This is a genomic window from Mesorhizobium sp. f-mel (assembly GCF_053850215.1).
This window is the reverse complement of sequence record NZ_JBSPTO010000009.1, coordinates 55,652-110,772: the sequence shown is the minus strand read 5'-3', so window position 1 is coordinate 110,772 and position 55,121 is coordinate 55,652. Positions and strand designations below refer to the sequence as shown.

The 55,121-nt window shown below is 62.9% G+C and carries 57 protein-coding genes and 1 pseudogene (2 of these 58 running past the window's edge); 31 read left to right on the top strand and 27 right to left on the bottom strand.

Annotated features, from left to right (window positions below; all coding sequences use genetic code 11):
- The 3 genes in view from bufB to ACWUKX_RS14250 are tightly spaced (at most 2 nt apart) and all read left to right on the top strand, a layout consistent with a single transcriptional unit that may run on beyond the window.
- Positions 1-914 carry the 3' portion of an MNIO family bufferin maturase gene (gene bufB, locus ACWUKX_RS14260; RefSeq protein WP_456007472.1) on the top strand. It extends 10 nt beyond the left edge of the window, so only the last 914 of its 924 coding nucleotides appear in the window; the start codon falls outside the window, past its left edge; its stop codon occupies positions 912-914.
- Complete coding sequence (locus tag ACWUKX_RS14255; RefSeq protein ID WP_456007470.1) at positions 901-1,701, top strand: HvfC/BufC N-terminal domain-containing protein; 801 nt, start codon at positions 901-903, stop codon at positions 1,699-1,701. Before bufB ends, ACWUKX_RS14255 begins: the two co-directional genes overlap by 14 nt.
- Positions 1,702-1,703: 2 nt before the next feature.
- A complete protein-coding gene (locus ACWUKX_RS14250) occupies positions 1,704-2,201 on the top strand; it encodes a DoxX family protein (RefSeq protein WP_456007468.1) in 498 nt (165 codons plus the stop codon).
- 25 nt (positions 2,202-2,226) lie between these two features.
- Here ACWUKX_RS14250 and ACWUKX_RS14245 read toward each other — a convergent pair whose 3' ends face one another.
- The 5 genes from ACWUKX_RS14245 to ACWUKX_RS14225 form a co-directional block, all read right to left on the bottom strand.
- Positions 2,227-2,700: a molybdenum cofactor biosynthesis protein MoaE gene (locus ACWUKX_RS14245; protein WP_456007590.1), complete on the bottom strand. Its 474-nt coding sequence runs from the start codon at positions 2,698-2,700 to the stop codon at positions 2,227-2,229.
- A gap of 1 nt (position 2,701) precedes the next feature.
- Complete coding sequence (moaD, locus tag ACWUKX_RS14240) at positions 2,702-2,959, bottom strand: molybdopterin converting factor subunit 1 (RefSeq protein ID WP_065008951.1); 258 nt, start codon at positions 2,957-2,959, stop codon at positions 2,702-2,704.
- Position 2,960: 1 nt separating this feature from the next.
- Entirely contained in the window at positions 2,961-3,557 is a 597-nt protein-coding gene (pgsA, locus tag ACWUKX_RS14235; RefSeq protein ID WP_127210475.1) for a CDP-diacylglycerol--glycerol-3-phosphate 3-phosphatidyltransferase, read from the bottom strand.
- A gap of 99 nt (positions 3,558-3,656) precedes the next feature.
- The gene (uvrC, locus tag ACWUKX_RS14230; protein WP_456007466.1) at positions 3,657-5,744 is read right to left on the bottom strand and encodes an excinuclease ABC subunit UvrC; all 2,088 of its coding nucleotides are present in this window, start codon (positions 5,742-5,744) and stop codon (positions 3,657-3,659) included.
- A complete protein-coding gene (locus tag ACWUKX_RS14225; RefSeq protein ID WP_456007464.1) occupies positions 5,741-6,517 on the bottom strand; it encodes an SDR family oxidoreductase in 777 nt (258 codons plus the stop codon). The genes uvrC and ACWUKX_RS14225 overlap by 4 nt, the downstream gene beginning before the upstream one ends.
- Before the next feature lie 407 nt (positions 6,518-6,924).
- Here ACWUKX_RS14225 and ACWUKX_RS14220 point away from each other — a divergent pair, with 407 nt between their 5' ends.
- Positions 6,925-7,575: an outer membrane protein gene (locus ACWUKX_RS14220; protein WP_456007462.1), complete on the top strand. Its 651-nt coding sequence runs from the start codon at positions 6,925-6,927 to the stop codon at positions 7,573-7,575.
- Positions 7,576-7,733: 158 nt separating this feature from the next.
- Here the strand turns inward: ACWUKX_RS14220 and ACWUKX_RS14215 are convergent, their stop codons facing one another.
- A complete protein-coding gene (locus ACWUKX_RS14215; RefSeq protein ID WP_456007460.1) occupies positions 7,734-8,330 on the bottom strand; it encodes a glutathione S-transferase family protein in 597 nt (198 codons plus the stop codon).
- A 491-nt stretch (positions 8,331-8,821) separates the two neighbouring features.
- On the opposite strand from ACWUKX_RS14215, the gene ACWUKX_RS14210 reads away from it, so the two are divergent.
- The 3 genes from ACWUKX_RS14210 (at position 8,822) to ACWUKX_RS14200 (ending at position 10,096) form a co-directional block, all read left to right on the top strand.
- Entirely contained in the window at positions 8,822-9,313 is a 492-nt protein-coding gene (locus tag ACWUKX_RS14210) for a hypothetical protein (RefSeq protein ID WP_455850456.1), read from the top strand.
- A 56-nt stretch (positions 9,314-9,369) separates the two neighbouring features.
- The gene (locus ACWUKX_RS14205) at positions 9,370-9,630 is read left to right on the top strand and encodes a hypothetical protein (protein ID WP_456007458.1); all 261 of its coding nucleotides are present in this window, start codon (positions 9,370-9,372) and stop codon (positions 9,628-9,630) included.
- 124 nt (positions 9,631-9,754) lie between these two features.
- Positions 9,755-10,096 (top strand): transcriptional regulator, encoded by a 342-nt coding sequence (locus ACWUKX_RS14200; protein ID WP_029354350.1) that lies wholly within the window; start codon positions 9,755-9,757, stop codon positions 10,094-10,096.
- On the opposite strand, the gene ACWUKX_RS14195 is transcribed toward ACWUKX_RS14200, so the two are convergent.
- The 10 genes from ACWUKX_RS14195 to ACWUKX_RS14150 form a co-directional block, all read right to left on the bottom strand.
- Entirely contained in the window at positions 10,066-10,518 is a 453-nt protein-coding gene (locus ACWUKX_RS14195; protein WP_456007456.1) for a hypothetical protein, read from the bottom strand. The genes ACWUKX_RS14200 and ACWUKX_RS14195 overlap by 31 nt on opposite strands.
- 131 nt (positions 10,519-10,649) lie before the next feature.
- Positions 10,650-11,495 (bottom strand): 23S rRNA (adenine(2030)-N(6))-methyltransferase RlmJ, encoded by an 846-nt coding sequence (locus ACWUKX_RS14190; protein WP_456007454.1) that lies wholly within the window; start codon positions 11,493-11,495, stop codon positions 10,650-10,652.
- 7 nt (positions 11,496-11,502) lie between these two features.
- Positions 11,503-12,126: a hypothetical protein gene (locus ACWUKX_RS14185; RefSeq protein WP_456007452.1), complete on the bottom strand. Its 624-nt coding sequence runs from the start codon at positions 12,124-12,126 to the stop codon at positions 11,503-11,505.
- Positions 12,127-12,319: 193 nt separating this feature from the next.
- Positions 12,320-13,420 carry an ABC transporter ATP-binding protein gene (locus ACWUKX_RS14180; protein ID WP_029354358.1) on the bottom strand — a complete coding sequence of 367 codons (1,101 nt, stop codon included), beginning with the start codon at positions 13,418-13,420 and terminating at the stop codon, positions 12,320-12,322.
- 10 nt (positions 13,421-13,430) lie between these two features.
- Positions 13,431-14,264: a carbohydrate ABC transporter permease gene (locus ACWUKX_RS14175; protein WP_095483211.1), complete on the bottom strand. Its 834-nt coding sequence runs from the start codon at positions 14,262-14,264 to the stop codon at positions 13,431-13,433.
- Between the two features lie 19 nt (positions 14,265-14,283).
- Positions 14,284-15,219, bottom strand: coding sequence for a carbohydrate ABC transporter permease (locus tag ACWUKX_RS14170; RefSeq protein WP_455837271.1), 936 nt, complete (start codon positions 15,217-15,219; stop codon positions 14,284-14,286).
- A 103-nt stretch (positions 15,220-15,322) separates the two neighbouring features.
- On the bottom strand, positions 15,323-16,582 hold the full coding sequence (locus tag ACWUKX_RS14165; protein WP_029354364.1) for an ABC transporter substrate-binding protein: 1,260 nt from the start codon (positions 16,580-16,582) through the stop codon (positions 15,323-15,325).
- A gap of 27 nt (positions 16,583-16,609) precedes the next feature.
- Positions 16,610-17,785 carry a PLP-dependent transferase gene (locus tag ACWUKX_RS14160; RefSeq protein WP_455837273.1) on the bottom strand — a complete coding sequence of 392 codons (1,176 nt, stop codon included), beginning with the start codon at positions 17,783-17,785 and terminating at the stop codon, positions 16,610-16,612.
- Entirely contained in the window at positions 17,782-18,522 is a 741-nt protein-coding gene (locus ACWUKX_RS14155) for a FadR/GntR family transcriptional regulator (protein ID WP_095519601.1), read from the bottom strand. Before ACWUKX_RS14155 ends, ACWUKX_RS14160 begins: the two co-directional genes overlap by 4 nt.
- Positions 18,523-18,754: 232 nt before the next feature.
- On the bottom strand, positions 18,755-19,447 hold the full coding sequence (locus ACWUKX_RS14150; RefSeq protein WP_456007448.1) for a TetR/AcrR family transcriptional regulator: 693 nt from the start codon (positions 19,445-19,447) through the stop codon (positions 18,755-18,757).
- Positions 19,448-19,643: 196 nt separating this feature from the next.
- Here ACWUKX_RS14150 and ACWUKX_RS14145 point away from each other — a divergent pair, with 196 nt between their 5' ends.
- The gene (locus tag ACWUKX_RS14145; protein WP_456007446.1) at positions 19,644-20,132 is read left to right on the top strand and encodes a RidA family protein; all 489 of its coding nucleotides are present in this window, start codon (positions 19,644-19,646) and stop codon (positions 20,130-20,132) included.
- Between the two features lie 192 nt (positions 20,133-20,324).
- A complete protein-coding gene (locus tag ACWUKX_RS14140) occupies positions 20,325-21,047 on the top strand; it encodes a haloacid dehalogenase type II (RefSeq protein WP_456007444.1) in 723 nt (240 codons plus the stop codon).
- A 128-nt stretch (positions 21,048-21,175) separates the two neighbouring features.
- Here ACWUKX_RS14140 and ACWUKX_RS14135 read toward each other — a convergent pair whose 3' ends face one another.
- The 3 genes and pseudogenes from ACWUKX_RS14135 to ACWUKX_RS14125 all read right to left on the bottom strand — a co-directional run bounded on the left by ACWUKX_RS14135 (position 21,176) and on the right by ACWUKX_RS14125 (position 24,415).
- Positions 21,176-21,625, bottom strand: a complete 450-nt coding sequence (locus ACWUKX_RS14135) for a DNA polymerase III subunit chi (RefSeq protein ID WP_065008935.1) — start codon at positions 21,623-21,625, stop codon at positions 21,176-21,178.
- A 19-nt stretch (positions 21,626-21,644) separates the two neighbouring features.
- Positions 21,645-23,156, bottom strand: a complete 1,512-nt coding sequence (locus ACWUKX_RS14130; RefSeq protein ID WP_456007442.1) for a leucyl aminopeptidase — start codon at positions 23,154-23,156, stop codon at positions 21,645-21,647.
- Between the two features lie 91 nt (positions 23,157-23,247).
- Positions 23,248-24,415, bottom strand: a pseudogene (locus ACWUKX_RS14125) (flavin-containing monooxygenase).
- 34 nt (positions 24,416-24,449) lie between these two features.
- On the opposite strand from ACWUKX_RS14125, the gene ACWUKX_RS14120 reads away from it, so the two are divergent.
- The 7 genes from ACWUKX_RS14120 (at position 24,450) to rsmA (ending at position 32,533) form a co-directional block, all read left to right on the top strand.
- Positions 24,450-24,758, top strand: coding sequence for a hypothetical protein (locus ACWUKX_RS14120; protein WP_456007440.1), 309 nt, complete (start codon positions 24,450-24,452; stop codon positions 24,756-24,758).
- Entirely contained in the window at positions 24,755-25,957 is a 1,203-nt protein-coding gene (gene lptF / locus ACWUKX_RS14115; protein WP_456007438.1) for an LPS export ABC transporter permease LptF, read from the top strand. The genes ACWUKX_RS14120 and lptF overlap by 4 nt, the downstream gene beginning before the upstream one ends.
- Positions 25,958-25,973: 16 nt before the next feature.
- Positions 25,974-27,056: an LPS export ABC transporter permease LptG gene (gene lptG / locus ACWUKX_RS14110; protein WP_029354377.1), complete on the top strand. Its 1,083-nt coding sequence runs from the start codon at positions 25,974-25,976 to the stop codon at positions 27,054-27,056.
- Between the two features lie 128 nt (positions 27,057-27,184).
- Positions 27,185-29,473 (top strand): LPS-assembly protein LptD, encoded by a 2,289-nt coding sequence (locus tag ACWUKX_RS14105; protein WP_456007436.1) that lies wholly within the window; start codon positions 27,185-27,187, stop codon positions 29,471-29,473.
- Positions 29,474-29,707: 234 nt separating this feature from the next.
- Positions 29,708-30,640 (top strand): peptidylprolyl isomerase, encoded by a 933-nt coding sequence (locus ACWUKX_RS14100; RefSeq protein WP_456007434.1) that lies wholly within the window; start codon positions 29,708-29,710, stop codon positions 30,638-30,640.
- A complete protein-coding gene (gene pdxA / locus ACWUKX_RS14095) occupies positions 30,637-31,671 on the top strand; it encodes a 4-hydroxythreonine-4-phosphate dehydrogenase PdxA (RefSeq protein WP_456007588.1) in 1,035 nt (344 codons plus the stop codon). Before ACWUKX_RS14100 ends, pdxA begins: the two co-directional genes overlap by 4 nt.
- A 22-nt stretch (positions 31,672-31,693) precedes the next feature.
- On the top strand, positions 31,694-32,533 hold the full coding sequence (gene rsmA, locus ACWUKX_RS14090) for a 16S rRNA (adenine(1518)-N(6)/adenine(1519)-N(6))-dimethyltransferase RsmA (RefSeq protein ID WP_456007432.1): 840 nt from the start codon (positions 31,694-31,696) through the stop codon (positions 32,531-32,533).
- Between the two features lie 52 nt (positions 32,534-32,585).
- Here the strand turns inward: rsmA and gmk are convergent, their stop codons facing one another.
- The 7 genes from gmk to fabD all read right to left on the bottom strand — a co-directional run bounded on the left by gmk (position 32,586) and on the right by fabD (position 39,135).
- Positions 32,586-33,260, bottom strand: coding sequence for a guanylate kinase (gene gmk / locus ACWUKX_RS14085; RefSeq protein WP_027152668.1), 675 nt, complete (start codon positions 33,258-33,260; stop codon positions 32,586-32,588).
- 5 nt (positions 33,261-33,265) lie between these two features.
- On the bottom strand, positions 33,266-34,156 hold the full coding sequence (locus ACWUKX_RS14080; RefSeq protein WP_455850472.1) for a YicC/YloC family endoribonuclease: 891 nt from the start codon (positions 34,154-34,156) through the stop codon (positions 33,266-33,268).
- A gap of 176 nt (positions 34,157-34,332) precedes the next feature.
- The gene (gene mltG, locus ACWUKX_RS14075) at positions 34,333-35,571 is read right to left on the bottom strand and encodes an endolytic transglycosylase MltG (RefSeq protein WP_456007429.1); all 1,239 of its coding nucleotides are present in this window, start codon (positions 35,569-35,571) and stop codon (positions 34,333-34,335) included.
- Between the two features lie 102 nt (positions 35,572-35,673).
- Entirely contained in the window at positions 35,674-36,936 is a 1,263-nt protein-coding gene (fabF, locus tag ACWUKX_RS14070) for a beta-ketoacyl-ACP synthase II (protein ID WP_095519610.1), read from the bottom strand.
- A 34-nt stretch (positions 36,937-36,970) separates the two neighbouring features.
- On the bottom strand, positions 36,971-37,207 hold the full coding sequence (locus ACWUKX_RS14065) for an acyl carrier protein (protein ID WP_006203723.1): 237 nt from the start codon (positions 37,205-37,207) through the stop codon (positions 36,971-36,973).
- A 189-nt stretch (positions 37,208-37,396) separates the two neighbouring features.
- Positions 37,397-38,134 carry a 3-oxoacyl-[acyl-carrier-protein] reductase gene (gene fabG, locus ACWUKX_RS14060; protein ID WP_029354396.1) on the bottom strand — a complete coding sequence of 246 codons (738 nt, stop codon included), beginning with the start codon at positions 38,132-38,134 and terminating at the stop codon, positions 37,397-37,399.
- A gap of 59 nt (positions 38,135-38,193) precedes the next feature.
- Positions 38,194-39,135, bottom strand: a complete 942-nt coding sequence (gene fabD / locus ACWUKX_RS14055; protein WP_456007427.1) for an ACP S-malonyltransferase — start codon at positions 39,133-39,135, stop codon at positions 38,194-38,196.
- A 267-nt stretch (positions 39,136-39,402) separates the two neighbouring features.
- On the opposite strand from fabD, the gene ACWUKX_RS14050 reads away from it, so the two are divergent.
- From ACWUKX_RS14050 to ACWUKX_RS13985, 14 genes are all read left to right on the top strand, one after another.
- Entirely contained in the window at positions 39,403-41,328 is a 1,926-nt protein-coding gene (locus tag ACWUKX_RS14050; protein ID WP_456007425.1) for an LTA synthase family protein, read from the top strand.
- A gap of 302 nt (positions 41,329-41,630) precedes the next feature.
- The gene (rpsF, locus tag ACWUKX_RS14045; RefSeq protein ID WP_456007423.1) at positions 41,631-42,125 is read left to right on the top strand and encodes a 30S ribosomal protein S6; all 495 of its coding nucleotides are present in this window, start codon (positions 41,631-41,633) and stop codon (positions 42,123-42,125) included.
- Positions 42,125-42,373 carry a 30S ribosomal protein S18 gene (gene rpsR / locus ACWUKX_RS14040; protein ID WP_006203718.1) on the top strand — a complete coding sequence of 83 codons (249 nt, stop codon included), beginning with the start codon at positions 42,125-42,127 and terminating at the stop codon, positions 42,371-42,373. Before rpsF ends, rpsR begins: the two co-directional genes overlap by 1 nt.
- A 267-nt stretch (positions 42,374-42,640) precedes the next feature.
- Positions 42,641-43,225: a 50S ribosomal protein L9 gene (gene rplI, locus ACWUKX_RS14035; protein WP_127313498.1), complete on the top strand. Its 585-nt coding sequence runs from the start codon at positions 42,641-42,643 to the stop codon at positions 43,223-43,225.
- Between the two features lie 278 nt (positions 43,226-43,503).
- Positions 43,504-44,793, top strand: a complete 1,290-nt coding sequence (locus ACWUKX_RS14030; protein WP_095519615.1) for an SAM-dependent methyltransferase — start codon at positions 43,504-43,506, stop codon at positions 44,791-44,793.
- A gap of 85 nt (positions 44,794-44,878) precedes the next feature.
- Entirely contained in the window at positions 44,879-45,202 is a 324-nt protein-coding gene (locus ACWUKX_RS14025) for a YnfA family protein (protein WP_456007421.1), read from the top strand.
- Positions 45,203-45,205: 3 nt separating this feature from the next.
- A complete protein-coding gene (locus tag ACWUKX_RS14020; protein WP_455850479.1) occupies positions 45,206-46,168 on the top strand; it encodes a small ribosomal subunit Rsm22 family protein in 963 nt (320 codons plus the stop codon).
- A 248-nt stretch (positions 46,169-46,416) separates the two neighbouring features.
- Entirely contained in the window at positions 46,417-47,907 is a 1,491-nt protein-coding gene (locus tag ACWUKX_RS14015) for a replicative DNA helicase (RefSeq protein WP_065009846.1), read from the top strand.
- A 230-nt stretch (positions 47,908-48,137) separates the two neighbouring features.
- Positions 48,138-49,541: a DNA repair protein RadA gene (gene radA / locus ACWUKX_RS14010; RefSeq protein ID WP_456007586.1), complete on the top strand. Its 1,404-nt coding sequence runs from the start codon at positions 48,138-48,140 to the stop codon at positions 49,539-49,541.
- A gap of 27 nt (positions 49,542-49,568) precedes the next feature.
- Entirely contained in the window at positions 49,569-50,237 is a 669-nt protein-coding gene (locus ACWUKX_RS14005; RefSeq protein ID WP_029354407.1) for a CvpA family protein, read from the top strand.
- A 78-nt stretch (positions 50,238-50,315) separates the two neighbouring features.
- Positions 50,316-51,785 carry an amidophosphoribosyltransferase gene (purF, locus tag ACWUKX_RS14000; RefSeq protein ID WP_456007419.1) on the top strand — a complete coding sequence of 490 codons (1,470 nt, stop codon included), beginning with the start codon at positions 50,316-50,318 and terminating at the stop codon, positions 51,783-51,785.
- 111 nt (positions 51,786-51,896) lie between these two features.
- Positions 51,897-52,643, top strand: a complete 747-nt coding sequence (locus tag ACWUKX_RS13995) for an SDR family NAD(P)-dependent oxidoreductase (RefSeq protein WP_456007417.1) — start codon at positions 51,897-51,899, stop codon at positions 52,641-52,643.
- Between the two features lie 81 nt (positions 52,644-52,724).
- The gene (locus tag ACWUKX_RS13990; RefSeq protein ID WP_456007415.1) at positions 52,725-53,357 is read left to right on the top strand and encodes a hypothetical protein; all 633 of its coding nucleotides are present in this window, start codon (positions 52,725-52,727) and stop codon (positions 53,355-53,357) included.
- Between the two features lie 123 nt (positions 53,358-53,480).
- Positions 53,481-53,684, top strand: coding sequence for a hypothetical protein (locus ACWUKX_RS13985; RefSeq protein ID WP_029354411.1), 204 nt, complete (start codon positions 53,481-53,483; stop codon positions 53,682-53,684).
- Positions 53,685-53,698: 14 nt separating this feature from the next.
- On the opposite strand, the gene ACWUKX_RS13980 is transcribed toward ACWUKX_RS13985, so the two are convergent.
- Entirely contained in the window at positions 53,699-54,205 is a 507-nt protein-coding gene (locus ACWUKX_RS13980) for an OsmC family protein (protein ID WP_456007413.1), read from the bottom strand.
- 849 nt (positions 54,206-55,054) lie between these two features.
- Between ACWUKX_RS13980 and ACWUKX_RS13975 the strand changes: the two genes are divergently transcribed.
- A protein-coding gene (locus ACWUKX_RS13975; protein WP_456007411.1) for a DMT family transporter crosses the window boundary here: on the top strand, positions 55,055-55,121 show its start. It continues 848 nt past the right edge of the window; only the first 67 of its 915 coding nucleotides appear in the window; it begins with the start codon at positions 55,055-55,057; its stop codon lies beyond the right edge, outside the window.

Genomic DNA, 55,121 nt, shown 5'->3' with positions numbered 1-55,121 from the left:
TGGCCCCAGCATTCCGCATGTCGAAAACCTCGCGCTTTCCGGCGCACCCGGTCGCTGGCCTTGCCGGCACCAGTTTCAAGCATGAACATTCGCACGCGATCATTGCCGGCGGCAGCAAGGACGGTTTCTTCGAGGTCCACGCCGAAAACTATATGGGAGCCGGCGGCCCGCCTCACGATGCGTTGACCAAGATCCGCCGCGACTATCCCGTTTCGCTGCACGGGGTGTGCATGTCGATCGGCGGACCGCGGCCGCTCGACAAAGCGCATCTCGGCCGTTTCAAGGCGCTCGTCGACCGCTATGAGCCGGCGCTCGTTTCCGAGCATCTCGCCTGGTCGACCCACGACACCACCTATTACAACGACCTGCTTCCGCTGCCCTATACGCCGGCAACGGTTTCGCGGGTTGCGGATCACATCGACGAAATGCAGCGGGCGATCGGCCGCCCGATCCTGCTCGAGAACCCCTCGACCTACGTCCTTTTCCCGGAATCGACGATGAGCGAGACAGATTTCATTCGCGAGCTGGTGCGGCGTACCGGTTGCGGCCTGCTGCTCGACGTCAACAACGTGTTCGTTTCGGCCACCAATCACGGCTATTCAGCCCTTTCCTACCTCGCGGATTTCCCGCTCGAACATATCGGCGAAATCCATCTGGCCGGGCACGCCGAGCAGGAGGATGACGAGGGCGATGTGCTGCTCATCGACAGCCATGACGGCCCGGTCGCCGACGCGGTCTGGAAGCTCTTCGATGTCGTCATCGGCCGATGCGGGCCGCTTCCTACGCTGATCGAATGGGACAGCGACATTCCCGACTGGCCGGTGCTCAAGGCGGAGGCGGCCGCCGCCCAGGCGATCCTCGACCGTCACGCCGACAGCGATTACATATTCGGAAAAGCCCATGCCGCAGGATGAGCTCCAGTCAGGCGATCTCGGCCACCGGTTTGACTATGCCGCGGCTTTCACCGCCGGTTTGCTCGATCCTGACCGCGCCCAGCCTGACGCTGTCTCGGGGCCGAACGGGAAGGCTGCAGTCAAGCGATATGCCGTCTACCGCAACAACGTCACGGTCAGCCTGATCGATGCGCTAGCCGCCAGCTTTCCAGCGACGCTGCGCATCACCGGCCCGGACTTCTTTCGCGCTATGGCGCGCTTTCACGTTCGCGAAACACCGCCCACCTCGCCGCTTCTATTCGAATACGGGCGCGACTTTCCCGATTTCATCGAGCGCTACGAATACGCGCGGTCGATGCCGTGGCTGGCCGACGTGGCGCGCATGGAGGGGGCTTGGCTCGACGCCTATCATGCCGCCGACGCGGAACCGTTGGCTTCCGGAGCACTGGCGTCGATCCCGCCCGAACGACTGGCCGATACCGTGTTCGTGCCGCACCCGGCAACGCGCGCCATACGCTCGCGCTATCCGGTCGTGACGATCTTCGCGGCAAACCGGAGCGACGGTCCTGTCGGGCGGATCGACGCAAACGGCCGTGAAGATGCGCTGATCACGCGGCCCGGCCTCGAAGTCTATGTCCTCCATATGCCGCCTGGCAGCGCGGTTTTTCTGGATCGCCTCATGGCGGGTGAGCCGCTCGGCGCGGCGGCCGCGGCAGCGTTTGCGGAGCGTGCCGAATTCGACCTTTCCGCCAACATTGCCGACCTGCTGCAAGCAGGCGCCTTCACAGCGGCACACCAGGGAGGATGAGCATGACGAACCATGGGCAGAACGCCAGCATCGAGCCGCGAGGGATCGCTGCCCTCGTCGAGAGGGTGAATGCCGCCCTTCGCACGCGTGCAACACCGTCGCTGACGCAGCTCGTCCTGCGATGCGCACTCGCCGTCCCGTTCTGGCGGTCCGGCGTCAACAAATGGGACGGTTTTTTACAGTTGAACGATGTCGCATTGCTGCTTTTCAGCTCGGAGCTCAAGCTGCATCTGCCCGGCGGCCCTTACAACTTCCCCGCACCTGGGCTGGTTGCGTTCGCCTCAGGGTCGGCGGAAATCCTGCTGCCAATTCTCCTTGTTCTTGGGCTGGCGACACGACTGGCTGCATTCGGGCTGCTGCTGATGACGTTGATCATACAGCTCACCGTGCCGGAAGGCTGGCCGCTGCACATCACCTGGGCGGCGATGGCGCTCGGCATCATGGCGTGGGGACCCGGCCGGATTGCGCTCGATCACTGGATCGGCACCGACAAGGGCTGATCGAGGGCTGATGGGTTTCCACACGTCAATTTCGCTTCCAGCGGCTTGCGGCCTCGTCGTCGGCCTCCTTGGCATCGACCCAGCCGCCTTGCGAGCCGTCGGTGTGGTGTTCCTTCTTCCAGAACGGCGCGCGCGATTTCAGGTAATCCATCAGGAAGTTCGCCGCCTCGAATGCCGCCTGCCGGTGCGTGGAGGCAGCGACCACCAGCACGATGTTCCCACCGGGCGCGATCCTGCCATGGCGATGGATGGCGGTGAGGCCCTGCAGCGGCCAGCGGTGAACCGCCTCGGCGGCGATGCGGCCGATCTCGGCCTCGGCCATGCCGGGATAATGTTCGAGTTCGAGTGCCGCGAGCCTGCCCCCTTCATCGCGGCAGAGACCCGAGAAAGTCACCACGGCGCCGATGTCGGCGCGGCCTTGCGTCATCTTGGCGATCTCTGCGGCGACATCGAAATCCTCCGCCTGGATACGCACCGTCGGCACCACCGCGCCGGGCATTTCAGCCACCCGTCATCGGCGGGAACAGCGCGATCTCGCGCGCGCCGGCGATCTTCTCGCGGTGCTCGACATGTTCCTGGTTGATGGCGACGCGGATCACATCAGGATATTGCAGCGCGTGCTCGTACTCCTCGCCACGCGATTTCAGCCAGCGCAGCAGGTCGGCCACGGTTTCGATGCCGGCGGGCAATTCGACATCCTCTTGCGGCTTGCCGATCCGCTCGCGCACCCAGGCAAAATAAATGAGCCTCGTCGACATCCTACTCGTCCATGATGTGCTTGAGGCCGGCGCGGAAATAGTCGTAGCCGGTGTAGAGCGTGACCAAGGCGGCGATCCACAACAGCACGAGCCCGGTCTGGGTGGTCAGCGGGAAGATCTTGTCGCCGGCAGGTCCGGCGAGCAGGAAGGCGATGGCGACCATCTGGATGGTTGTCTTCCACTTTGCCAGCTGCGTCACCGGTACCGAGACCTTCAGCGCCGCCAGATATTCGCGCAGGCCCGAGACCAGGATCTCGCGGCATAGGATGATGATCGCCGCCCACAGCGACCAGCCTGCGATGCCGGCATGGCGATCGGTGTCGGCCGCCAGCAGCAGCAGACAAGTGGCGACCAGCAACTTGTCGGCGATCGGATCGAGCATCTTGCCGATATTCGAGGTCTGCTGCCAGGCGCGTGCCAGATAGCCGTCGAAATAGTCGGTGATCGAGGCCAGCAGGAAAACGATCAGCGCCGACCAGCGGGCGAAGTCGCTCGACTTCAGATGTCCTTCGAGAAAAAAACACAGCACAACCAGCGGCACCGCGAGGATGCGGGCATAGGTGAGCATGTTGGGCAGGTTGAATGCGCGCTGGGCCATATTTTTGGGAACTCTTTCTGCCTGCCTACTCAAATCAGAAGCGAATGTGGGGGGTCAACAGGCGATAGTCGATGGACCAACCGAAAATAGCCGAATCCATCAGCTCTCGTGAAAATGATTGTAGACCAGCTTCGCCACCTGCTCGGAAATGCCGTCGACCTTGACCAAATCCTCGATCGCGGCGCGGCTGACCGCCTTGGCGGTGCCGAAATGCATGAGCAGCGCGCGCTTGCGGCCCGGGCCGATGCCGCTGATCTCGTCGAGCGGGCTCTTGACCATCTCCTTCTTGCGGCGGGCGCGGTGCGTGCCGATGGCGAAGCGGTGGACCTCGTCGCGCAGCCGCTGGACGAAATAGAGCACGGGGTCGCGCACGGGGAGCGAAAACGGTGGCTTGCCCATGACGAAAAAGCGTTCGCGGCCGGCGTCACGGTCCTGGCCCTTGGCGATGCCGATGGCCTGGACACGGTCCTCGATGCCGAGATCGGCGAGGATCTTGCGCACCGCTGTCATCTGGCCCTGACCGCCGTCGATGAGGATGACGTCTGGCCATGCCGGGAAACCGCCCGCATCCTCGATATCGTCGCCCTGTTCGGACAGGATGTCGTCCGCCGGCTGTTCGCTCGGCGGCACGTCGCCGTGTTCCTTCAGCAGTCGGGAAAAACGCCGCTCCATCACCTCGCGCATCATGCCGAAATCGTCTCCCGGCGTGATCTCGGTCGAGCGGATGTTGAATTTCCGGTACTGGTTCTTAACGAAGCCTTCAGGGCCGGCGACAACCATGGCGCCGACGGCGTTGGTGCCCATGATGTGGGAGTTGTCGTAGACCTCGATGCGGACCGGTGTTTTCTTCAGGCCGAAGGTCTCGGCGAAGCCGGTGAGCAGCCGCCCTTGCGTCGAGGTCTCGGCCAGTCGGCGGCCGAGCGCCTCACGGGCATTCTGCAGTGCGTTGTCGGTTAAATCCTTCTTCTCGCCGCGCTGCGGCACCGAGATAGCCACCTTGCGGCCCGCGCGGGTGGAGAGCGCCTCGGCCAGCAACTCCTGGTCCTCGACGCCATGCGACAACAGAATGGTACGCGGCGTCGGCTTGTCGTCATAGAATTGCGCCAGGAACGAGCCCAGCACCTCGGCCGCGTCCAGCGCCGGATCGGCCTTGGGGAAATAGGCGCGGTTGCCCCAGTTCTGCCCGGTGCGGAAGAAGAACACCTGGATGCAGACCTGGCCGCCTTCCTGGTGGATGGCGAAGACATCGGCCTCGTCGACGGTCTGCGGGTTGATGCCCTGATGGCTCTGCACATGCGACAGCGCCGCCAGCCGGTCGCGATAGATGGCGGCGCGCTCGAAATCGAGATTTTCCGAAGCCTGCTGCATGGCAGCGGAGATATCGGTCTTCACCTTCTGACTGCGGCCGGACAAGAACTCCTTCGCCTCGGCGACCAGCTTGGCATAGTCGCCATGCGAGATTTCGCCGGTGCACGGGCCGGCGCAGCGCTTGATCTGGAACAGCAGGCACGGCCGGGTGCGGTTCTCGTAGAAGGAGTTGGTGCAACTCCTGAGCAGGAAGGCGCGCTGCAGCGAGTTGATGGTGCGGCCGACGGCGCCGGCCGATGCGAAGGGGCCGAAATAATCGCCCTTGCGCGAACGCGCGCCGCGATGCTTGTAGATGCCGGGCGAGACGTGATCGCCGGTCAGCAGGATATAGGGGAACGACTTGTCGTCCCGCATCAGCACATTGAATCGCGGCCGCAAGCGCTTGATGAGGTTGGCTTCCAGCAGCAGCGCTTCGATCTCGGTGCGGGTAACGACGAATTCCATCGTCGCGGTCTCGCGCACCATGCGGCCGATGCGGCTGGTGTGGAAACGGCCTTGCGCGTAATTGGTCACCCGCTTCTTCAGGCTGCGCGCCTTGCCGACATAGAGCACGTCGCCCGCGGCATTCATCATGCGGTAGACGCCGGGCGCGTTGGGCAGCCGTTTGACCAGCGTCTGGATGACTTCGGCGCCGACCATGCCGTCGGCATCGCCGGCATGCGGCGTCCAATCGATGACCGTAAAGGCAACGTCAGGACCGCCGGAACCGGGAGCTGACGTTTCCACGATCTCCTCCGCCGCCTCGTCCTCGAGGTCGACATCGGAGGGCAGGTCGTCGGCGGCGCCGCCTCGTTTGTGTTTCTGGTCCATGGGACTCATTCGATAATGCCTGTCACATCCGGCGTCTGCCAAGCAAGGTGCTGGCCGCCGTCGAGCGCGATCATCTGGCCGGTGATCGAGCGCGCGCCCCAGAGATAGCGGATGGTGGCGCCGAATTCAGGCAATTCCGGGCCGCGCTTCAGGATCAGGCCGTCGACCTGCGCGGCAAAATCGCTGTCTTTCTGACGCGCGCTCTTCAGCGTCGGGCCGGGGCCGATGGCGTTGACGCGAATGCGGGGTGCCAGCGCCTGCGCCATCATTTGTGTCTGCGTCCACAATGTCGATTTCGACAGCGCATAGGAGAAATAGCGTGGCGTCGGGCGCCAGACTCGCTGGTCGATCATATTGACGATCAGCCCTTCCTCGCCTTCCGGCAGAGCGCGGGCGAATTCTTGCGCCAAAAGTGCCGGCGCCTTCACATGGACGGCGAAGTGACGGTCCCAGGCAATCCAGTCGACCTCCTGAACCGTGTCGTCCACGAACAGCGAGGCATTGTTGACCAGCAGTGTAACAGGCCCGAGCGCGGCTGCGGCGCGGCCGACCAGGTCGCCGACCGCGGCCATGTCGGTCAGGTCGGCGGCGACCACAGCGGCGCGGCCATCCTGGCCAAAATGGCCGCCGTTGATCCGCGCAGCCAACGCTTCCGCCTCGGCCCGCGAGCGGTTGCAATGGATGGCGACAGCAAAACCGTTCGCGGCCAGATCCTCGACGATCGCCTTGCCGATCCGCTTGCCCCCGCCCGTCACCAGCGCCGTTCCAGCGGCCTTGCTCATCCTGTCAATCCTCAATGGGCTTCGATTTCAGCCAGTCGGCGAAATATGGCCGGCCAAGCGTTAAATGCCGTTCGGACCTTGGGCAGCATTGTGGCAAAGCGGCCGGATCGGTCTTTCGACTGTGGCCGGGACTCGGCCGTCAGATCGCAATATAGGACTCCGGCCCCCTTGCTCCAAGCGGTGTTCAGCGCGGCACGGCAAAGCCTCCTGACACTATCTGTTGCGCAGATACAACGTCAAAATTCAGCCTCATTCGTGCCCGGTAATGACCCAAGTTCAGGTTCGCTTCAGCCGCATTTCGACACGACATTCGGAACCGTTGAGCGCCAGACCCGTTTATCCCCCCGGCGGGTTGAGGGCGCTTGTGAAAAGCAAGCCTGTGCCTGTGGCTTAAGGAGTAAAGAACAATGCAAGCCAATCTTAAATTTGCGCGACCGCTGGCGGTGGCGTTCGGGCTCTTCGCCCTCGGCGGAACCGCCTATGCTGCTGACGTCATCGCGGAAGAGCCGCCGGCCCCCGCCCCGATCGCCGAACTTCCGGTCGCTTCCTGGGCCGGTCCCTATGCCGGTGTGAGCGTCGGCTACGGCTTCAGCGGTCACGCCGATGCCGAGGATATCGGCACTGACGTCGACACCGATGGTTTTGTCGGCGGCGTCTTCGGCGGCTATCAGTGGCAGGCGGAGAACTTCGTCTACGGTGCTGAAGCCGATATCGGCTATAGCGGCATCGAGGGCGACGATGGCGGCGTCGAGGCCAAGGGCGGCTTCGAAGGCTCGCTGCGTGCCCGCCTCGGCTACGCCGTCACCCCGGAAATCCTGCTCTACGGCACCGCCGGTGGCGCGCTCAAGAACCAGGAGATCGAAGCGGCCGGCGCCAGCGATGAAAACACCATGCTCGGCTGGACGGCCGGCGTCGGTACCGACATCAAGATCACCGACAATGTATTCGGCCGTGTCGAGTATCGCTACACCGACTTCGGCGACAAGGACTTTGACGGTATCGGCAAGGTCAAGTCGACCGACAACCGCGTCACCTTCGGCGTCGGTATGAAGTTCTAAAATCGTCCAAGCCACGACACGAAAAAGCCGGGCCTCGTGCCCGGCTTTTTTTGTGATCGCCTTCTCTAGAGCGGGATGCATCAGATTGAAGCCGCATTTCTACGACGCCAAGTGATTCCACTTGGCTGCAAAAATGCTCTAGCTGGGTGCCAGCCAGCTCACGCCGGGACGCAGGGTTTCAGCTCCGGAAACTTCTGGTCGAAGCGCGCTGCCCAGCGGACCAGCCGGTTGCGGCCCTTTTCCCATTTTCCGGCAAAGCGCAGCGAGAGATAGCCAACGCAGGCGCGCAGCGCCAGCTGGCCGGCGGTGATCTTCTTCGGCAGCTTTGGCGGATTGGCGTTGAGCAGATCGAGCGCACCGGTTATCTTCGCCCACTGGCGATCGAGCCAAGGCTGGTAGACCATGTCTTCGGGGCGCGTGCGCCGCTCATAAACCATCGACAGCGCGCAGTCGCAGATGCCGTCGGCCAGTGCCTCCAGCACTTCTGCCTCGAGGCGCTTGTCGGGATTGCGCGGGAACAGCGCGTTCTTCGACATGCGGTTGAGATGCTGGGTAATGGCGCGGCTGTCGTGGATCGAGCGGCCGTCGTCGAGCACCAGCACCGGGATCTTGCCGAGCGGATTGGCGTCGATCAGCTCGGCCGGCTTGTCTTCGGTTTTTATCGGCACGAGATCGACTGCGATGCCGGCACAACGCGCGGCCATGCGCACCTTGGAACTGTAGGGTGATGTGGAGGCGTAGAGCAGTCTGGGCATGATCGGGTTCCTGGTTGCCGGCTACAGCACCGCGTATCCTATTGGACACGCAAAGGACGCCGTAGCGCTTTGATTTTTGTGCACTGTTGACTGGACATGCCGGCATGATCAACAGCCACAGGCGGAAAAACCGGGCGCCACGGAGAACGACGTCCTCCTCCGCGATCTTAGGCAATGAGCGGTACGGCAGTTGCAGCCCAAGAGGATCTGAACAGGTCAAACAGATCCGAACCTAGCCAACCCGGTCTTGCACCGAGAATTTCTCTCCGGGCACAGAGAAATGCCCCACCGGACTTCGCCGTACGGCGAAGTCCTGGGAGTTGCGAAAAGCTGTCTTCCCTCCGCCTCTATTCTTGCCCGAGCACTGACCCTGCGAGCGAGGCGCCTGTCCGGCACCTGCCCTCAACGGTCTTCAGCACTGTCCTCCGCGAGCTAAGAAACGCGATTACTTCTTGGCTTTCGCCTTCGCGGGCGCTGCCTTCGCCTTCGGCTTGGCCGCCGGCGCTGCTTTCTTCACTGCCACCGAAGACTTCGCTGCAGCCGCTTTCTTTGCCGGCGCAGCCTTCTTGGCCGGTGCAGCCTTGGCAGGTGCTGCTTTCTTCGCTGCCGGCTTCGCCGCGGCCTTTGCAGCCGGCTTCTTGGCTGGTGCTGCTTTGGCCTTGGCTGGTGCTGCTTTCTTCACTGCCGGCTTTGCCGCGGCTTTCGCGGCCGGCTTCTTGGCCGGCGCTGCTTTTGCCTTGGCCGCGGCGGCCTTCGGCTTGGCAGCAGGTGCTGCTTTCTTCACAGCTGCTGCGGCCTTTTCCGCCACAGCTTTTACTGGTGCTTTCTTTGCCGGTGCCTTCTTTGCCGGAGACTTGGATGCCGGCGCTTTGGATGACTGTTTAGCCATATCATGCCCCTTCGTTGTGCCGACGGCCGTTAATGACCCGGCGCGTAATGCATATCTGACTCGCGCTTGTCTAGCCAGCGAAGCATTAGCATGATTTTTTCAGTTTAAATTTTGATTACCGGCGACACACGCTCGTCCTGATTTCGCAAAATGTCGCTGCTGCTCTTCGAGCTTGCCGAGGGTTTGCGACAGACATTCTGCGCGCTTAACCGGAACCAATCGCACTACAAAGTGCTGAAGGTTAGCAAGCGTTTTGCTCGTCGATCATCGACCGGCAACATCATGACGGGCTGCTTCATCGATCTCATCGTCTTGTCCAACGAGACGATCTACACAAGCTACAAAAGCAAAGCCCGGCTCGTTCTGCGCCATGACCTTGTCTTGGGCTTGAGAAGGCAACCTTTTTTCTAATTGACAGATTACTCGATCGGACAGAGTATTCTGGTATGCGGGGGAAGCGTAATGTCATTCGCGCAAGATCTAGCGGCGCTGTCCCAGATCAGGAGACTGAACGCCTGACACCATAGCAGGCCCAATGATGGCTGCCGACGAAATCATCCACCAGAGCGTGCGGCTCATGATCATGGCGGCGCTGAATTCTCTGGAAAGGCGCGAAGCGCTGGAATTCACCCGATTGAAGGCCATCGTCAATGCCACCGACGGCAATCTCGGCGCGCATATCGATACGCTTGCCAAGGCGGGATATGTCGATGTCGAAAAGCTGTTTGTCGGACGCCGGCCGCAAACGCGGGTCAAGGCGACATCAATCGGACGGCGCGCCTTTCGCGGTCACGCCGCCTTCCTTCGCGCCATTCTCGATGAGGCGGAGCAGCCAGGTAAACGCGTTCAGCGCAGGACGCGGCAGCGGCCGTTGTAGACCATCCAGCGGTCGAAGCCCGCGACGCAGAATTCGACATTATCGCCGATCGAGGCAAAGCCCTGCCCTTCCTCGATCAGATACCAGATGGTGCGGGCGTGGCCGTCGGACAGGCTGACGGTGGCGCCGCAATAGCGACGGCCGATCGGCCAGGTTTCATTGGCTGGCAGATAGCGGTGCTGGTGGATCCCCTGGAAATCGGTGATCTCGACATCGGGCAGATTCGGCACGTGGCGCACCTGGTAGGAGAAGCGGCTGGTGATCTTGTTCAGCACCCAGGCCTCACCGCAAACGCCGCTGTCTTCTTCGGTATAGACGGCAAGGTCGGCCGCCTTTGCTGCCTGGGTGACAGCGAGGGACACGCCGAGCGGCGTGCAAAGGGCGATCAGTGCGGCAAGGGCGGATTGGGCGAAGCGAGTCATGGCAGCCTCTTATGGTCGACTGCGCGCACTGTGCGGATTCGCTTGCGCGCGGTCAAGCGGTTGTAGAGACGATGGTTTCTTAGTTTGAAATCGCCTTCAGCCAATGCAGGCGCGCGGATACCTCTGCCGCCTTACGCCGCCAGCCATTCCAGCGTCCAGTGCGCCGGTTTTCCGACGACAAGCAATTTGTGCAAGGCCGGCAGCAGCGTGCGCAGCTCGCGCTCCAGCGTGAACGGCGGGTTGACCACCACCATGCCGCTGCCGTCGAGGCTGGGCTCGGCCGATGGCGGCCTGATCTCGAAGCCGATGTCGAGCAGCTTCGGGACGCCTGACTGCACCAGCGCTTTCCGGAAGGCGATGACCGCCTTGCGGTCCTTGACCGGATACCACAGCGCATAGATGCCGCCCGGCCAGCGCTTGTGGGCTTTCCGCAGCCCGTCGACGAGGCGGTCGAACTCGCCCTCCTCCTCAAACGGCGGATCGACCAGCACGAGACCGCGCTTTTCCTTCGGCGGCAGATGCGCGCCGAGCGCCAGCCAGCCATCGAGCTCGATCACCCGGGTCTGGAAATCGCCGGCGAATAGCGCTCTCAGCTTCGCGGCATCCTGGCGATGCAACTCGATCGCCGACAGCCGGTCCTGCTTGCGCATGAGATGACGCGCGATCAGCGGCGAGCCCGGATATTTTTTCAGGCCGCCTTCAGAATTGAGCGAACGGACGGCTTCCAGATAAGGCGCCAGAAGTGCTGCCACCGGCGCGTCGAGCGCAGCATCGAAAAGCCGGCTGATGCCGCCTTGCCATTCGCCGGTCTTTTGCGCTTCAGTCGATGACAGGTCGTAGCGGCCGATGCCGGCATGGGTCTCGATGACGCGAAACGCCTTGTCCTTCTGCTTCAGATATTCGACGAGCCGGCTCAGCACGACATGCTTGACGACATCGGCGAAGTTTCCGGCGTGATAGGCGTGGCGGTAGTTCATACGATACTCAATTCGACGGTCCGCCCCTGCCCCAGCGCGGCGGTGGCGGCTGCGAATTCGGATTTTGCGGCCGGCCGCCGCCACCGAAACGAAACGCCAGCACCAGCCCGATCAGGCCGACTGCCATCAACGAGAAGCCGACCGGCTGCGCCCGTTGATCGACCTCGCCAACGCCGGAGCGCAGCACTAGGTCCACCGCCCGCATCTCGATGCCCTCGGCGTCGCCTGGGCCGACGGTGAAGATGTAGGGGCCGGGGCTGACCGTCGGGATCAGGCCTGCCTCGTCGCGAAAGATCTTGTCCGGCAGTTGCGGGCTGACCTGGCGCGGATTTTCCGAATGGTTGAATTGCAGCGTCGAGGCGAGCACCGTCCTGCCGCCGGTGGCGGCGGTCAGCGTCAGCACGGTGCGCTGTTGCGAGACGACGAGGCGTTCGGCCCTCGCGGTGAGGTCGACCAGCACCCGCACCGGCGCGTCGCGAGCGGCGAGCGGTACCGTCACCGGCTTGAACCGGCCCTGCTCGTAGACCCGCCAGGTGCCGATCTCATGGCCGGAGAAATTGCTCATCGCCCAGGGATAGACGACGCCGATGCCGGTGCCGGCGAGCAGGATCAGAAAAAACAGAAAGCGCATGCGCTCGACTACCTTGCCCGGATATTAGCACTAGCGCCGCCGCGGGCGCGTTCCATTTCGTCCAAGAGCAGTCGAGGCCGAGCTCGGACGTCGTATCGAATTCGGCGGTGCCAAGATAGACAATAACATGGGACCTAAAAGTGGGAACCGGTTTTGGGAGAATCCGAATGATCTGAGCGATCGATAAGGAGGATCAGCCCTTCCCCTTCTGGAGGCTCGATTCCAATGCGCGCTTTCCCGTCTCATCAAACAAATGCAGATGTTGCGACGGGAACGCCACCGTCACCGTTGGGCCGGCCGTCAGCGCCGCCCGGTCGAGCGTGAAGACGTTGAATGGCAGGCCGTGCAGGCCGAGATGCAGGATGATGCCGAAGCCGGTCGGCTCGATCAGGTCGACCGTCGCCCTCAGGCTGCTCTCCGAGGCCGGCGACATCTCGACATGCTCCGGCCGGATGCCGAGCGTCACCGCCGCGCCTTCCTCCAGTTGATAACCAGACGAAAGCCCAATCAGCGTTCCGTCAGGCAATCGTGCGCCGGCCGTGCCTGCGCCGACCTCATAGCGTGCCGACAGAAAATTCATGGCCGGCGATCCGATGAAGCCGGCCACGAACAGGTTGGCAGGGCGGTCGTAAAGCTCCAGCGGGCTGCCGACCTGCTGCACCACGCCCTCATGCATGGCGACGATCCGGTCGGCCAGTGTCATCGCCTCGATCTGGTCGTGGGTGACATAGATCGAGGTCGCGCCGAGATCGCGGTGCAGCTTCTTGATCTCTGCCCGCATCTGCTCACGCAGGCGCGCGTCGAGATTGGACAGCGGCTCGTCGAACAGGAATGCTTTGGGTTGGCGCACGATCGCGCGGCCCATCGCGACGCGCTGGCGCTGACCGCCCGACAGTGCCTTCGGCCGCCGCGCAAGCAGCGGCTGCAGCTCAAGCTTCCGGGCGGCATTGCTGACAGCGGCTGTGATCTTCTCGTGGGCGGCCTTCCGGATCCGCAAGCCATAGCTCATGTTCTCGGCGACGTTCATGTGTGGGTAGAGCGCGTAGGATTGGAACACCATGGCGATGTCGCGGTCCTTGGGCGCCCGCTCATTGACGCGCATGCCGTCGATCCGGATCTCACCTTCGGTCACCTCCTCGAGCCCGGCGATCATCCGCAGCAGCGTGCTCTTGCCGCAGCCCGACGGGCCCACCAGCACCACGAACTCGCCGTTCTTTATCGCCAGATCGACGCCGTGCAGCACGGAGACGATGCCGAAATTCTTGCGGACGTTGCGAATGTCGATCGATGCCATGAAACCTCACTCAGCCCTTGACCGCGCCGGCCGTCAGGCCCTGTACCAGATAGCGCTGGATGAACAGGAAGAAGAGGCAGGCCGGGATCAGTGCCAGCACGCCGGCCGCCATCATCTGCCCGAAATCGACCGAAAACTTCGACACGAAGGTGAGCAGACCGACCGGAAACGTGGCGGCGCTGTTGCCCGAAATCAGCATCAGCGCGAACAGCAGTTCGCTCCATGCGGCGGTGAACACAAAACCCAGCGTCGCCGCAATGCCCGGCAGCGTCAGCGGCAGGACGATCTGGCGAAATGCCATGAACTGCGTAGCGCCATCGATCTTGGCCGCCTCCTCCAGCTCCTTGGGAATGCCGTCGAAGAACGACTGCATCAGGAACGTCGCGAAAGGGATGTTGAAGGCGGTGTAGACGACGACAAGCCCGGTCAGGCTGTTGGTCAGCCCGAGCGGCGAGAGCATCTTGAAGATCGGCGCGACCAGCATCACCAATGGAAACATCTGGGTGAGCAGCATCAGCGCGACCAGCCAGTATTTGCCGCGGAAGGTGAAGCGCGACAACGCATAGCCAGAGAGAGACGCGAGCAGCGTCACGATCACGGCCGTTGCGCCGGCAACGATCATGCTGTTCCTGAAGAAGACCGGGAATGCGCTGTGGGCGAGCACGAAGCGGAAATGTTCAAAGCTCATCCGCGACGGCCACATCCGCACGCCCTCCGAATAGAGCAGGTCGTTCGGCGTCACCGATACTTTCAACAGCCAGAACAGCGGGAACAGCGCAAAGACCACGTAGCAGAGGATCGCCAGGCGGTGCAGCGCGGTGCCAAAAATCGAATACCTGTTCATCTGGTCATCGCCCGATCCATCAAGCCCGATCCATCAGGACTTGCCGAAGCATGACGATCAGCATCGAATAGGCGAGCAGCAGAATGAGCAGCACCAGCGCAATGGCCGAGGCATAGCCGAAATCAAGGGCCCTGAAGGCCTGCGTGAAGATGTAGCTCGCGACAATTTGCGTGCGGTCGGCTGGGCCGCCGCTGGTCATGACGATGATCAGGTCGGCGAAGTTCGCGATCCAGACGGTGCGCAACAGCACGGTGATCGCAATGGTCGGCGCAAGGAATGGCAACGTTATCGACGTGAACCGCCTGACCGCACCGGCGCCGTCGATCGCCGCCGCCTCGTAGAGGTCGCGCGGGATGGCCTGGAGCGCCGCCAGCAGCGTGATGGCGAAGAAGGGAATGCCCCACCAGACGTTGGCGATGATCGGTCCCCACATGGCGAGCTGCGGATTGGAAAGGATGTTGGCCGGCTCACTCATCAGGCCGAACGCATAAAGCCAATGCGGCAGCGGGCCGATGACGGGGTTGAACAGCCACGCCCAGTTGAGCCCGGTGAGGAAGGTCGGCACCGCCCAGGGCAGGAACACCAGCGCCTGCGCGATGGCGCGGCCGGCAAACGGCCGGTCGAGCAACAGCGCCAGGACCAGGCCGAACACGAATTGCAGGAAGACGGATGCGCCGGTCCACCACAGCGTGTTGCGCAGCGCCCGATAGAAATTTTCGTCGTCATAGAGGGTGCGAAAATGATCGAGCCCGACATAGCCGCCAGAGAACGGGTTGAGCAAGTGCACGTCGCGGAAGGCGTAGGATAGGCCCAGCACCAGCGGCGCCAGCATGATGGTGACGATCAGAATCAGCGCCGGGGCGGTGTAAAGATACGGCTCGGCATGGCGCGTGATCCGGTCGACCAGCGACCGGCGGCGCGATTCCGTGAACCCGGCGGTGGCGTCAAAAACCATCAGCTAACGCTTTCGTTCCAATTGGCCATCCTTCCAATCGACCATGGACGAGATCTACCGGAGCCGCCCACGATGGGCGGCTCCGATGCTCTCGGTCCGCCGTTTATTTCTTGGCCAGGTGTTTCTGCTGCGCCTTGGTCAGATAGTCGGCCCACTGGTTGGCCATTTCCTCGGGTGTGATATCGCCGAGCAGGGCCTGTTGACTGGTCTTGATGACCATCGAGTCCTTGAAGAAGGCGAACTCCTCGAGATAGGTCGGCATGACCGTCGGCACTGCATCCTTGTCCTCAAGTTCGGCGAACCAGCCCTTGAACTGCTCGCTTGAGTAAAAGGGATCCTTTTCGGCCGACTTGTGGACCGGCAGCGCTCCAGTGCGCTTGTTCCACTCGACGTTGCCCTCGGGCCCTTCGAGCGTTTCGATCAGCTTCCAGGACAGGTCCTTGTTCTGGCTGGCCGCCATCATCGACCAACCGGCATAGCCGATGGTCGGGAACGTCTTGCCGCCAGGCCCCTTCGGCATGGTCGTGACGCCGTAGTCTTCCGGCTTCATCCGCTCGGCTATCGCGATCAGTGCGTCCGGATCCTGATCAAGCATTGCGCAAGTCCCGGTGTAGAATCCGGCGACGATTTCGTTAAAACCCCAGTTGACGCTGTCCTTCGGTGCCAATCCCTTCTTGTAGAGATCGACGACCCAGGTCAGTCCCTTGATCCAGCCCTCGCTGTTCATCGTCGAGGTGCCGTCGTCGTTGAAGAATTTGTTGGACCCGGCCATCGTTGCGCCGAACATAATCCAGCCGTTGAGGCCGCCCGGCCCGCCGCGCAGGCAGTAGCCATATTTGCCCGGAAGCTTGGAAACTTTCTCCGACGCCGCCACGAACTCGTCCATCGTCTTGGGCGGCTCGGCGACACCAGCCTCCTGGAACAGCTTCTTGTTGTAGAACATCGCCCGGAGATAGAAGCCGTAGGGCAGCATGTAGGCGGTGTTGTTCACGTCGCGGCCGAGTTCAAGCGCGCGATCGGTGAGGCCCGAGGTGTGCTCCCATTTGGCAAGATAGGGTTCGAGGCTTTCGAGAAGGCCGTTGTTGGCATAGAGCGAGAGCCAGGTGTCCGGCATCTCCATGACGTCGGGGATTTCGCCGGCGGACACCATGGTCGCGAATTTCTGGAACGCCTCGCCCCAGGGCAGCGAGATGATTTCGACCTTCGTGCCCGGGTTGGCAGCCTCGAATTTGGAGACGATCGATTTCAGGGTTTCGGTGCGCTCGGGGCTGGTGATCACCTCCACGAGCTTCAGCGTCGTGTCGGCGAGTGCAGCACCCGACATCAGTACGGTGGCGAATGCGGCGATAAGAAGCTTCTTCATTTTCCGTTCCCTTCTTTTCTGGTTGCTTCAGGTCTTTTCTTCGGACGCGGCGTCGATCGCCGTTTCCAGGTCACTCCACAGCGCCTCGGTTCCCTCAAGGCCGACATGGAGACGCACGGACCGCGGATGGACGCCGAACGCCATCGCGGAATTGGGTTGGGCCTTCTGCTGCAGCACGACCTCGCCGGGCACAATGAGGCTTTCGTGGCCGCCCCAGGACACGCCCAGCTTGAACAGCTTGAGGCGGTCGGCAAACGTGCGGATATCGATGCCGTCGCGGAAGACAAATGAGAACAGGCCCGACGTGCCGGTGAGCCCCGCAGGAAGCTGGTTGGCCAACCCCGGATGACAGACCTTCTCCACGATCGGATGATCCTGCAGGCGCCGTGCGATTTCGAGGCCGGAGGCCTGATGCGCGCGCATCCGGATCGGCAGCGTGCGCAAGCCGCGGATCAAGAGCCAGGCGTCGAATGGCGACAGCTTGCCGCCGAGATATGGATAGGCTTCGCCGCGGATGCGGCCGATCAAATCCTTCGAGCCCGCGACCACCCCGGCCACGACATCGCTGTGGCCACCCAGATACTTGGATGCGGAGTGGACCACAACGTCCACACCGAGCGACAGCGGCCGCTGGAAGACCGGGCTGGCCCAGCTGTTGTCGATGATGGTCGGGATGCCGCTGGACTTTGCCAGCGCAGCGAGCGCACCGATGTCATGCGTTTCCATGACCCAGCTGGTGGGGCTTTCCATATAGAACAGCTTGGCGCCAGGCAGGGCGCTCGCGACAGCCGCCTCGTCGCGCCCGTCGACATAGGTCACCTCGATGCGCATGCGCGCGAGCAGCGTCCCGAACAGCCGGAACGCGTCCGGGTAGATATGCCTGACCGCGACAATGCGGTCGCCCGGTTCGACGAAGCTCAGCACTGCCGATGAGATGGCGGACATGCCGCTCGCAAAACCGATGGCGTCCTCAGCGCCCTCCAGTTTTGCCAGCATTTCCTCGAACATGCGCACGGTCGGGTTCAGCCCGCGCGTGTAGGTCGGCCGCACTTTTTCGCCGCGGTATGTCTCGAGCATCTCGTCATAGTTCGGGAAGGTGAAGAGCGAGGTCTGCACGATCGGCGGAACGACGGCATCGAAGGCGTTGCCCTCGTCATGGGCGGCGATCAGCGACGCCTGGTCGAAAAAATCGGCACCGTTCATTTCGACATTTCCTCGATATCCTCTTCCACGATCTCGAGGATCTTCAGCGTTTTTCCGCGCGCCAGCTCCGCGTTCCTGGCGACGATGGCGTCGAACAGCTCGCGGTGATACGGGAACGATCGCCGCGCGAAATCCTGCCGGTCGAAAGGATGGTCCCAGAAGCGCTCGAACGCTTCGCGCATCTGCCCCAGGAGTTGGCGGAAAAGCGGGTTGTGCGTGGCGTCATAGACGGCCAGGTGAAAGGCCAAGTCTTCCGGACCCGACGTGCCGGTGGCGAGATGGACGCGCTCCATCTCGATGAGTTTTTCCTCGATCGTCCGCAGATCGTCGACTGTCCGCCGCCGCGCCGCGACCATGCTTGCCTCGGCCTCGATGCCGCGGCGTACCTCGAGGGTGTGCAAGAGGCCATCGCGCAGCTCTGCCGTATCGAGCGACAGCGGCAAATGGATCGTGCCGGCGGATATCGGCTTCAGCAGATAGGTGCCGCTGCCTTTGCGGGTCTCGGTGACGCCGAGCGCTTCGAAACGCCCCATCGCCTCGCGTATCGTCGAGCGCCCGACGGAAAGCGCGGCCATCAATTCGCGTTCGGTCGGAAGCCGGTCACCGCTCTTCAGCGCAGCGCGCTCGACATAGTCGGCTAGCGCTTCCATAACCTGCTTGCCGCGGTCCAACGGCGGGAGCGTGGCGATTGCCACACGCGTGGCAGGTGCCCCGGGCAGTTCGCCGCGCGCTCGCATGGTGCCTACGCCCAAAATTGGTCTGACATCTTAGCAGAATTGCGCGCGGCCGATCTTTCGTCAAGTGCCCGGGCAGTGTCTCAGCTTGCATTTCGGCTCACGACCCACTGTGGAACCTTAAACCTTGACGCAAAGGCTTCTTCTGCGACGTCGCAAAAAATCAGGTGCAAAACTGTCGTTCTAATCGGGATTTTGCGACAGTCGCTTTGAGTCCCAAAGCTACCGTTCAGCCTCATCTTGGAGAGAGGCCATCGAGCAGAAAGCCGAGGCCTTTCCGGAAAGCGCCGTCCCAATCGTTGTCCAACAGCAGACGAGAGCGTTCGATTGTCAGGTAGCGTTCGCTGAGACGTGTAAGGCGCTGCTGTGCGGCGACCCTGTCGTCGTCCGAGAGGTCGAAGCTCGCCCGGGTGATGGTGGCGCCCATCACATAGTTCCAGAGTGACCATATCGCGACGTTCAGATCTGCGTCCGCTACACCGGCTCTGGACAAGGTCTTGCTTAGCAGTTCTAGGCGGCTGAGCATGTTCGGCCCGAGCGCCCGGCGCGGCAACAGCGACGCCGACCAAGGATGGCGCAGCATGCTGGCGCGCCAGTCTTCAAGCATATGAACGACTTCTCCGCGCCAGTCTTGAGACTCACCCATTTGTGGCGGTCCGCGATGTTCGAGCACCGAGTCGAGCGCCAGATCAAAGACACCCTCTTTGTTATCGACGTGCCAATATAGGCTCATCACGCCCGAGCTGAGGCGATCGGCCAGCCGACGCATGGTCAATCCGTCGACTCCCTGGGCGTCCAGCAGTTCTACCGCGGTCGCCACGATGCGTTCCCGAGAGAGCGGCGGTTCACTGCGCGCCTGCATTGGCTGGAGCCACTCACTTGTCGGTTGAGACCGTTTGCTCCGGGCGCCGGTACGTTTGGCTGCCATCCGCTCTTCCTCGCTGTTGAGAACGTCGATTTTGACCGGCAACGCAAGGAATGTCGATCTTGGACGATTGACTCGTACGATGTACCATACGATGACTCGTACGTCGCACGAGTCATCGTATGAGCGATACGGTTAAAGTTCAATCATACCGGCCGCGAGGGTACGTTGCTCGCAGTCCGCAAAGCCAAAGAAAATCATGTCACACGAAATCAAGCATCTGCTTACCGGAGGGCTAATCATCATGACCATGGGAGTTCCCACCGCGACGACAGCGAATGAGAACGATCTCAAGCTGACCATCGTCAATCCACAAAACCTCTATGACCCGTCGCCGAACGGCTACAGCACGGCGGTGATCACGCCCCGGGAAGCCCGGGTGGCCTACATCTCCGGACAGGGCGGCCAAGACAGTACGGGAGCCTTGTCGCCCGACTTCGCTGTCCAGGTCGAGCAGGCCTACGCAAACTTGCGTACCGCCCTCGATGCGCTCGGTGCCGGGCCGGATCAGGTCGCAAAGCTCACGGTCTTCGTGGTCGATCACGATATGTCCAAGCTTGAGGTGTTGACCAAGAACATCAAGAAAATGTTCGGCGAGGCACTGCCGGCGCAGACCCTGATTCCCGTGCCCAAGCTTGCAATTGACCCCATGCTCTTCGAGGTGGAAGCCGTCGTCATTCTGGAGTAGTGGTCCGATCGCCTTTCGCAAATATCCTAAGCTTCGCGATAGTTTCACCCTGTCCATCCAGTCAATGGTTTGCCTGTCGCAAATGTCCTCGCAAAAGTGGTGTTTCGCGACCGATTTTGCGACAGCCGCAAAGGGTGCTCGCCACCCGAATGCGACGGTCATGCAGTTGTGCGGATCGAGGAGCCGAATGTGATGGTCTTGGACGGTGTACGTGCCTTGGTGTTCGACGTATTCGGCACTGTCGTCGATTGGCGCAGCGGCGTGGCGCGCGAAGCTGAACCGTTCCTGAAGCGGTATGGAGCCGGAACGGCCGTTCCTACCGCTTTCGCGGATGCGTGGCGCCGCCGTTACTCGCCAGCGATGGAGGAGGTGCGCAGCGGCCGGCGGCCCTTTACACGTCTCGACGTGCTGCATCGGGAAAATCTGGAAGCTGTTTTGCCGGAATTCGGGATCGACCCGGCTTCGGTGCCAGCCTCCGAATTGGACGAACTGAACCTGGCATGGCACCGATTGGAGCCATGGCCGGACGCGGTGGCCGGCCTCACGCGGCTGAAGGCCCGCTATACCATCGCGCCGCTCTCGAACGGTAACATCGTCCTCATGCTCAACATGGCGAAGCGTAGTCGTATCCCCTGGGATGCGATCCTCGGCGCCGAACTCGTGCAAGCGTACAAGCCGATGCCGGAAGCTTATCTTCGCACCGCTGACGTGCTGGCAATGAAGCCGGATGAGATCTGTCTTGTGGCCGCCCACAATGGCGACCTTGCAGCGGCTCGGGCATGCGGACTACGAACAGCCTTTGTCCCGCGTCCGACCGAGCACGGGTTAGCGCAGACCACGGACTTGCACCCAGATCAGGCCTGGGACCTGGTGGCCAGCGACTTCATTGACTTGGCTGAACGGCTTCAGTTGTAGCGCCTCTCAACGATCAGCAAACCACCCCCTTCAGGGTTCTTCCACATTCGGTCCGATGCTCTCTCGGAGTCGTGACCCAATTGCGCAGCGATCTGATCCCCAGGTCGAGGATAGCCAAGACGGCAGCTTTACGCCTTGCGTTCCCAGCGCCGGTCTGAAGTCTGCTGCCAGTAGGTGACCACGTGGCCGGCTTCCTTCATCGTCTTCCAGTGCGTGCGCGCCGCCTCGACCTGGGCCGCATCGTGGCCGTCGAACAGGAACACGGCGCGCTCATAACCGGTAAGCTCCGGCGGCACGGCGCCGTCGACCAGGAAGCGGATCTGCGCTTCGTTCGGATTGTCCTGGCCGGTTGTCAAAAGGATCGGCTGCTCGGCCAGATGGGATTCGCGGTCGGTCGCATGCGCCAGGAACGAATCGTCCCTGAAAATCCAAAGATGCTGGTCCAGCGCGTCGCGCCGCTCCTCGGTGCCGGTCTGCACCACGGCGCGCCAACCGCGATCGACGCTGCGCTCGAGCAGGCCGGGCAGCGCATCCTCCAGCGTCGATTCGGTCAGGTGATAGAAAAGGACGTCGGCCATGATCGCGCCTTGAAAGGCCTCACCCCTCGTAGTTGTCGCGCACCAGCCGGTCGAGCAGCCTAACGCCGAAGCCGGAGGCCCATGACTGGTTGATCTCGCTGGAGGGCGCGCCGATTGCGGTGCCGGCGATGTCGAGATGCGCCCAGGGCGTATCCTTGACGAAGCGCTGCAGGAACTGCGCCGCGATGATGGCGCCGCCATAGCGGCCGCCGATATTCTTCATGTCCGCATTTTTCGAGTCGATCAGCTTGTCATATTCGGTGCCGAGCGGCATCCGCCACACTCGTTCCTGCGTCGCCTGCCCGGCGCTCGTCAGCCTGTTCGCCAGTTCATCATTGTTGGAGAACAGGCCGGCATAGTGCTGGCCCAGCGCGACCATGATGGCGCCGGTCAGCGTCGCCAGATTGACCATGAATTTCGGCTGGAAGCGATCTTTGCAGTACCACAGCGCATCGGCCAGAACGAGGCGGCCTTCGGCGTCGGTATTGAGCACCTCGATGGTCTGGCCCGACATCGAGGTGACGATATCGCCGGGGCGCTGCGCATGGCCGTCGACGGCATTTTCCACCAGCCCGACGATGCCGACGACATTGGCCTTGGCCTTGCGGGCGGCCAGCGCGTGCATCAGCCCGGTGACCGCGGCAGCGCCGCCCATATCGCCCTTCATGTCCTCCATTCCAGAGGCCGTCTTTATCGAATTGCCGCCGGTGTCAAAGGTGACGCCTTTGCCGATGAAAGCAATCGGACTGTCCTTGGCCTTGCCGCCGTTCCATCGCATGATGGCCAGGCGCGCGCCACGCGGCGAGCCTTGCGCGACGCCGAGCAGCGCGCCCATGCCGAGCTTCTTCATCTCCTTCTCGACCAGGATCTCGACCGTGACGCCGAGCGCTTCCAGTTCGTTGACGCGGGCGGCGAATTCCACCGGCCCGAGTATATTGGCCGGTTCGTTGACCAGATCGCGCGCCAGGAGCACCCCGTCGATCACCGCCACCTCGTCGGCGAAGGCCTTTTTCGCCGCCCCCGGATCGGTGGTGTGGATGGTCACCTTGACCGGCTTTTTGGGCTCGGCCTTGTTGCCGTCGCGCTGGCCGTCGCCATTGTCCTTTTTCGTCTTGTACTTGTCGAAAGCATAGCTGCGCAGAAGAATGCCCGCGGCAAGCTGTGCCGCTTGCCTGCCGCCGACGTCAGCACCGGGCAGGTCGAGCACGACGGCCACCTCCGTCGCCTTGCGAAAGGATGTAGTGATCGTGCCGCCAAGCTTGAGCCAGGCATGATCGTCGAGCCCCGAGACCTTGCCGGCGCCGACCGCCACCAGCCGGTCGAGCGATGTACCCTCGGGCGCCAGCACTTCGACCAGGCCGGCGAATTTGCCGGAAAAGTCGACCACCGGGAACGCCCGCTCCAGGGTCTTTGCCGGATCGCAAGCCTTTGCCGCGTCGCCGAGACCGCCATCGTTGGCCGCCAGCACGAAGACACTGCCCTTTTTAGGCGCTGCGAATTTGGCGAAGGCGATCGAAGGTCTCGAAGTCATCATGTCCTGCTTTCGGGAACGGCGTTGGGTTTTTGGGAGAGTGCCTTGATGAATGGCTGTTTCCGACCGGAAGCACCACCCCAATTTTCAATCATCGCCCCTGCCTGACGATCTGCTGCGTGATTGCGTTGGCCTGAATTCGGGCATTGGCGAAGCAACCGCGAATGCTTGGCCGCATGCCGGTAAACCACAGGCCGGGCAATTTCGGGTCGGCCTCGCCGCCGTTGAATAGCGGAACCCCCTTGCCATCCGAGGACGCCGAGCTTGCCGACCATGCGTTGGAGCCCGGTGCAGTAGCCGGTCGCCGCGATGACGATCTCGGGAGCGATCCGGTTGCCGTTGTCGAGGAAAACGCCGTCGTGGGTAAATTCCCTTACCTGCGGCAGTACCACAATCTTGCCGGCCTTGATGGCGCGGACGGCCCGTCGTCGGTGGCGATCGCGGTATAGTCGGCAGTCAGGCGGCTTGCACCTCCCGAGGAGGCGGGCGGCAGGCCAAACTTCGTCAAGTCGCCGAAAACCAGGCGCTGCGTTGCCGTCATCACCGCATCGGCGAGCCAAAGCGGCAATCGCGCCAAGTACGGCGAAAGGCCTGTGGACGGCGATCTTGTCGATGCGTTTCGGCAATAGCGAGGGGCCGTTGCGGGCCGACAGCCAGATAGAGGCGGCGTTCGCCCCTGCCAGATGGTTGAGCACGTCGAAGCCCGAATTGCCGGCGCCGACAACCCGCACCTTTTTTTTGGAATAATCCTCGGCTTTGCCAAAATCCGCCGAATGCATGATGCGGCCGGCAAAGTCGTTGGCCCCCTTCCACTGCGGAATGAACGGCTGCCGGTCGCGCCCGGTGGCAATGACGACTTGACGCGCCAGCCGCGGCCCGGCACTGGTCTTAACGGTCCAGTAATCGCCGTTGAACGCGATCTCCTCGACGGCCACGCCAAGCCGGACCGGCAGACCATGCGCCTGGCTGAACTGGTTCAGATGGCGGACGACGGCGTTTTTGTGGGGAAAAGCGGGTGTGCCTGCGGGATAGTCGACGCCAGGCAGTGTCGAGAGATCGCGATGCGAGTTGAGATGCAACCGTTGGTGCCGCCGATACCAGGGTTCGGCAAGCCGGCTTTCCTTTTCCAGAACAAGTGTCGGTACGCCGGCCTTTATCAGCGCATGGGCGGCCAGCCCCGGTGCGCCGGCGCCGATCACGATCGCACCGTGAAAAATCTGGCCGGTTTGGCTGCGCAATTCTGTTACTTCTGCTTCCATGCCTGTACCTGTCGCAGCCACGGCGGCCATAACCGTGATCGGCGCGACATTTGGTCGTTTTCCGGCATTTGGCAAGACTTTGCCGGAATCCGATCCCATATGGCGGATGGAATCGATTGCGATTCGTCGCGGCACGGCCCCGCTTTCCTGCCGCAACGTGTTGTTAACCATTGATGTTCGCCCTTTCTTATCCATTGCCGCCGACACTCCGGCCCACCGGAAATATCGATGTGGGACGGAACCAGATCGAACCGCCAACGGACCGGTTGTACAGGCGTCGCCGGGCGACTACCTTGTCTGGAGGCATGATGCCGTTCGGCAAAATCGAGAAAAGCCTTCATGAAGGTCGTTGAACGCTACATCATGCGTCGTGCGTTGGCGGTCTTCCTGGCAGCGCTCATCTGGACGCTGGCGATCGTGTGGACGACGCAGGTGCTCGCCCGCATCGACCTCGTCACCGACAGCGGGCAGTCGGCGCTGACCTTCTTCGAGTTCGCTGCGCTGATCATTCCGTCGATCGTCCCGATCGTCGTGCCTTTCGCCCTGGTGGTCGCGGTCGCTCAGACACTGAGCGCGATGAATTCCGATTCTGAGCTTGCCGTCTTGAACGCAGCGGGCGCTTCGCGCTGGACCATCGTCAGGCCGATCATGTTCCTGGCGCTGGCGGCCAGCGTCTTTTCGTTCGCCGTGGACAACGGCGTCGATCCCTATGCACGACAGAAAAACCGCGAGCTGGTGGCGTCGTCGCGCGCCGATCTGTTGTCGCTGATCATCCAGGAAGGCACCTTCCGCAAGATCGACGACGGACTGTTCCTGCAGATCGGCGAGCGGCTTCCGGACAACCGCCTCGGCGGCATCTTCGTCGCCGATTCGCGCGAAGAAGGCGCCAACCTCATCTACTATGCCAAGACCGGCGCCATCATCGAAAACGGCGACGAGAAAGTGCTGATGATGAATGACGGCGTCATCCATCGCGAAACGCTGGCCGGCGATCTTTCGGTCATCCGGTTCACCTCCTATGCCTTCGACCTGTCCGCCTTCATGTCGGCCTCATCGGACGTATTGCTTTTGCCGAAGGACCGGACGACCCAGTACCTGCTCAATCCTAGTCCGAACGACAAGGTGTTCCAGAAAAAGCCGAACAGGTACCTAGCCGAACTCAACCAGCGTTTTTCCGAATGGTCCTATTCACTCGTCTTCGCACTGATCGCGCTTGCGGTCGCGGGAGACGCGCGCTCCCATCGCGAGGCGCGCATTCATCCGCTGATCACATCGATCGCGATTGCGTTTTTCGTGCGCTGGCTCGGTTTCTTTGCCGCCGGCAATGCCGACAACGTTCCGCAATACGCCTATATGGTCTACGGCGTTCCTATCGTGGCGTCCGCGGTCGCGACATGGTTCATCGTCTCCAACCGGACCATGGAACTGCCGGTCGCCTGGGCCGACTGGATGACGAATTTCGCTGGCCGCTTCAGTGACGGCTGGAGCGCCATGAAGCTCCGCTTCGCCAGGCGCGGCGCTTCTGGCCAACGGGCCGGCTAATGGGCTGGATACGCTAATGGGCTGGACTCTGGGTAGATACTTCTTCTTCCGCTACGTGACGATCACCATCTGGTTCTTCATCGGCCTGCTGGCGCTTGTGTTCCTGATCGACTTCACCGAACTTTCCGGCCGCACGAACGGCTTGCCGGGCTTCACCTACGGCACGGCGTTCGCCATTTCAGGGTTGCGGACTCCGATGATCATGCTGCAGACGGTGCCGTTCGTCGGCCTGTTCTCGGCGATGGCGACACTGGTCTCGCTCAATCGCAGGTATGAACTGGTCATCGCGCGTTCCGCCGGCGTGTCCGCCTGGCAATTCCTGCTGCCGTGCTGCATCGGGGCACTGCTGTTCGGGGTGTTGTCGGTCGGCGTCATCAATCCGATCGCCGCGCATGCGTTTTCCTGGTCCGAAAAAATCGAAACCCAGCTCCGCTCCGGCAAGTCGAACACCGTCTCGGCCGACGCCGAGCCCTGGATCCGGCAGAAGACCAGTTCCGGCGATACCATCATCGGCGCGCGCGCCATTCTCAATCAGGGCCTGGAGATGGCCGATGCCGTCTTCTTCGTCCTCAACCCGCAAGGCGACATCGTCGAACGCAAGGACGCGGCGCACGCCTTTTTGCGGGATGGCTACTGGGAACTGCAGGACGTCAAGGTTTTCCGGGACGGCAATATCCAATCGGTTGCAAGCGACCGGGTGCCGACCAATCTCAAGCCCGAATTCGTGCAAGAGCGGCTGGCGCGCCCGGAAACTATCCCTTTCTACGATCTGCCCGGCAAGATCGAGGTTGCCCGCTCCTTCGGCCTCAAGGCAAATGCCTTTGCCATGCAGTTCGATTCGCTGGTGGCGCTGCCGTTCCTTCTCGTCGCCATGACGCTGATCGCCGCAACGGTGTCGATGAGATTTGCGAGGATGGGACAATCCGCGACGATGATTCTGGGTGGCGTCCTGGCCGGGTTTCTGCTTTATGTCGTGACAGTGCTGGTCAAGGCATTCGGCGTGGCGGGATTCGTACCCACAGTCGTGGCTGCATGGGTTCCGGTTGTCGTGGCTATGTTCTTCGGGGTGACTTTCTTGCTGTACAAGGAAGACGGCTAGTGAGGGGGGCGGTTTTGCGCATCCATAGGCAGGCCGGTTCGGCGCGCCTCTATGGGGCGAGCGCCTTAGCATGCCTGCTCGCTTGTGTCGTCCCGAGTATTCCGGCTTTTGCCCAGGATATCAGCGACATGGCAGCCGACGTCCCCGCCGGCTCGCAAATGCTGCTGGCGGCAGATACGCTGGTCTATGACAACGACAACCAGACAGTGACGGCCGTCGGCGGCGTGCAGATCGATTATGGCGGCAACCGCCTCGTCGCCCAGCGGGTCGAATACAATCGCAACACCAAGCGGCTCGTCGCCAGCGGCAATGTCGAGGTCGTCAACAGCGACGGCACCAAGATCTATTCGCAGCACGTCGACATCACCGACGATTTCGCCGACGGCTTCGTCAATGCGCTGCGTGTCGAAACCGTCGACAAGGCCTATTTCGCCGCCGAAAGCGCGGAACGCATGGGGGGCGTGCTGACGACGTTCCACAACGGCGTCTACACGGCCTGTGAGCCGTGCGAGGACAAACCCGACAAAGCGCCGACCTGGCGCATCAAGGCCAGAAAAATCATCTGGAACGGCGAGAAGAAGACGGTTCGCTTCGAGAATTCGAATTTCGAGTTCTTCGGCTTTCCGCTCGCCTATCTGCCGGCTTTCGAGATTGCCGACCCGACCGTCAAGCGCAAGAGCGGCTTCCTGATCCCTGGCATCGCCTACAAGAGCGATCTCGGCGTCGGCGTCAAAGTCCCCTATTATTTCGCTCTCTCCCCAACCTACGATCTCACCGTCACCGGCAGCGGCTACACCAAGCAGGGCTTTCTCGGCGAAGCCGAGTGGCGTCAGCGCTTCAACAACGGCCAGTACAGCCTGAAGATCGCCGGCATCCGGCAAGTAGATCCCGACGAGTTCATCGACAGCGACGGGCACAATGTCGATTCGGGAGCGGCCGGCGACCCGAACAAATTCCGCGGCATGATGGGCACCAAGGGCCAGTTCGCCATCAATCCGCGCTGGGACTTCGGCTGGGATGTCCTGCTGCAGACCGACAAGAACTTCTCGCGCACCTACGCCATCGAAGACTTCAACGACAGCGTGCATCACTCCTCGATCTACCTGACCGGCCTCAACGGCCGCAACTATTTCGACGTGCGCGCCATGCGCTTCGAGGTCCAGGAAGAGACGCTCTCTGACGATCCGACCGCGCGCGCCGGCAAGCAGCCCTGGGTGCTGCCCTCGCTCGACTACGCCTACATCCCAGACATGGCGCTGGGCGGCGGGCAGTTGTCGTTCAATGTCAACGCGCAGGCCATCAGCCGCGACAGGCTGGACAGGGTCCTTGCCGATCCGAACAACGCTGCGTCCGTGACCAGTGTACGCGGCATCAAGGGCCAGTCGGGCCGTCTCACCGCCGAAGCGGAATGGAAGCGCACCTTCACCACCGATGGCGGGCTGCTGCTGACGCCGCTGCTGGCGCTGCGCGGCGACGCCGGCTATGTCAATGCCTCTTCGGGATCGCTCAATGCCATCAATCAGATGGCGTCTAACCTCGGCGTCGACGACGATATGCGATCGTCGCTCGCCCGCTTCATGGCGACCGCCGGGCTGGAAATGCGTTGGCCGGTGCTGTTCTCGTCGGCCAGTTCCAGCCACATCTTCGAGCCGATGGCGCAGGTGTTCGTGCGTCCGAACGAGCAGTATGTCGGCGGCCTCGCTGTTCCCAACGAGGACGCGCAGAGCTTCGTCTTTGATGCCACAACATTGTTCGAGCGCGACAAGTTCTCCGGTTACGACCGCTTGGAAGGCGGCACGCGCGCCAATGTCGGGCTGCGCTATTCCGGCGCCTATGACAATGGCTGGAGCACCAACGCGCTGTTCGGCCAATCCTACCAGCTTGACGGCCAGAACTCCTTCGCCGCGCCGGACCTGGTCAACGTCGGCGCCGATTCGGGCCTTGAGACCGCGACCTCCGATTATGTCGGTCTCGTCGGCTTCAACAGCCCCAGCGGGCTTTCCGGCTCGGTCAGCGGCCGTTTCGACGAGCAAAGCTTCGAGGTTCGCCGCGCCGAGGTGAAGGCAGCCTATTCCGGCCTGCCGATTTCGTTCAGCGCCAAATACGCCTTCATCCAGGCGCAGCCGCTCTATGGCTTCACGACCGATCGTCACGAGGTCACGCTCGGTGCCTCGACGCAACTTGCAGAGAACTGGCGTGTCTTCGGTACCGGCACCTACGATCTGGAGCAAAGTGTCCTGGTCAAGGACGGGGTCGGCTTTGCCTATAGCGATTCATGTTTCACCTACTTGATGACATTCTCGGAATCCCGCGATCTGAGCACCAAGGAAGTGTCGCAGAACATCGGTTTCAACCTGTCGTTCCGCACGCTCGGCGATTTCGGTTCGACACAAAGCTCCTTCAACACTGTCCAGTAGCAGCCGACTGACCAACAACAGACGGGCGGAACGGCGGCCGGCGAACGCATCGGCCCGAAATCGGAATTGATTTTCGGAAAGCACGATGCGTAGATTCAAAGTGTTAGAGCGTATCTTGTGCGTCCACGTGGACCCACATCGCGTCTAACGACATCGTTTCGCCGCATAGGGCAGGCACGGATTCCAGCTCCCTCAAATGGGATAGAATTGGGTCGGAACCGAGATAAAATTGGGATGCTTTCGATGAGGAAATACCTCTTTTCGGCAGGGTTCGCGCTGCTGGTGGCGGCGACCTCGGCCTCGATCACAGTGATGACGCCGCCGGCCTTCGCCAGTCAGATCAAATACGTCGTCAACAACGTACCGATCACCACCGGCGACATCCAGCATCGCGCTGCCTTCCTGCGCCTGCAGCGCAAGAAAGGCGACGCTGCCGAGGAAATGATCGAGCAGACGCTGCGCGTCGCCGAAGCCAGGCGTCTCGGCATCCGCATCAGCGACGCCCAGGTCGACGCCGCCTATCAGCGCTTTGCCACGACCAACAAGATGCAGCTCAAACAACTCGATGGCGTCATGGCGCAGTCCGGCGTCGGCAAGGAACATTTCAAGGAGTTCATCCGCTCCCAGATGGCCTGGAACCAGGCGCTGACCGCGCGCCATCGCTCCAAGAGCGGCGGCGCGTTGAGCGAGCAGGACGTGGTCAGGCGCATGCTCGACAATGGCGGCACCAAGCCGACCGCCATGGAGTACATGCTGCAGCAGGTCATTTTCGTCGTGCCGGCGGCCGAGCGCAGCGCTACGCTGTCCAAGCGCAAGCGCGAAGCCGATGCCATGCGCGCCCGCTTCAACAGCTGCAACACCTCGCGCGAATTTGCCAAGGGCCTGATCGACGTCACCGTTCGCGATCTCGGCCGGATACTGGCGCCGCAATTGCCGCCGGACTGGGCCGACCAGATCAAGGCCACCAAGGTCGGCGGCGCCACCCCCACGCGCGAGACAGACCGCGGCGTCGAGTTCATCGGCATCTGCTCGTCGCGCGAAGTGTCCGACGACAAGGCCGCCCAGATGGTGTTCCAGAGTGAAGGCTCGAGCGGCAAGGACGCCGACGAGCTCTCCAAGCAGTATGTCGAGGAGTTGCGGAAGAAAGCCCGCATCGTCGAGCGCTGAAGTCGCCAGAGGCAGAGCTTCCGCTGGCGCTGAGCGTCGGCGATCCATCCGGCGTCGGGCCGGAAATCGCCATTGCCGCCTGGCGAGCGCGCGACAGCGCCGGTGTGCCGCCCTTCTATCTTATTTCCGATCCGGCGTTGATTGCCGCACGGGCGCGCTTGCTCGGCGCCGATGTGCCAATCACGGAGACGATACCAGCCAAAGCGGCGCGCGTCTTTGCACGCGCCCTGCCCGTCGTGCCCCTTGTCGCCCGCTTCGTCGACGGCCCCGGCCGGCCGGACCCAGCCAACGCCGCCGGCATCATCGAGGCCATCGACCGCGCTGTTGACGACTGCCTTGGCGGCCGCGCGGCGGCAGTCGTCACCTGCCCGATCGCCAAGAAGCCGCTCTACGATGCCGGCTTCCGTTTCCCCGGCCATACCGAATATCTGGGGCATCTGGCGACACTCCACACCGGCGCAGAAGCGATGCCGGTGATGATGCTTGCCGGTCCCGACTTGCGCACGGTTCCGGTCACCATCCACATTGCGCTGCGCAAGGTGCCGAAAGCGCTGACCACGGAGTTGGTCGTTGCGACAGCCCGCATCACCGCCGCCGACCTCGAACATCGCTTCGGCATTGCCAAGCCGCGGCTTGCCGTTGCCGGCCTCAATCCGCATGCCGGCGAAGGCGGCGCGATGGGCGCCGAGGACAAGCGCATCATCCGCCCGGCGATCGACAGGCTGACGGCGGAGGGGATCGACGCTTTCGGGCCGCTGCCGGCCGACACGCTGTTCCATGCCCGCGCCCGAGCCGGCTACGATGTGGCGCTGTGCATGTATCACGACCAGGCGCTGATCCCGGCCAAGGCGCTGGCGTTCGACGAGGCGGTCAACGTTACGCTCGGCCTACCCTTCATCCGCACCTCACCGGATCACGGCACCGCTTTCGATATCGCCGGCAAGGGCATAGCCCGTGCCGACAGTCTGATCGCGGCGCTCAGGCTCGCCCGCAGGCTTGCCGACATCGGGACGAAGGCTGCCGCCGCATGAGGATTTGCATGAGAGCGGCCGCATGAGCATCGACGGGCTGCCGCCGTTGCGCGCGGTGATCGAACGCCATGGGTTGCAGGCGAAAAAGGCGCTCGGTCAGAATTTTCTGCTCGACCTCAATCTGACCGGCAAGATCGCGCGCGCCGCCGGCGACCTGACGGGCGCCACGGTGATCGAGGTCGGTCCGGGTCCCGGTGGCCTGACCCGGGCGCTGCTGTCCCACGGCGCTGCTCGGGTCATCGCCATCGAGCGCGACGAGCGTTGCCTGGCAGCGCTTGCGGAGGTGTCGGACCACTATCCGGGCGGGCTCGAGATCATTGCCGGCGATGCGCTGAAGACGGATTTTGCGGCGCTTGCCAAAGGGCCACATGGGGGCAACGGATCTGTGAGGATCGTCGCCAACCTGCCCTACAATATCGGCACCGAACTTTTGATACGCTGGCTGACCGTCGCCGAGTGGCCGCCCTTCTACGCATCGATGACGCTGATGTTCCAGCGCGAGGTGGCCGAGCGCATCGTCGCCCGCCCCGGCAGCGACGCCTATGGCCGGCTGGGCGTGCTGGCAGGCTGGCGGACGGAGGCAAAAATCGCTTTCGACGTGCCGCCGCAAGCGTTCACGCCGCCGCCCAAGGTGGTGTCGTCGGTGGTGCATCTGGTGCCGCGGGAAAGTCCCCTGCCCGCCGAGGTCAAGAAGCTCGGCCGTGTCACCGAAGCGGCCTTCGGTCAGCGCCGCAAAATGCTGCGGCAGAGCGTCAAGAGCCTCGGCGGCGAAGCCCTGCTCACCCGCGCCGGCATCGACCCGACCCGCCGCGCCGAAACGCTTGACGTCGAGGAATTCGTGCGACTGACCAACGCGGTGTGATTGGGCCGGCCCATCCTTATCTCCGTGTGGGAGAAGGTGGGGCGTCGCGCCCCTAATCCGTCTTCTCGTCGAGCAGCCCCGAGACGAAATCGAATAGACCGGGCCGGCGGTCGCGTCTGAGCCGTTCGGCGATGACGATGCCGCGCACTTCGGCGAAGGCGCGGTCGAGATCGTCGTTGATGATGACGAAATCATATTCCTTCCAGTGCTCGATCTCGTTGCGGGCGTTTTTCAGACGCGTCTCGATCACCGATTCCTGGTCCTCGGCGCGGCGCTTCAGCCGCGCCTTCAATTCTTTCATCGAGGGCGGCAGGATGAAGATCGAGACGATGTCGGCGCGCATCTTCTCCTTGAGCTGCTGGGCGCCCTGCCAGTCGATGTCGAACAGCATGTCGCGGCCCTGTGCCAGCGCCAGTTCGGCCGGTTCACGCGGCGTCGCATAGCAATTGCCATGCACTTCGGCCCATTCGAGCAGTTCGTCTGAATCGCGCAGCCGCTCGAACTCGCGCATGGTGCGGAAATGATAGTGGACGCCTTCGATCTCGCTGCCGCGGCGCGGCCGCGTGGTGACGGAGACCGACAGTTCGAGACTGGAATCGCTCTCCAGAAGATTACGCGCGATCGTAGACTTACCGGCGCCGGACGGCGAAGACAGCACGAGCATCAGGCCCCGGCGGCGAATGCGGGAACCCAAATCCCTGGCAACCATAGGCTCCTTGGCGACCATCAGGGTTACTCCAGATTCTGGACCTGTTCGCGAAGCTGGTCGACGACCGCCTTCAGCTCCAGCCCTATGGCGGTGATCGCAGCGGCGTTCGACTTCGAACACAGCGTATTCGATTCGCGGTTGAATTCCTGCGCCAGAAAATCGAGCTTGCGGCCGATGGCGCCGCCGCCTGCCAGCAGCACCCGACCGGACGCCACATGCGTCTTCAGCCGGTCGATCTCCTCGCGGATGTCGGCCTTGGTGGCTAGGAACGCCGCCTCCATATGCAACCGGCTGGCGTCGAGATTGGCGGAGGCATCCATCAGCAGCCGAACCTGCTCGGCAATCCGTTCCCGGATCACCGTCGGCTCGCGCGACGGATCGGCCTCGGCGCGCACCGTCAGCGCCTCGATAGCGTCGATATGGCCGGACAGCAGCGAGCGTAGGGCGGCGCCCTCGCCCTGGCGTGCCTGCTCCAGCCCGCCCAGCGCCACTTCGAGCGCCGAGAAAATCGCGCTGTCGAGCGCCGCCCGCGCCTCTTCGGTTTCGGTGGTTTCGGGGATGTCGAGCACGCCGCGTAGCGAAAGCAGCCCATCGGCTGTCGCAGGCGCTGCGCCGAACTGCTCCTGCAGCCGCTTCGCCAACCCGGCCAGATCCCTCAGGAAGGCCTCGTTGACCACGGGCTGCGCCTGCTGGCCGGCGGCACGGCTGACGGTCAGCGTTGCCTGGAAATTGCCGCGCGCAAAGCGCTTTTGCACTGTCTGCCTGACGGCCGGCTCCAGCCGCTCGAGGCCCTGCGGCAGCCGCAGCCTGACCTCGACACTTTTGCCGTTGACCGACTTGACCTCCCAGGCGATCGACGTGCCGTCATGTTCGGCGACGGCCCGTGCAAAACCGGTCATGCTCTGCAAATTCATGATGCCCTTGCTTCCCCTGGCGCATGGTCCCGGAAGCGGTTCCGGCCAGACATGCGCGGCTTCAAAATGCCGGAGCGCCCTTCGCGCCGAATCGGACGCAAGGCGCTCCTGATCACAAAATCAGCACGTCCCTGCCGTCAAACGAATCGGAGGGACGATCCCAGAACCGTCCGGCGCTACTGCGCCGCTCCCGCGTCGCCATCGTCGCCGCCGTCCACCGGCGCATCGGTCTGACCTTCCACCTTGGCGGCGTCGGCCTTGGCAGTTCCGGCCTTGGCAGCATCATCGGCCAGCTTCTTCTGCAGCGCCCGGTAGCGGGCGACATTCTCGTTGTGCTCGGCGAGCGTCGCGGCAAAGACATGACCGCCGGTGCCGTCGGCAACGAAATACAGGTCGTCGGTCTTCGACGGATTGGCGACGGCTTCCAGTGCCGCACGGCCGGGATTGGCGATCGGCGTCGGCGGCAAGCCGTTGATCAGATAAGTGTTGTAGGGCGTCGGCTTCTTGATGTCCGACTGATAGATTGGGCGGTCGGCGGGTTTGCCCTTGCCGCCGAACAGGCCGTAGATAATGGTCGGATCGGACTGCAGCCGCATGCCCTTGGCCAACCGGTTGAGGAAGACGGCGGCGACCCGTGAGCGTTCGTCGCCCTTGCCCGTCTCCTTCTCGACGATCGAAGCCAGGGTGACGAAGTCATCCACACTGGCCAGAGGCAGATCGGGGGCGCGCCGCTGCCAGACTTCCTCGACCAGCTTCTTCTGATCCGCCAAAAGCTTGTCGACCATCTGCTGGCGTGTCGCGCCGCGGGTGAAACGCAGCGTGTCGGTAGCAAGGCTGCCCTCGGGTGGAATGGTCGCCGGCATATCGCCGTCGAGCGCTGCCTGCTCGGCGATGCGCTGCAGCGCCTGCTCGACCGTCAGTCCCTCGGGGACGGTCAGCGAATACATCACCGACTTGCCGCTCTTCAGCAACTCCATGATGTCGCGCATGGAGGCCTGCGGCTTGATCTCGTATTCGCCGGCCTTCAGGGCAGAATCATTGCCAAAGGCACGCACGCCAAGGCGGAAGATGCGCGCGTCGCTGACCAGTCCGCGCCGCTCGAGCTGCTCTGCAATTTCCTGGACGCCGGTGTTCGGCTTGACCAGAAAGGTGTCGGCATTGGCAGACGGGCCGGGCTCGTTGAATTCCTGCTTGCCGAAATACAATGCAAAACCGGCCGCCAGAATCAACAGCATCACCAAGGAGATGACGAAGTTCATGAACACAACGAACTGGCTGCGCGAGGCGCGCGAGCGCTTGGGCGGTGGCGTGCCGGCTTCGGGCCGCAATGCCTCGCTGGCCGTCTTCGGCACGATCGGACTCGACGGTGTGGACCGTTGCCCGAATTCCCCGTTGTCCGCCGCATTCGTGTTCATGGCGCCCTACCGTTTGGTCTTGCAACGAATCCCCTTGGGCAGAGTAGGGGCGAATATGGCAAAATTGACGGCACGCATACGCCGTGCCGGCCGGCGGACCGGTCAGCCATTGTAGCGCTGGAAGACCAGCGAGGCGTTGGTGCCGCCGAAGCCGAAGGAATTGGACAGCGCCACGTCGATCTGGCGGGAGCGCGGCTTGTGCGGCACCAGGTCGATCGCCGTCTCTCGCTCCGGGTTGTCGAGATTGATGGTGGCCGGCGCGATGTTGTCGCGAATGGCGAGGATCGAAAAGATCGCCTCGGCGGCGCCCGCTGCACCCAGAAGATGGCCTATCGACGACTTGGTCGACGACATCGATATTTTCGACGCAGCGTTGCCAACCAGCCGCTCGACCGCGCCGAGCTCGATCGTGTCGGCCATGGTCGAGGTGCCGTGCGCATTGATGTAGTCGACGTCTGCGGGCGTCAGCTTGGCCCGGTTCAGCGCCGCAACCATGCAGCGGAAGGCGCCGTCGCCATCTTCGGCCGGCGCGGTGATGTGATAGGCATCGCCGGTCAAGCCGTAACCGGTGACCTCGGCATAGATCTTGGCGCCGCGCGCCTTGGCGTGTTCCAGCTCCTCCAGAATGACGACGCCGGCGCCCTCGCCCATGACGAAGCCGTCGCGGTCACGGTCATAGGGACGCGAGGCCGTTTCCGGAGCTTCGTTGCGGTCGGTCGACAGCGCCCGGCAAGCGGCGAAACCGGCGATCGACAGCCGGGTCACCGGCGCTTCCGCGCCGCCTGCGACCATCACGTCGGCATCGCCCCACATGATCAGCCGAGCTGCATCGCCGATGGCATGCGCGCCGGTGGAGCAAGCGGTGACGACGGCGTGGTTGGGGCCTTTCAGCCCATGCCGGATCGAAACCTGACCGGAGACGAGATTGATGATCTGGCCGGGGATAAAGAACGGGCTGATGCGGCGCGGACCGCGCTCCTTCAGGATCATCGCGTTCTCGGCGATGCCTTCGATGCCGCCGATGCCGGAGCCGATCAGCACGCCGGTGGCGCACTGCTCCTCATGGGACTTCGGCGCCCACCCCGAATCCTTCAGCGCCTCGTCGGCGGCCGCGATCCCGTAGAGGATGAAGTCGCCGATCTTGCGCAGTTCCTTCGGCTCGAGAACGGCCTCGGGATTGAAGGTGGCGTTCTCACCATTGCCGCGGGGAACGACGTGGGCGACCTTGCAGGCAAGATCCTCCACCTCGAACTCGGTGATGCGCTTGGCTGCGCTGCGGCCGGTCAGAAGCTCCTTCCAGCCATGCTCGAAACCCACGCCGAACGGCGAAAGCAGCCCAAGGCCCGTGACGACGACACGCCTCATCGCAGGTCCTCCTCGCTGGTGACTACAAATAGCGTCAGGCCGAAGCCTTATCGATGTACTTCACCGCATCGCCAACAGTCAGGATGGTTTCGGCCGCATCGTCCGGGATCTCGACGCCGAATTCTTCTTCGAACGCCATGACGAGTTCGACCGTGTCGAGACTGTCCGCGCCCAGATCATCGATGAAGCTCGCCTGCTCCGTCACCTTGTCGGCATCGACGCCAAGGTGCTCGATAACGATCTTCTTGACGCGCTCTGCGGTGTCACTCATTTGGGCATCCTCGTCTTTTGTTTGTCTGTCTTCGTTAGCGGGCGGAATGCCGCTAATCAAGCTGAAAGATGGTCCTGTCGGAAACGCAACGGCACCGGACCGGTTTTTGCCCGAACCGCCCGGTTGCGGGCCGCATTACACGAAAATCGGCCTGGGTCCAAGGCGAAAAGGGGTGTTTTCCCGCAACTGTCAAATCATCGCCATGCCGCCATTCACGTGAATGGTCTGGCCGGTGACATAGGCAGCTTCGTTGGAAGCGAGATAGGCGACGGCCGAAGCGACTTCGGCGCTGGTGCCCATGCGCCGTGTCGGGATCGCTGCCATGATCGCCTCTTTCTGCTTGTCGTTGAGCTTGTCGGTCATCGCCGATTCGATGAAGCCGGGGGCGACGCAGTTGACCGTGATATTGCGGGTCGCGATCTCCTGCGCCAGCGACTTGGAAAAGCCGATCATGCCGGCCTTGGAGGCGCAGTAATTGGTCTGGCCGGGATTGCCGGTGACGCCAACCACGGAGGTGATGTTGATGATGCGGCCATGCCGGCGCCGCATCATCGGATGGGTGAGTTCGCGGGTCAGCCGGAACACGGCGGTCAGATTGACCTCGAGCACCGTATCCCAGTCGGCGTCCGCCATGCGTACGAACAGACCGTCCTTGGTGATGCCGGCATTGTTGACGAGAATGTCGACGCCTTCGAGATCGGCCTCGACCTTCTGGCCGAGCGCCTTGACCTCGTCGCGATTGGAAAGGTTCGCCGGGAACAGCTTGACCCGGTCGCCGAGTTCGGCCGCCAGCGTCTCCAGCTTTTCGACGCGGGTGCCGTGCAGGCCGACGACGGCGCCCTGCGCATGCAGCACCCTGGCGATCGCCTCGCCGATGCCTCCCGATGCGCCTGTGACGAGGGCCTTGCGGCCGGTCAATTCGAACATGTCTTGTCTCCTGATCTAAGAGAGAACACCCTCCACGGGCGGGGTCGAATCTCGGTTGGTTATGCAAGCGCCGCCAGCGCCGCGTCGACATCCGCCGGCGTGCCGACGGCGCCGGTGGCCATATCGCGGTTGATGCGCCGCGCCAGTCCCGACAGCACCTTGCCGGCGCCCACCTCGTAAAGCGTCGCAATGCCATTCGTGCCGAACCATTCCACCGTTTCGCGCCAGCGCACGCGGCCGGTCACCTGTTCGACCAGACGGCGGGCGATTGCGTCCGGATCGCTGGACGGAGTGACCGACACGTTGGAGACCACGGGCACGAACGGCGCGTTCTTCGTGACTTCGGCCAATGCCTCGCGCATGACCTCGGCCGCCGGTGCCATCAGCGCCGAATGGAAGGGCGCCGAGACCTGCAGCATCAGCGCCCGCTTGGCGCCCTTTTCCATGCACAGTCTCGCCGCCAGTTCGACCGCCGCGCTGGCACCGGAGATCACCAGTTGGCCACCGCCATTGTCGTTGGCGATCTGGCAAACTGAACCTTTGGCCGCTTCAGCGCAGGCGTCTTCGACATCGGCCTGTTCCAGCCCGATGATCGCCGCCATGGCGCCTTCACCGGCCGGCACAGCCGCCTGCATGGCATTGCCGCGGATACGCAAGAGCCGGGCCGCATCGGCCACCGAAACGAAACCGGCGGCGGCAAGTGCCGAATATTCGCCGAGCGAGTGGCCGGCGACATAGGCGACCTTGTCCCTCAGCGAGAGGCCGCGCGATTCCAGCGCCCGGATCGCGGCGAGCGACACAGCCATCAGCGCCGGCTGGGCATTGGCGGTCAGCGTCAGCCTCTCTTCCGGCCCTTCCCAGATCAGCTTCGACAGGTTTTCGCCAAGCGCCTCGTCGACCTCTTCGAAGATATTCCGCGATTCCGGAAAGGCGTCCGCAAGGTCCTTGCCCATGCCGACAGCCTGGCTGCCCTGTCCCGGAAAGGTGAATGCGACGGCCATGTGTGGCTCCCAAGCGGCTGATTTTTCCTGCCTGTGACGCAAGGCGGGCGGGCAAGTCAAGTCCGCTGGCAGCCCGACGCGGGTCGCTCCGGCTCGGTATCGGTGGTCGAGTACCTGTTCCAAAAGGCTTTTTTTCGATCACTCATGATGAAAATCGCTCACGATTCGTTTGCTGGCTCTTCTTATTTCAGCCACAGGCGTTAGCTTTTCGTGACATATCGATGACAGCTCAATGACACTTTTGTGTATGGTCGGGGGAATTGTAAGGTGGCAAGGACTAGGAAAGGCGTTGGCAAAGTCGCGCCACAGTTTCTGGAAGGCGATCCGGCCACCGGCTATCTGCCGGGCCGGAAATGGCCTGTTATCCGCTATGGCCTCGTCAGCCTGCTCGCCGCCACCATCTTGGTTTTTGCGATCGAACTGATCGTGCGCGGCGACTTTGCCGGCACCGTCGCCTTCTTCCTGCAGCCCTTCAAGCCGGGCTGGACCACCATCATCATCTTCGCGCTGATCCTGATCGGCCTCGACGCCGTGCTCGGCCGCAGCCACCAGAGCCTGATGATCGTCGCGCCGCTGACGCTGGCGCTGGCCTTTGTCGGCCATCAGAAATCGCTCTATCTCGGCGACCCGCTCTATCCGACCGATTTCCTCTATTCACGCCAGATCGTGGCGCTGATGCCGCTGCTGGTGCGCGAACGTCCGGGAACCGCCATCGCTCTGGCGATCGGAATCGTTGGCAGCCTGTCGCTGCTCGTTTATGGCTGGCGGGTCTGGCGCCGCCGGGTACCGGCGCTCAGCCGCAAGGGTCGCCTGGCCCGGCTGACGCTGACCGTGCCGTTGCTCGCCTTCTTCGTCTCGATCATGGATTACGCGACCTTCTCGTGGACGCGGGACCGGCTGCAGATCATCCCGATCATGTGGGACCAGAAGGAAAACTACGCCTCCAATGGCTTCGCGCTCGCCTTCGCGCTCAACGTACCGATGGCGCATGTCTCGGCGCCTGCCGGCTACTCCGACAAGTCGATCGCAGCGATCGACAGGCCTGACGTGACGGCCTCGGTGCCGGCCGAGAAGCCCGACATCATCATCGTCATGAGCGAATCCTTCTGGGATCCGACCGAACTGCCCGGCGTCAACATCACGCCCGATCCGATTCCCACTGTGCGGGCGCTGCGCTCGGGCTACATGTTCTCACCCGAATTCGGCGGCATGACCGCCAATGTCGAATTCGAGGCGCTGACCGGCTTTTCCAACGCCTTCCTGCCGGCCGGCAGCATCCCCTACCAGCAATATGTCCGCGCGCCGGTGCCGTCGATGGCGACGTTCCTGAAGAGCCAGGGCTATGAGACGCGCGCCATCCATCCGGGCACGAGCTGGTTCTGGAACCGCACGCCGGTCTATGCGGATTTCGGCTTCGACGACTTCAAGTCGGAAGAAAATATGCCATATCTCGAAAAGCGCGGTCCGCTGGCCTCGGACGCGGCGATGACCGACGAGATCATCCGCGAGGCCGATGCCACCGACGATCCGCTCTTCTTCTTCGCCGTCAGCCTGCAGAATCACGGACCCTACGAGCCGAATCGCTACTACAATCCGACCCACAAGGTGCAGGCGCCGACCAGCCAGTGGGCAAAGGATTCACTGCTGAGCTTCATCGAGGGTGCATCCGACGCCGATAAGGGCCTCGAGCGCCTTGTCGAATGGGCGAAGAACCGCCAACGGCCGACAGTCATCGCCTTCTTCGGCGACCATCTGCCGCCGCTCGGCCCGGTCTATGTCGAGACCGGCTTCCTCAAAGATAATGTCGCGCCGCGCAAAGAGCCGCCTGACCAGATGCTGCTGCATCACCAGACGCCGCTGGTCGTATGGTCGAACCGCACCGGGCCGGCCGCGGACATGGGCGCGGTAAGTCCGGCTTTCCTGCCCTACCATATCCTGACCACGGCCGGGATCAGCCATCCCTATTACACCGGCTTCCTCGGCCAGATGCGCGAGCGCTACAGCGTCGTCGATCGTAATTTGTTGATGAAGCCGACGGGCGAGGACACGCCCGACTGGGCGCGACAGAAGAAGATCGATCCGGCCATTCGCGATTTCCGTCTGCTGCAATACGACATGATGTTCGGCAAGCGCCATGCGGCGCCCGATTTCTTCCCGGAAACGGTGAACAAGCGCGTCCCGCATACAAGCTGAAGATGCCGCGACGTATCGTCCTTGGAGCGGCGGGTTTTCGGCTCGCCCTTGCCTTGCGGTCAAATTCCTGTATAGACGCCCGCAATCTGCCGGTCCTTGCTGGGGGCTGAACGGAGGGCCGGAGGTTTTTCGAAAACCTTCGTGTGGAGCCAGAAGCGCTTCCGCCTCCCGTGTCTCCGCTCTCGACCGTCTCGTCATGCTCCTTTCTTCCCCGCCCCCTTCTAGGGATCGGCGGGTCAGAGAAGTTGCAGAGGCTTTTGCCGCGGGAACCGGGAGAGAAACGAAGAAAGGCAAAGAACAATATGGCTCTTTACGAACATGTGTTTCTTGCCCGGCAGGACCTCTCGCAGCAGCAGGTCGATGCGCTTGTCGAACAGTACAAGGGCGTCATCTCTGCGAATGGCGGGGCCGTCGGCCGGGTCGAGAACTGGGGACTGAAGTCCCTCACCTACCGGGTCAACAAGAACCGGAAGGCATACTATACGCTGATGGACATCACCTGCCCGCCGGCCGCGCTCAACGAGATGGAGCGCCAGATGGGCCTGTCCGAGGATGTGCTGCGTTTCCTCACCATCAAGGTCGATGCACATGAGGAAGGCCCGTCGGCGATGATGCAGAAGCGCGAAGAGCGCTCGGAACGCGGCGGCTTCGGCGACCGTGACCGCGGCCCACGCTCGTTCGGCGACCGCGATCGCGGCGACCGTGGCGATCGCCCGCCGCGCAGCTTCGGTGGCGATGCCGGTGCAGATCGTGGTCCGCGCCGTCCGCGCGAAGGTGTTGAAGGGGGTGCAGAATAATGGTCGACATCAACCAGATCCCGACCCGGCGCCCGTTCCATCGCCGCCGCAAGACCTGCCCGTTCTCCGGAGCCAACGCGCCCAAGATCGACTACAAGGACGTACGTCTTCTGCAGCGCTACATTTCCGAGCGCGGCAAGATCGTGCCGTCGCGCATCACCGCCGTCAGCCAGAAGAAGCAGCGCGAACTCGCCAAGGCGATCAAGCGCGCCCGCTTCCTCGGACTGCTGCCCTACGTGGTTCGCTAACACTCTTTCAGCGGGCGGTTCGCCGCCCGCTCTTCCCAACGGCGACGGGCGCCGCAGGGTTGAACTTGATTGATGCATGTCGTTGTCCCAAAACCGGGGCCACTTTTGGGCGACATGCATTGAAAATCCCGGGTTGAGGTGAAGACCTCTAACTGCCGCGACAGGCAGGACAGCGACATAGGCGGCAACGCCCTCAGCTTCCTGACCCTGTTCCAGACAATTCGGCGTCGATGCCAGTGATTGGCGCCCCAACGAAGGAACAAAACTATGGACGTCATTCTTCTCGAGCGCGTTTCCCGCCTCGGTCAGATGGGCGATACCGTCAAGGTCAAGGATGGATTCGCCCGCAACTTCCTGCTGCCGCAGGGCAAGGCGCTGCGCGCCAACGAAGCCAACAAGAAGAAATTCGAAGGCCAGCGCGCCCAGCTCGAAGCCCGCAACCTCGAGCGCAAGTCCGAGGCCATGCAGATTTCGGAAAAGCTCGACGGCAAGAGCTTCATCGCCGTACGTTCGGCCGGCGAAACCGGCCAACTCTACGGCTCGGTGTCGACCCGCGACATCGCAGAGCTTTTGACGGCGGAAGGCTTTTCGGTCAACCGCAACCAGATCCTGCTCAACCAGCCGATCAAGACCATCGGCCTTACCAATGTGGCGATCGCGCTGCATCCGGAAGTCGAGGTCACCATTACGCTCAACATCGCCCGCACCGCCGACGAAGCCGAGCGCCAAGCCAAGGGCGAGACGCTGACCACAGCCGAAGCTATCTATGGCGACGACATCAACGACAATGCGCGCCCGGACAACTTCTTCGATCCCAATGCCGAGTTCGAAGGCGGCGAAGACAACGGCTGATTGCACGTTCACAAGGCGTCAGAGCGGCGCTTTAAAACGTTTCGTCGGCTTCCAGTCATTTCTGGACCAATGCCCGGGCCCCTCGCCTGGGCATTTTTGTGCCAAAAGGAACTTTTCGAACCCCTATATGTGAGGCAGACTACAGCGCCGCGCGTCCTTTGGACGCGCAAATGAAGCTGTAGAACTTCGGTTTGGCGCATGATCCTTTCCGAAAATCGAATCCGATTTTCGGGGTCGTGCGCCGAGACAGCGTGTCTGGCCGAGAGGGGATATTGGTCATGAATATTCTGCTGAAACGCATTCTCGACCGCCTGGTGCGCACCGGCAACCTCAAAGTCACTGGACCGAAAGGCCTCTCGGTGATTTTCGGCGATGGCACTGGCGATCCGGTGCACATGCACATCAAGACCGCGCATGCCGAGCGCGCCATCACCTTCGATCCGATGCTGGCGGTGCCGGAGGCCTACATGGACGGCGAACTCGACATACTCGAGGGTGGCGTGCTGGGGGTGATGCGTATCGCTTTCCAGAACATGGGTAGCGGGGGCATCGATGCCACCTGGTCGAAGGCAATCGAGGGCCTGCGCCACGCCTTCCGCCGCCTGCAGCAGATCAACACGGCGGCGCGCGCGCGCCGCAACGTGCAGCGCCACTATGATCTATCGGGCGAGCTCTACCGGCTCTTCCTCGACGAGGACATGCAGTATTCCTGCGCCTATTTCGAGCAGCCGGACATGACGCTCGATGAGGCGCAGGCCGCCAAGAAGCGCCACATCGCCGCCAAGCTCAGGCTGAAGGCCGGTCAGACGGTGCTCGACATCGGCTCCGGCTGGGGCGGGCTCGGCCTCTATCTCGCCAAGTCCTTCGACGTAGACGTGCAAGGTGTGACGTTGTCGACCGAGCAGCATGGCGTCGCCACCGACCGCGCCCATGCGCAAGGCCTGGAAAACCGCGTGCATTTCGAATTGAGGGATTACCGCGAGCTCAACGAGCGCTTCGACCGCATCGTCTCGGTCGGCATGTTCGAGCATGTCGGCGTCAATCACTACCGCACCTTCTTCGACAAATCGGCGACGCTCTTGAAGCCGGACGGCGTCATGCTGCTGCACACGATCGGCCGCTCCGGCGTGCCGTGGGCAACCAGCGCCTTCATCCGCAAATACATCTTCCCGGGCGGCTATATCCCCTCGCTCTCGGAAGTGATGCCGGCGATCGAAAAGTCGGGCCTCATCGTCACCGACATCGAAATCCTGCGGCTGCATTATGCCGACACGCTGAAGCACTGGGGCGAGCGCTTCGCCGCCAACCGCGACAAGGCCAAGGCGATTTACGACGAGCGTTTCTGCCGCATGTGGGAGTTCTACCTAGCAGCCTCGGAAGCCGCCTTCCGCTGGCAGGATCTGGTGATCTTCCAAATCCAGATCGCCAAGAAGAACGACACGCTGCCGATGTCTCGCGACTATATGGCCAAATGCGAGAAGGCGCTGGAGATGCGCGACATGGGACATCGCCCAAAAGCCGTTACCGCCAAGCCCGCGCGGCGGCGCAAGGTAGCGGATATGGAATAGACCGCCGGCGATCGCCCCATTGCGGCTTGCCTTTGCCGGCCCGCACGCTGAAAAAGGTCTCGTCGTCGCCGCGAGACCTTTTTTCATGACCTATCTCATCTACATCGTTGCTGCCCTTGCCGAGATCGCCGGCTGCTTTTCGATCTGGGCGTGGTGGCGGCTGGAAAAGTCGCCGTTGTGGCTGGCGCCAGGCTTGGCCTCGCTCGCCCTGTTCGGCTTCCTGCTGGCGCTGGTAGACGTCAGCGCGGCGGGTCGCGCCTATGCCGCCTATGGCGGCATTTACATCGCCGCCTCGCTCGGATGGCTGTGGCTGGTGGAAGGCGTGCGCCCAGACCGTTGGGACCTTGCCGGTTCCGCGCTCTGCATCCTTGGCGCCTCGGTCATCCTGCTCGCGCCTCGGGGGGCGTGAGCTATGGAACTGCCTATCCCACTTCGACAGGGCGTTGAGCGTCTCCTCGAAAAAGTGCCGCTGCCGGCGCTGAAGCAAGCGGCAAAAACGCTGTCGGACCGCTACCGCGCCGAGTTGCGCGACGGCCGCCTGCATATGGCCGAGGAGATGGCGGTCAAGGCCTATTTGGCGACGCGGCTGCCGGCGACCTATGCCGCCGTCCGTGCCAGCCTCGATGCGCTCAGCGAGGCAAGACCCGATTATGCTCCGAAAACCCTGCTCGATATAGGCGCCGGCCCTGGTACGGTGCTTTGGGCCGCGCTCGATGTCTGGCCCGACCTCCAGCAGGCGGTGCTCATCGAGGCGAGCGCCGCGGTGCGCCGGGTCGGCGAGGCGCTTGCCACTGAGGCGATGACGGCCAGGATCGCCTGGCAGGCCGGCGATGTCACCCTCGATCTCGCCGATCTCAAGCCGGCCGAGTTGGTCACCTGCGCCTATGTGCTGGACGAGATCGGACCGGCGTCGCTGCCAAAACTCATCGACCGGCTCTGGCACCTGACCGACAACACGCTGCTGGTCGTCGAGCCGGGCACGCCGGCCGGATGGCAGCGCCTCCTTGCCGTGCGCCGGCAGCTGGTCGAGGCGGGAGCGCATGTGCTTGCGCCTTGCCCGCATGAGGCTCCCTGCCCGCTCGTGCCGCCCGACTGGTGCCATTTTTCGCGCCGTGTCGCGCGTTCGCGCCTGCACCGGCTGGCCAAAGACGCCGACGTGCCATGGGAGGATGAGAAATTCATCTACGTCGCTGCCTCACGACAAGCTGCCCCATCCCGCGCCGCGCGGGTGATCGCGCCGCCGAAATCCGGTTCCGGTAAAGTTCTGCTCAAGCTTTGCGAAAAGGACGGCAGCGCTGGCGAAAAACTGTTCACCAAGCGCGACGGCGATGCGTTCAGGCTGGCGCGACGGCTCGACTGGGGCGACACCGGCTAAGATCAGCGTCGGATTCTCGGCACAGTTTCTTTCTTCAATTTGTTCTTGATTTGTTCAATGCATTGCGTAGAATCACAACCTTGCCGAGTCAAATAGAATCAGAACCCCGAAATTCCGTCCTGTGGACGGTTTATCGTTCCTGTGAACAGTGGGCATCAAAGCCGGTTGGACAGGTACTGTTGCAGATAAGTCAGCACTGATTTTTCCCATTCTGATATCGAGGAGCCGGGATCGAAATCGGGGACATCATGGCAGAGGCAGCACGAAAATTCGGCGTGGCGGAAACGCCGCTCTATCGCGAGGCACCGAACAACATCGAAGCCGAGCAGGCGCTGCTCGGCGCCATCCTCGTCAATAACGATGCTTTCTACCGCGTCTCGGATTTCCTGAAATCTGGCCATTTTTACGAGCCGCTGCATAGAAAAATCTTCGAAGTCGCCGCCGAACTCATCCGTATGGGCAAGATTGCGACACCGATCACGCTGAAGACCTTCCTGCCTGCCGACGAGAAGGTCGGCGACATGACGGTTGCGCAATATGTCGTGCGGCTGGCGGTCGAGGCGGTCACCGTGGTTAACGCCGCCGACTACGGCCGCGCCATCTACGATCTCGCCACGCGACGCGCACTGATCACCGTCGGCGAGGACATGGTGAACATCGCCTACGATGCGCCGGTCGATATGTCGCCGTCCGAGCAGATCGAAGATGCCGAACGGCGCCTGTTCGAACTGGCCGAGACCGGCCGCTACGATGGCGGCTTCGAGAGCTTCACCGATGCGGTCAAAACCGCCGTCGACATGGCCAACGCCGCCTATATGCGCGACGGGCATCTGTCGGGCGTCGCCACGGGCCTGCGCGATCTCGACCGCCGCATGGGCGGCCTGCAGCCATCCGATCTGATCATCATCGCCGGCCGCCCCGGCATGGGCAAGACCTCGCTTGCCACCAACATGGCCTTCAACATCGCCGAAGCCTATGTGCCGGCACAACAGGCCGACGGCTCGTTCAAGGCGGCCAATGGCGGCGTCGTCGGCTTCTTCTCGCTCGAAATGTCGTCGGAACAGCTCGCCACCCGCATCATTTCCGAACAGACCGAAATCCCGTCGTCGAAAATCCGCCGCGGCGAGATCAGCGAGATGGACTTCGAAAAGCTGGTCGCCTGTTCACAGACCATGCAGAAGATCCCGCTGTTCATCGACCAGACCGGCGGCATCTCGATCGCCCAGCTATCAGCGCGGGCGCGGCGGCTGAAGCGCCAGCGCGGCCTCGACGTCATCGTCATCGATTATATCCAGCTGATGCAAGGGTCGAGCGCCAAATCCTCACAGAACCGTGTGCAGGAGATCACCGAAATCACCACCGGCCTGAAGGCGCTGGCCAAAGAGCTTGCCGTGCCGATCATCGCGCTGTCGCAGCTGTCGCGCCAAGTCGAAAGCCGTGACGACAAGCGCCCTCAGCTCTCGGATCTGCGCGAATCCGGTTCGATCGAGCAGGACGCCGACGTGGTGATGTTCGTCTACCGCGAGGAATACTATCTGAAGAACCGCGAGCCGAAGCCCGGCACCGACGAATACATCAAATGGGAAAACGAGATGAACGAGATGCGCGGCAAGGCCGAGGTCATCGTCGCCAAGCAGCGTCATGGGCCTACCGGATCAGTCAGCCTCGCCTTCCAGGGCGAGTTCACCCGCTTCTCCGACCTCGCCGAGGAGCATCATATTGCGGAGAGGTTTGAGTAGCTTTTGACTTACCGCCGCGCTCCGTCACACCCCCCTCTGGCCTGCCGGCCATCTCCCCCGCAAGGAGGGAGATCGGCAGCTTTGCCGGCGTCGCTCTTCCTGCAACGTCAGCGATTGGCCAAAGCGATGGCGACCTCCAATCTCCCCCCTTGCGGGCGAGATGTCCGGCAGGACAGAGGGGGGTGGGCAGGATCACCAGCCTCCGGCCGCTTTGGAGCGTCATCAGCCTGATGGCCAAATCGCGCATCCAGTTCATCTGCCAGAATTGCGGTTCGGTGCATCAGCGCTGGGCCGGCAAATGCGATGGCTGCGGCGAGTGGAATACGCTGGTCGAGGAAGGCACGTCCGGCGGCATCGGCTCGGGTCCGGCCAACACCCGCAATGTGCGCAAGGGCCGTGCCGTGGTGCTGACGACTTTGTCCGGCGATATCGAGGATGCGCCGCGCATCGTCTCCGGCATCGGCGAACTCGACCGCGCCACCGGCGGCGGTTTCGTGCGCGGCTCGGCCCTGCTGGTCGGCGGCGATCCCGGCATCGGCAAGTCGACGCTGCTCACTCAGGCTGCCGCAGCGCTGGCGTCCAAGGGCCACCGCATCGTCTATGTCTCGGGCGAAGAGGCGGTTGCCCAGATCAGGCTGCGTGCGCAGCGGCTCGGCGTCGCCGATACTCCGGTGGAGCTTGCCGCCGAAACCAATGTCGAGGACATCCTCGCCACCATCGCCGACGGCAAGCGGCCGGATTTGGTGATTCTGGATTCGATCCAGACCTTGTGGACCGACATGGCCGATTCGGCTCCCGGCACCGTCACCCAGGTGCGTGCCGCCGCCCAGGCGATGATCCGCTATGCGAAATCCACGGGTGCGGCGATCGTGCTCGTCGGTCACGTCACCAAGGAAGGCCAGATCGCCGGGCCGCGCGTCGTCGAGCATATGGTCGACGCAGTGCTCTATTTCGAGGGCGAAGGCGGCCACCACTACCGCATCCTGCGCACGGTCAAGAACCGCTTCGGACCGACCGACGAGATCGGCGTCTTCGAAATGTCTGATATGGGCCTGCGCGAGGTCGCCAACCCGTCCGAACTTTTTCTCGGCGAACGCCACGCGAAAGCGCCGGGCGCCGCGGTTTTCGCCGGCATGGAAGGCACAAGGCCGGTGCTGGTCGAGATCCAGGCGCTGGTGGCGCCGTCGTCGCTGGGCACGCCGCGCCGCGCCGTCGTCGGTTGGGACGGCGCCCGGCTGTCGATGACCCTCGCCGTTCTCGAAGCTCGTTGCGGCGTCCGCTTTGGCACGCATGACGTCTATCTCAACGTCGCCGGCGGCTACCGTATCTCGGAGCCGGCTGCCGATCTGGCGGTAGCGGCCGCACTGGTTTCCTCGCTCACCGGTCTTGCCCTTCCCGCCGATTGCGTCTATTTCGGCGAAATCAGCCTTTCGGGCGCCGTGAGGCCGGTTGCGCACGCGCAGCAGCGCCTGAAGGAAGCCGAAAAGCTGGGTTTTGGAAGCGCGGTTCTGCCCTTGGGCAGCGAGGAACTTGCCGGGGGGATAGGGGCCGGCGCTTTCCAGCCCACCGAGCTTGCCGATCTCGTGGCGCGCATAGCCGGCTCACGGCGCAGCCGCGCCGACGAGCAAGAGTGACGCGGCTCATGAAGTGGGGCAAAAGACATGCCGATTACGCTGCTTGACGGAATTCTCGTCGGCTTCACCTTGGTCTCGGCGATGCTCGCCATGGTTCGCGGCTTTTCGCGCGAGATCCTCTCCGTCGTCTCCTGGATAGCGGCGGCGGCTGCGGCGTTCTTCTTCTACCAACCGGTCCTGCCTTACGTTCAGCCCTATGTCGACAATGAGAAGATTGCCATGGTGGTGGCCGCCGGCATCGTCTTCATTGTCGCGCTGATTGTCGTCTCCGTCATCACCATGAAACTCGCCGATTGGATCATCGATTCCAGGGTCGGCGCGCTCGACCGCACGCTCGGTTTCCTCTATGGCGCGGCGCGCGGCATCCTGGTCGTCGCGGTGGCCCTGCTGTTCTTCAACTGGCTGGCCGGCCCCAAGGCTCCGGGCTGGGTCGCCAACGCCAAGTCGCGGCCGCTGCTCGAATCGATCGGCGCCAAGCTCGAAAGCCTGCTGCCCGAGGATCCGGAGAACGCGATCCTCAACAGGCTCAATCCGAATCAGCCGGCACCCGAGACCGGAGCCGAGACGCCTCCGGCGGCCGACGCGCCGGCGGCGGACGCGCCGGCAGCCGGCGACGATGCTCCGGCGCTCGACGGGAGCGCGACCGACGCGCCACCGGCCGACAATGCACCGGCCAATCCGGCGCCGGCAAACTGACGATCATGTGAAAGCCGCAAACTCTACGTTGCTCTCGGGCAGTCATCACACTATATAGCGACTTTAGCGGAGCTGAAGATGGCAGACGCAGACGACGTGCTTTCCGCCGAAGCTGACGATCATTTCCATGACGAATGCGGTGTGTTCGGTATTTTTGGCCGGCAGGACGCCGCGGCTATCGTCACGCTCGGCCTGCATGCGTTGCAGCATCGCGGCCAGGAAGCGGCCGGTATCGTTTCCTATGACGGCACCCAGTTCCATGTCGAACATCATGTCGGCCTGATCGGCGACACCTTCACCAAGCAGCGCGTCATCGACAGCCTGCAAGGCAACCGCGCGATCGGTCACACGCGCTACGCCACCACAGGCGGCGCCGGCCAGCGCAACATCCAGCCGTTTTTCGCCGAGCTCGCCGACGGCGGCTTCGCCGTCGCCCACAACGGCAACCTCACCAACGCCATGACGGTGCAGCGCGCGCTGCAGAAACAAGGCGCGATCTTCTCGTCGACCTCCGACACCGAGACGCTGCTGCATCTGGTCGCCACCAGCAGGGAACGCGATCTCAACTCGCGCTTCATCGATGCGGTGCGCCAGGTCGAAGGCGCCTTCTCGCTGGTGGCGATGACTTCCAAGAAGATGATCGGTTGCCGTGATCCGCTCGGCATTCGCCCGCTGGTGCTCGGCGATCTCGACGGCGCCTGGATCCTGGCTTCCGAAACCTGCGCGCTCGACATCATCGGCGCCCGTTTCGTGCGCGACCTGAAGCCCGGCGAGATGGTCGTCGTCACCACAAAGGGCATCGAAAGCCTGTTTCCGTTCGAGCCGCAGAAGACCCGCTTCTGCATCTTCGAATATGTTTATTTCGCACGCCCGGATTCATCGGTCGAAGGCCGCAACGTCTACGAGGTGCGCAAGCGCATCGGCGCGGAGCTGGCGCTGGAAAGCCCAGTCGATGCCGACATCGTCGTGCCGGTGCCGGACAGCGGCACCCCGGCGGCGATCGGCTTTTCGCAAGCCGCGGGCATCCCGTTCGAGCTCGGCATTATCCGCAATCACTATGTCGGCCGCACCTTCATCCAGCCTGGCGATTCGATCCGCCACATGGGTGTCAAGCTCAAGCACAACGCCAACCGCCGCATGATCGAAGGCAAGCGCGTGGTGCTGGTCGACGATTCGATCGTGCGCGGCACCACCAGCCAGAAGATCGTGCAGATGGTGCGCGATGCCGGCGCCAAGGAAGTGCACATGCGCATCGCCTCGCCGCCGACGCGCGCCTCCTGCTTCTACGGCGTCGACACGCCGGAAAAGTCAAAGCTGCTGGCGTCGCGCATGTCGGTGGAAGAGATGGCCGAGTTTATCCGCGTCGATTCGCTTGGATTCCTGTCGATCGACGGGCTTTACCGCGCCGTCGGCGAGGCCGGTCGCGACAATGAGCAGCCGCAATTCTGCGACGCCTGCTTCACCGGGCAATATCCGACCCGACTCGCCGACTTCGAAGGTTCGGACAATGTGCGCACGCTGTCGCTGCTGGCGGCGGGCGGGGTGTAGGTCTTGCTGGAACCCGCGAATTTCGCCGGTTTGCAAATTTCGTCGCGATTGCTGTGTCGCGCCCCTCTGTCCTGCCGGACATCGTAGAGCGCTAACCTTCGGAGCTGCCCGGTGAGCCCTGCCCTCGACCTTTCCGGCCGCGTCGCGGTCGTCACCGGTGCCTCGCGCGGCATCGGCTACTTCATCGCCCTGGAACTTGCCGCCGCCGGAGCGCATGTCATCGCGGTTGCCCGCACCGTCGGCGGACTAGAGGAACTCGACGACCAGATCAAGGCAACGGGGGGACAAGCCACCCTTGTGCCGCTCGATCTCGCCGACATGGCCGGCATCGACCGGCTGGGCGGCGCCATCCACGAGCGCTGGGGCAAGCTCGACGTCCTGGTCGCCAATGCGGCGGTGCTCGGCGTCATCTCGCCGATCGGTCATGTCGAGGCCAAGACCTTCGAAAGGGTGATGACCATCAACGTCACCTCGACATGGCGACTGATCCGCTCGGTCGATCCGTTGCTCAGGCTCTCCGATGCCGGCCGCGCCATCGTGCTTTCCTCCAACGCCGCCCATTCGGCGCGAGCCTTCTGGGCGCCCTATGCGGCGTCGAAGGCGGCGGTCGAGACCATGATGCGTTCCTGGGCGCATGAGACCGAAAACTTGGCCCTCAGGGTCAATGCCGCCGACCCCGGCGCCACCCGCACCGCCATGCGGGCGCAGGCAGTGCCCGGCGAGGACCCGGAAACGCTGCCGCATCCCCAGGAGATCGCCAAACGCATCCTGCCGCTGGCCAGCCCTGCGCTTAGGGAAACCGGGCTGATCTTCCAGGCCAAGCACAACCGCTTTGTTGCCTACCGGCAGCCGGAGTAGACGCATCGCGCAATTTGGCGGAAGAATTGCACCGCCACCGACGTTGTTGGAATGCCAAACGTTCGCAAACGGAGGACCACCATGCGCAAACTGCTTCTCGTCACCGCCGCTGCATCGCTAGCAGCCATCGGCGTTGCATCCTCGCAGGATGCAACGCCGATGAGCTTCTTCGTCACCAGCGTCGGCTCCGGCAAGGGCGCAGATCTCGGCGGCCTTGCGGGTGCCGATGCGCATTGCGGGTCGCTGGCCGAAGCGGCCGGCATTACCGGTAAACCATGGCGCGCCTATCTCTCGACCAGCGACACCGACGCACGCGATCGCATCGGCAAGGGACCGTGGTTCAACGCCAAGGGCGTCAAGATCGCCGACGATATCGCTTCGCTGCATAGCGATGCCAACGCCATCACCAAGCAGACGGCGCTCGACGAAAAGGGTGAAGTGGTCAACGGCCGCGGCGATAAGCCCAACCGGCACGACGTGCTGACCGGCTCCAATCCGGACGGCACGAAAATCGCCGACCAAACCTGCGGCGACTGGACGCTCAGCGGAGCAGAAGGTGCGGCAATGACGGGCCATCACGACCGCATGGGTCTCGACGATTCGGCCGCCGCCAAATCGTGGAATTCCTCGCACGCTTCACGCGGCGGGTGCAGTCAGGAGGCGCTGAGGAGCACCGGCGGCGACGGCCTGTTCTACTGCTTTGCCGTGAACTGAGCTGTTCCAACAAACACAGGACATCGCACGGCTGTGATGCGAACCACCGCCCCGGCCGCGCTTTCGCCGATCGCCCGGAGTTGATAGGATCGCCCGACTGCCACAATAAGCGAGGAAATTTCCATGGCTTCGAGCGTAGCGTTGGTCTGGTATCTGGTTATCGCCGGTCCGCAAGGCGGCATGGTGGTGCTGCCCAGCACGTTCGACACCCGCGAACAGTGCACCTCCGCCATCACCGAATATCAGAAGCAGCCGACGCCGGCCGGCTGGTCGGTGCAGTGTGTGCCGAGCGCCTCGCCGTTCGCCGACGAGGGCGAAAGTGAGTAGCCGGCGCGCGCGTTTCAGCACTTCGCACTGACCGTCAGTTCCGGCCTGGTTTTGATGGTCTGAAACACCACGCAGAAGCGTTCGGTCAGCTTGAGCAACGAGTCGACGCGCTCTTGTGGCTCGTCGGTGTCGAGGCCGAAATTCAGCCGGATGGCGCGGAAGCCGACCGGCGCATCTCTTGCCACACCTAAGGTGCCGCGAAAATCGAGATCGCCTTCGGCCTCCACCGTGGCGGCGCCGAGCTTGAACTCCAGCGCCGTTGCCACTGCCTTCAGCGTCACGCCGGCGCAAGCGACCAGCGCCTCCAGCAGCATGTCGCCCGAGCACAATTCGAGCCCCGAACCGCCAGTAGCCGGATGGAGGCCGGCAACGGCGAGCGCCCTGCCCGTCTCGACCTTGCAGGCGATCGACTGGTCGTCGATCGAGCCCTTGGCCCGAAGCGTGATCAGCGCGCGCGATGCGTCATCGCGATAGGCCTCCTTGAGCGGCGCCTGCATGGCCTTCAGTCCGGTGGCGTCCATGCCCAACCCTCCTCGACAGTCATTTTCATTCGCCCGTCGCAAAACTCGGCGAAAGGTGTCTTCAAGCTAGGAAACGGTCGTAATTCATGCCGGGGATGGAACAGGCTTGACCACAGCCTTGTCAATCGGCAGTGCGATCCTTTCAGGCCCTCAGATGGGGGAACTCGAACGAATGCCCTATTTCCCATCTGTCAGCGAGCGTCGGAGCTGCTCGTCGAGCCGCTCAAACTCCGCAGCCAACCTGTCGCAGGTAAGGCGGCCCGCTTCACAGCGAAGTTTCCGTTTTGCGATCCAGTGGCCCTGCCAATCCTTGCTAAGCCGCCTGCACGTCACAGCGGGATAAGCCTCCTCGGAGGGCTGCGTGAACACCCACTGCGTAAGCCCATCGTCCGAAACGAACAATTCGAAGCGGGTTGAAGGTTCCGATCGATGAAGGGCAGGGGATGTCTTCACCTGCCTGAAAAAATCCAGCGCGTCAGAACCGTGCAGATCGCACATCGTTGACGGCCCTCGCCCGTCACGGTGAACGGCTTCCGCCCCGTCATTAGCGTGCGAGCTGACCGCGCTTGTAAGCAGCATAGCACCCGCCACCAGGAATCCTCTCACTTCGCGCTCCTTCAAGAGGGATTCTTGCACGCTAGCATCCGGCGGTTTCATTGCCAGCCCCTGCCCCAACGCAAGCTCGCCGCTGGCGCAGCGCCGCGCAGTGTTTCGCCCGTGTAGCGTACGCCGTGGCCCTGATCGTCGCGGCCGCCGTGCTGATCATCGGCAACGGTGCGGCAACCCCTCCTGACGGTATGGTGTCAGGACAAAGGCAGCATAGTCTGCGATACAACGGGATCTCTAAGCATGCCAGGCACCACCGACACCGCCGCCGAGCGCACCCTTGGCATCATCCTGGTTTCGGCGTCGGCGG

Coding starts and splice junctions, on each gene's coding strand:
- ACWUKX_RS14175 (WP_095483211.1), bottom strand. CDS start 14,264: ATGAACAGGTATTCGATTTTTGGCACCGCGCTGCACCGCCTGGCGATC.
- gmk (WP_027152668.1), bottom strand. CDS start 33,260: ATGGTCGCCAAGGAGCCTATGGTTGCCAGGGATTTGGGTTCCCGCATT.
- ACWUKX_RS14145 (WP_456007446.1), top strand. CDS start 19,644: ATGTCACACGAAATCAAGCATCTGCTTACCGGAGGGCTAATCATCATG.
- ACWUKX_RS13990 (WP_456007415.1), top strand. CDS start 52,725: ATGCGCAAACTGCTTCTCGTCACCGCCGCTGCATCGCTAGCAGCCATC.
- ACWUKX_RS13980 (WP_456007413.1), bottom strand. CDS start 54,205: ATGGACGCCACCGGACTGAAGGCCATGCAGGCGCCGCTCAAGGAGGCC.
- pgsA (WP_127210475.1), bottom strand. CDS start 3,557: ATGGCCCAGCGCGCATTCAACCTGCCCAACATGCTCACCTATGCCCGC.
- ACWUKX_RS14255 (WP_456007470.1), top strand. CDS start 901: ATGCCGCAGGATGAGCTCCAGTCAGGCGATCTCGGCCACCGGTTTGAC.
- ACWUKX_RS14220 (WP_456007462.1), top strand. CDS start 6,925: ATGCAAGCCAATCTTAAATTTGCGCGACCGCTGGCGGTGGCGTTCGGG.
- ACWUKX_RS13985 (WP_029354411.1), top strand. CDS start 53,481: ATGGCTTCGAGCGTAGCGTTGGTCTGGTATCTGGTTATCGCCGGTCCG.
- ACWUKX_RS14100 (WP_456007434.1), top strand. CDS start 29,708: ATGCTTTCGATGAGGAAATACCTCTTTTCGGCAGGGTTCGCGCTGCTG.
- ACWUKX_RS14030 (WP_095519615.1), top strand. CDS start 43,504: ATGAATATTCTGCTGAAACGCATTCTCGACCGCCTGGTGCGCACCGGC.
- fabG (WP_029354396.1), bottom strand. CDS start 38,134: ATGTTCGAATTGACCGGCCGCAAGGCCCTCGTCACAGGCGCATCGGGA.
- ACWUKX_RS14205 (WP_456007458.1), top strand. CDS start 9,370: ATGTCGCTGCTGCTCTTCGAGCTTGCCGAGGGTTTGCGACAGACATTC.
- radA (WP_456007586.1), top strand. CDS start 48,138: ATGGCCAAATCGCGCATCCAGTTCATCTGCCAGAATTGCGGTTCGGTG.
- ACWUKX_RS14105 (WP_456007436.1), top strand. CDS start 27,185: ATGGCAGCCGACGTCCCCGCCGGCTCGCAAATGCTGCTGGCGGCAGAT.
- ACWUKX_RS14250 (WP_456007468.1), top strand. CDS start 1,704: ATGACGAACCATGGGCAGAACGCCAGCATCGAGCCGCGAGGGATCGCT.
- ACWUKX_RS14020 (WP_455850479.1), top strand. CDS start 45,206: ATGGAACTGCCTATCCCACTTCGACAGGGCGTTGAGCGTCTCCTCGAA.
- uvrC (WP_456007466.1), bottom strand. CDS start 5,744: ATGAGTCCCATGGACCAGAAACACAAACGAGGCGGCGCCGCCGACGAC.
- ACWUKX_RS14170 (WP_455837271.1), bottom strand. CDS start 15,219: ATGGTTTTTGACGCCACCGCCGGGTTCACGGAATCGCGCCGCCGGTCG.
- ACWUKX_RS14195 (WP_456007456.1), bottom strand. CDS start 10,518: ATGACTCGCTTCGCCCAATCCGCCCTTGCCGCACTGATCGCCCTTTGC.
- ACWUKX_RS14005 (WP_029354407.1), top strand. CDS start 49,569: ATGCCGATTACGCTGCTTGACGGAATTCTCGTCGGCTTCACCTTGGTC.
- ACWUKX_RS14165 (WP_029354364.1), bottom strand. CDS start 16,582: ATGAAGAAGCTTCTTATCGCCGCATTCGCCACCGTACTGATGTCGGGT.
- ACWUKX_RS14140 (WP_456007444.1), top strand. CDS start 20,325: ATGGTCTTGGACGGTGTACGTGCCTTGGTGTTCGACGTATTCGGCACT.
- ACWUKX_RS14180 (WP_029354358.1), bottom strand. CDS start 13,420: ATGGCATCGATCGACATTCGCAACGTCCGCAAGAATTTCGGCATCGTC.
- ACWUKX_RS14190 (WP_456007454.1), bottom strand. CDS start 11,495: ATGAACTACCGCCACGCCTATCACGCCGGAAACTTCGCCGATGTCGTC.
- rsmA (WP_456007432.1), top strand. CDS start 31,694: ATGAGCATCGACGGGCTGCCGCCGTTGCGCGCGGTGATCGAACGCCAT.
- lptG (WP_029354377.1), top strand. CDS start 25,974: ATGGGCTGGACTCTGGGTAGATACTTCTTCTTCCGCTACGTGACGATC.
- ACWUKX_RS14080 (WP_455850472.1), bottom strand. CDS start 34,156: ATGAATTTGCAGAGCATGACCGGTTTTGCACGGGCCGTCGCCGAACAT.
- ACWUKX_RS14215 (WP_456007460.1), bottom strand. CDS start 8,330: ATGCCCAGACTGCTCTACGCCTCCACATCACCCTACAGTTCCAAGGTG.
- rplI (WP_127313498.1), top strand. CDS start 42,641: ATGGACGTCATTCTTCTCGAGCGCGTTTCCCGCCTCGGTCAGATGGGC.
- purF (WP_456007419.1), top strand. CDS start 50,316: ATGGCAGACGCAGACGACGTGCTTTCCGCCGAAGCTGACGATCATTTC.
- ACWUKX_RS14245 (WP_456007590.1), bottom strand. CDS start 2,700: ATGCCCGGCGCGGTGGTGCCGACGGTGCGTATCCAGGCGGAGGATTTC.
- ACWUKX_RS14015 (WP_065009846.1), top strand. CDS start 46,417: ATGGCAGAGGCAGCACGAAAATTCGGCGTGGCGGAAACGCCGCTCTAT.
- ACWUKX_RS14065 (WP_006203723.1), bottom strand. CDS start 37,207: ATGAGTGACACCGCAGAGCGCGTCAAGAAGATCGTTATCGAGCACCTT.
- ACWUKX_RS14200 (WP_029354350.1), top strand. CDS start 9,755: ATGATGGCTGCCGACGAAATCATCCACCAGAGCGTGCGGCTCATGATC.
- rpsF (WP_456007423.1), top strand. CDS start 41,631: ATGGCTCTTTACGAACATGTGTTTCTTGCCCGGCAGGACCTCTCGCAG.
- lptF (WP_456007438.1), top strand. CDS start 24,755: ATGAAGGTCGTTGAACGCTACATCATGCGTCGTGCGTTGGCGGTCTTC.
- ACWUKX_RS14135 (WP_065008935.1), bottom strand. CDS start 21,625: ATGGCCGACGTCCTTTTCTATCACCTGACCGAATCGACGCTGGAGGAT.
- ACWUKX_RS14225 (WP_456007464.1), bottom strand. CDS start 6,517: ATGAGCAAGGCCGCTGGAACGGCGCTGGTGACGGGCGGGGGCAAGCGG.
- fabF (WP_095519610.1), bottom strand. CDS start 36,936: ATGAGGCGTGTCGTCGTCACGGGCCTTGGGCTGCTTTCGCCGTTCGGC.
- ACWUKX_RS14150 (WP_456007448.1), bottom strand. CDS start 19,447: ATGGCAGCCAAACGTACCGGCGCCCGGAGCAAACGGTCTCAACCGACA.
- ACWUKX_RS14155 (WP_095519601.1), bottom strand. CDS start 18,522: ATGCGAGCGCGCGGCGAACTGCCCGGGGCACCTGCCACGCGTGTGGCA.
- mltG (WP_456007429.1), bottom strand. CDS start 35,571: ATGAACACGAATGCGGCGGACAACGGGGAATTCGGGCAACGGTCCACA.
- ACWUKX_RS14160 (WP_455837273.1), bottom strand. CDS start 17,785: ATGAACGGTGCCGATTTTTTCGACCAGGCGTCGCTGATCGCCGCCCAT.
- ACWUKX_RS14025 (WP_456007421.1), top strand. CDS start 44,879: ATGACCTATCTCATCTACATCGTTGCTGCCCTTGCCGAGATCGCCGGC.
- fabD (WP_456007427.1), bottom strand. CDS start 39,135: ATGGCCGTCGCATTCACCTTTCCGGGACAGGGCAGCCAGGCTGTCGGC.
- rpsR (WP_006203718.1), top strand. CDS start 42,125: ATGGTCGACATCAACCAGATCCCGACCCGGCGCCCGTTCCATCGCCGC.
- ACWUKX_RS14185 (WP_456007452.1), bottom strand. CDS start 12,126: ATGCGCTTTCTGTTTTTTCTGATCCTGCTCGCCGGCACCGGCATCGGC.
- moaD (WP_065008951.1), bottom strand. CDS start 2,959: ATGTCGACGAGGCTCATTTATTTTGCCTGGGTGCGCGAGCGGATCGGC.
- ACWUKX_RS14130 (WP_456007442.1), bottom strand. CDS start 23,156: ATGACTTCGAGACCTTCGATCGCCTTCGCCAAATTCGCAGCGCCTAAA.